Source organism: Mycobacterium pinniadriaticum, assembly GCF_026242045.1.
GTDB lineage: Bacteria > Actinomycetota > Actinomycetes > Mycobacteriales > Mycobacteriaceae > Mycobacterium > Mycobacterium pinniadriaticum.
Genome location: NZ_JAPJDO010000037.1, coordinates 1 through 53847 on the forward strand (window position 1 = coordinate 1; position 53847 = coordinate 53847).

Below are 53847 nucleotides of genomic sequence, written 5' to 3' on the forward strand. Positions count from 1 at the left end.
GGCATGGAGATGGAGGCCGAGCTGGGGATTGATTCGATCAAGCAGGTCGAGATTTTGGCGGCGTTGCAGGCGAAGTTCCCTGGTGCTCCGGAGATCCCGGCCTCTGAGTTGGCGAACCTGCGCACTCTGCAGGACGTTGTCGACACGATCGCCGGTTTCGCCGCCGGCGGTACCACCGCGCAGATCGCCGGGGTTCAGCATTCCGCTCCCGAGTCGTCGGCACCGGTTGGCTTGAGCTGCACCGAGGCCGAGCTCCGAGCCGCGCCGCCCAGCGGGTTGGCGATGGCCGGACTGCGCGACGGCGTCGTGTTCATCACTCGTGAAGACCCCACCTTCGCCGACGCTCTCGAGCACACGCTGAATGCGCGCGGGATTACGGCCCGGGCTGTCGACGAGGTGCCGGCCGAAGCGGGCGCTGTGATCAGCTTGGCCGCGCTGGCCCCCGCCCGCACCCCCGAAGACTGTGTCGACGTGCACGTACGGGCATTCCACGCCGCTCGCAGCGTGGCCAAGAGCAATGCCCGAACGCGCGTGTTCGTCACGGTGCAGTCGACGGGTGCCCGATTCGTCGCCGCCGACGTGCCGGTCGGTGTTGCCAGCCTGGTGAAGACCGCAGGCTGGGAATGGCCCAACGCCTCAGTGCGGGCCATCGACATGGAGAGCCTTGATGCCGAACGGCTGACGGCCGAGCTCCTCGAGGGCGGCAGCGGTATCGAGGTCGCGCTCCGTGCGGACGGGACCCGGCTCGTCACTGTCGATGACATCGAGTCCTCGGTCGGGGAGGGTGAGACGATCAGCGTCACGCAGGGCGGCGTGGTCGTGGTGACTGGTGGCGCCCGGGGTGTGACGGCGGAGTCGGCGCTGGCGCTGGCCAAGCTGCATGGCCTGCGACTCGCCCTTCTCGGACGTACGGCACTGCGTGAGATCGCCGCCGACGAGCCGACCGGCACCACCGCCGCCGAGATCGCCACCGCCTTGGCGGCATCGGCGCGCGCCCGCGGCGAGCAGCTGAGCCTGCCGCAGGCACGCGCGCAGGCGGAAAGCCTGCTGGCCGAGCGGGAAGTCCGTGCCACGTTGTCGGCCGCAGAGCGGCAGGGCACGCCGGCGCGGTACTTCGCCGCCAGCATCACCGATCGCACTGCGCTGGGAAGCGTGCTGGATGAGGTGCGGCGGAATTTCGGGCCAATCGTCGGAGTCGTCCACGGCGCGGGTGTGCTTGCCGACAAGCGTCTGGAAGACCTCGACGACGATCAGTTCGTCAAGGTGTTCAACACGAAACTGATTGGTGCCGAAGCGCTTCTGGATGCGACCGCAACCGATGAGTTGCGCTTCATCTCATTGTTCTCCTCGATCGCGGCACGGGCCGGGAATCCCGGGCAGTCCGCCTACGCGTCGGCCAACGCGGCGCTGGAGGCGATCGCCGCCCGGGAGTCCGCGCGCCGAAACGGCGAATGCGTGGTTCGTGCATTCGGCTGGGGCCCGTGGGACGGTGGCATGGTCGACGCGACGCTGAAGAGCCGGTTCCTCGCCGGCGGTGTCGGTGTCATCCCGATCGCCGAAGGTGCACAGTTCTTCGCCGAACATGCGTTGTGCCGGTCTTCGGCAACAGCGGTGGTGGTCGCGGCACCTGCCGAGCAGCGCCTGCGCGCGGCACACCTCGAATGGCAGGTGTCGACCGACAACCTGCCGGTACTCACTGATCACCAGGTCCGCGGCCGGGTGGTGGTGCCGGTCGTGATCGCGCTCGACGCCATGCTGCGCGCGGCCCGCGGTCTGGTCGCCGACGCGTGTCCGGTGGTCCGCGACTTCCAGGTGCTGTCGGGCGTCACCCTCGCCGAACACGAACAGCAGGTTCTCAGTATCGATTTCGAGCCGGCCGGAACGTCCTACACGGTGTCCATCAGCGACAGCGAGGGCCGGGCGCGGTACCGCGCCACCATCGACACCACCGCCGTTGCGTCACCGGAACTATCGGTTCCGCCGGTGTCCGGGTCGGCGTGGCCGATGAGTGTCGACGAGGCGTATGCCGGGCCGCTGTTCCACGGGCCGCAGTTCGCGGTGATCGAGCGCCTCGACAGCTTCGGCGGCACCGGCGGAAGCGCAGACCTCAAGAGTCTGGGCGAACTCGGCTGGCCGCAGAACGGCTGGGCGATCGACGCGGCCGGTATCGATGGTGGATTACAGCTGGGCATCGTATGGGCGGGTGCGCAGGGACGTCCATTGGTGCTGCCGATCCGTATCGCGCGCGTCGTTCTGCACCGCGCCTTCGGTGACGGCAGCATCGGGCGCTGCCGGTTGGCCGCGCATCCGGTCAATGACAAGCGGGTCGACTTCGACATCGCGTACGAAACTTCCGACGGTGCGCTTATCGCAACGCTGGAGGGTGTGGAGTTCTACGCTGCGGGTGGCGCCGCGGGCACTTCGGCGTGAGCGTTTTCGAACCCGTCGCGATCGTCGGACGCAGTTGTGTACTGCCGGGTGCAGCCACGCCGGAGGCGCTGTTCGAGGCGTCGATGGCCGGACGTTGCCTGTTGACGCCCACACCACGCGACCACTGGCGCGGGGTGGATCCCGCCAAGCTGGTGGCCAGCGACAAACCCGGTCTCCGGGTGTCGTCGGCGACCGGAGGCAACATCGATGCCTCGTTCGACCTGACCGAGATCGCAGCGCGGATACCCGATTTCGATCGGCTCGATCCGATCGTGCCGTGGCTCGCGCAGTGTGCGCAGCAGGCACTGGGCGGTTCAGTTGCGGCGCCGCGGACCGGATTGATCGTCGGCAACCTGTCGTATCCGAGCACCATGGGCACTGCGTTCGTGGAAGCGGTCTGGACGGGTCACGGCAACGACGATCCGCGTAACCGCTTCTCCTCGGGGCTGCCGGTGCACTTGGTCGCCGGGGCGATGCAGATGAATGGGCCGGTCTATGCCCTCGACGCAGCGTGCGCGTCATCGCTTTACGCGATCAAGCTGGCGTGCGACGCCCTGCACGACGGCGACGCCGACGTGATGCTCGCGGGCGGTGTCAACGGCTCTGACGACCTCTTCCTGCATCTCGGCTTCACATCGCTACAAGCGCTCAGCCCGTCGGGTCGGTCCCGTCCCTTCCACGCCGAAGCCGACGGTCTGGTTCCCTCGGCAGGTGCGGCGCTGGTCGCGCTGAAGCGTCTCGACGACGCCGAGCGGACCGGCGACAACATTCTCGGCGTGATCGTGGGGGTCGGGCTGTCGAACGACGGGCGCCAGAGCGGGTTTCTGGCACCGGCGGTGGGTGGCCAAACCCGTGCCATGATGGCGGCGCTCGAGCAGGCCGGGCTGACGCCGGCCGACATCGACTATGTGGACTGTCACGCCACCGGAACGCGGCTCGGTGATGCGACGGAACTGGAGAGCATCGCGGCCGCCTACGGGGATGTGCCGCTGAAGTTGGGTGCGCTGAAAGGCAATCTGGGCCACACCATCACAGTGTCCGGAGCGGCGAGCCTGGTGAATGTGCTGTCGGCCATGCAGGCGTCGACTCTTCCCCCGTCATTGTGCGAGAAGCCGACCGACAAACTGGGCGATACGTCGTTCACCTTGGTGACAGCAGCCACACCATGGGAGGGGCCGGTCAAGCGCGCGGCGGTCAGCAACTTCGGCTTTGGCGGCAACAACGCGCACTTGATCGTCGAGAATTACCGTGGGCCAAGGGATTCGGTTGCGCGACAGCAGCCGCCCACCGACGATGTCGTCATCTGCGGAGTCGGCGTGATCACCGGTGACGCACGCGATGCCGGGGCGTTCCGTCGCCGCGTGCTCGGGCCGCAGGCGCAGCCCAGCCCGCTCGATGCCGTCGAGCTTGACCTTGCGGGACTTGGCTTTCCGCCAAATGAACTTGCCGGCAGCCTCAGTCAGCAGACGGCGATGCTGGCCGCGGCAGGGCAGGCGTTGCGCAACGTGACCGTGGATCCGGACCGTACCGGGGTGTTGGTCGGCATGGGGTGCGATGCCACCATTGCCCGGCAACGGTTGCGGGTGCTGCACAGCGACGACGAACAGTGGCTGGAGGCGAATTTAGCCGCCGCGCCGCAGTTGACCGCCGACGGTGTCGTCGGCACCATGCCGAACATTCCCGCCAACCGCATCCATGCGCAGCGCGACTTCCGTGGGTTCGGCTTCACCGTCTCCACCGAGGAACTGTCCGGGATCACCGCGTTGCAGATCGGTATCCGGGCGTTGCGGCACCGTGAACTCGACACGGTTGTCGCGGGCGCGGTCGATATGTGTTGTGAGCCGGCACATTCACGTGCAGCTGATGCGCTCGACCCAGATACGAGTGTGGCGCACGGCGACGCCGCGGTGGCGTTCGTCCTCAAGCGGCGTGCGGACGCCGAAGTCGCGGGCGACGAGATCATCGCGGTCATCGATACCGACGGTGAACCGATCGCTACGGAGCCGAACTTCGCCGCCGGGCGTATCGGTCGTACCCATGCGGCCAGCGCCGCCGTCGAGATCGCTGCCCGCGTAGAGGCAGTGCGGGCCCGGGTGCGGGTGGATCAGGCTGGGGCGCAGCCGGCGCCGGGCGGCACAACTGCCGCGGTCTGGGTGGAGGCGCTGGGCGGACATGCCGACGGCATTACGGTGTCGGCGCCCGATGGTGCCCCCAAGCCGCTGGCCGTTGGCGTCGTCCCGGTCTCGGAACGGTATGCCGGCGCCAGCCGGGCTGAATTGCTGAGCCGGATGCAACGCGGCGAACCGGGTGGGGCCGGGCCGGTGCGATGCTCGTTGGTGGGCGACAGCGAGTCCACGCTCGACGCCCTGCGGCAGCAGGCCCTGCAGCGGCTGGAACGTGGTGAGTCACCGGCAATTCCGGGTATCGCGTTCGCCGAAGCCCCGATGGCCGGTGAACTGGCCTTCACGTTCACCGGTGCGGCGGCGGCGTACCCGGGTGCCGGACGTGACTTGTTGTTCGCGTGGCCTGAGATCGGTGACGCGCTCACGCGGCGTCTCTCCGGTGTCGGCGACCTGGCGCGGGCTCTTCACGGTGCCGGGATCACCGCCCTGGATCCGCGAACCCAGCTGACCGGCTGCGCGCTCGTCTGTCAGTCGCAGGCCGAATTCTCCCGGACCGTCCTGGGTCTCAATCCGACCGCAGCCATTGGCCTTTCGTCAGGCGAGACGAACTCGCTGCTGGCCTTCGGGGTGTGGCGCGACCTGGAGCCGATGCTGCGCGAGATCGAAGCGTCGGGCATGTACGGCGACGAGCTCACCGGTGCCTGCCGGGTGGCGGCGGCGGACTGGGGCCTCGGGAACCAGCCGGCCCCATGGGAGTGCTGGCGGATCACCGCACCCCGCGTGGCGGTCGAGGCTGCGCTGGCTGCCGAGCCGCGCGCCTATATGACCATCGTTCAAGCGCCCGACGATTGCGTCATCGGCGGTGATCCCGAGGCGTGTCGGCGGGTGATCGAAGCTGTGGATGGCGCGACCGCGATACCGCTGGGTCTGGATATGGTCATCCATTGCGAAGCGATGGCACCGTTCGCCGATACCTGGCGCGACATTCACACCCGTGAGACGCACGACGCGCCCGGAGTCCGGTTCTACACCAACGCGGTCAACCGCGCCTACGTGCCGACCCGGGAGGCGGCTGCCGAGGCGATCACCCGGCAGGCCCTCGAGCCCATCGACTTTCCCGCGACGGTCCTGCAGGCGTGGGAGGACGGCGTTCGGGTCTTCGTCGAACATGGGCCCCGCGCGATTCTGACCGGAGCGGTGTCGAAGATCCTCGGCGATCGCCCGCATCTCGCGGTCGCACTGGATCCCCAGGAACGGCGGGGGTTGCGCGCACTGGCCGAAAGCGTGTGCAAGCTGTGGGTTCACGGGCTGCCGGTCGACATCGACGCATTCGATGCGCGCATCCGGCAACTACATGAACAAGCCATGCCGGTCTCGCCGGAGAACGGCCGCAAGCTGACGCTGGCCGCCCACTGGCCGGATATCGTCTCGACCCCTGAGCCTTCGGAGAAGGTGCCGACCCCGGCGGCGTCCAAGAATGAGAGTGCGCCCATGCCAGAAGTGGACCGTGGAAATGTCCAAGTCATGCCGCCAGCGCCGGTCCATCCCGCGCCACTGGTCGTCGCAGCGGGCGGCCCCGCCCAATCCGTGCCCAGCCCCGGCCCGGTGCCCGCCCGGCCGGTCGTGCCGGTAGCCGCGGCGGTCGGCGATCAGGCGGCCGCGGCGCTGAGTCTGGTCACCTCGGTCAGCGATGCGCATACAGCGTTCCTGGAACGGCAGGCCGATGCCCACACGTCGTTCCTGAAGTCGCGCGGCGACCTTCTCGCGCTCGTGACAGGACGGCGCGCCGCGATGTCGCCGACCGCCAATGCCCCAGCTGCGTACGCGCCCGCGCCCGCGGCGCCGCCGAGCGCACCCGCACCTGCCATGCGTGCTGCACCGCCGGCGCCGCCGGCACCCAGCGCGCCGCCTCCGCCACCACCGTCAGCGCCGCCGCCACCCCCTCCGCCATCGTCACCCCCGCCGGCGACCGCCGAGCCGCAGGCCGTACCCGCGCCGTCCCCGCCGGCGCCCGCGTCGAGCAAGCGGCCCGCACCCGTCGAGGAGCCGCTATGGACCCGCGCGCAGCTGGAAATCCTTGCCGGAGGCAAGGTCTCGGAGGTCATGGGCCCCAAGTTCGCCGAGTACGACCAGTACGAACGCCTGGTGCGGATGCCCGAGCCGCCGCTGCTCCTGGCAGACCGGGTGATGAGCATCGAGGGTGAGCCCGGCACGATGGGCACCGGCTGCATCGTCACCGAGACCGATGTGGACCCCGACGCCTGGTACATCCACAACGGCCGGATGTCGCCGGGTGTGGTGATCGAGAGCGGCCAGGCGGACCTGCTGCTCGCGTCGTGGCTGGGTGCGGACTTCACCAATTGCAGCGAACGCGTCTACCGCCTGCTCGGGTGCGACCTGACGTTCATGGGCGAATTGCCCAAGGGTGGCGACACACTGCACTACGAGATCCACATCGACGGTCACGCGAAAACCGGTGACACCCGACTGTTCTTCTTCCACTACGACTGCTACATCGGCGATCGGTTGATGATCTCGGTGCGCAACGGTCAAGCCGGATTCTTCTCCGATGCCGAACTCGCCCAGTCCGACGGGGTGTTGTGGGACGCCGAAGACGACGCACCGCGTGACGGCGCGCGTCGTGACGACCCGCCGTGCGTCACCCAGAAGACGTCGTTCAGCCGCGACGATCTGGACGCATTCATCCACGGGCACGCCTACCGGTGCTTCGGAGCCGGCTTCGAGCGGGCGGCCGCCCACACTCGAACGCCGAGCCTTCCGAGCGGAAAGCTGCAGCTGATCGACGAGATCGCCGAGTTCGATCCGGAAGGGGGCCCGTGGGGCCGCGGCTACCTGCGTGCCACCGCGGCGGTCCCGAGGGATACCTGGTTCTACGACGGGCATTTCAAGAACGATCCGTGCATGCCCGGGACGCTGATGGCGGACGCGGCCACCCAGGCGTTGTCCTTCGCGATGGCCGCCTACGGGTTCACCATCGAGCGCGACGGCTGGCGGTTCGAGCCGGTGCCCGACGATATGGCGCGTTTCGTGTGCCGCGGGCAGGTGACTCCGGACGCCGACCACATGCTCGACTACGAAGTGTTCATCGAGGAGATCATCGACGGCCCCACCCCGACGATCTTCGCCGCGCTGCTCTGCCGCAGTGACGGCTTCAAGGTGTTCGGATGCCGACGTTTCGGCATGCGGCTCGTTCCGGACTGGCCCATGCCGCCGGGTGCACCCGGACCGGTGCGAATCCTGGAGAACACCAAGGATGTTCGCGGTGATCAGGGTGCGCTCCTGGCGTGCGGGCGCGGTATGCCCTCGGATGCGTTCGGCGCTTTGTACGCTCCGTTCGACGGCACCCGCCGGGCGCCACGCCTGCCGGACGAGCCCTACCACTTCATGTCGCGGGTGCTCAGTGTGTCCAGCCTGCCGGGCGTGCCGACCAAGGGCGGCACCGTCATCGCGGAATACGACGTCCCGGCAGGCGAGTGGTATTTCGCCGACGCCCACGTCGATGCGGTCCCGATGCCGGTGCTGATCGAGATCCTGCTGCAGCCGTGCGGCTGGTTGTCGTCGTACAACGGTTTCGCCGCCAACCGCCCCGATGATGTGGTGTTCCGCAATCTCGACGGCGGCGACGTCGTCCAGCACCGGCCGGCACGGGTCGGCACCCTGCGGGTGACCTCGACGCTGGAGCGATTCGCCGACGGTGCGGGCTCGACCATCGTCTTCTTCGATGTCGTCTGCACCCAAGAGGACGAAGTCGTGATGACGATGAAGACGGCGTTCGGGTTCTTCAGTCCCGAGGCGTTGAAGAATCAGGTCGGCCTGAAGGTGAAGCCGGGAGCATTGGAGGCGCTTTCCGAACCGGCCCCGGTCGCATTGTCCTACCGCGCGGCGGAACTCGACGGTGCGCCGTGGCTGGACCAGGGCCGACTGCAGGTGCTCGACCGGGTGAATTTCTGGCCGGGCGGGGGAGAAGCCGGTCTGGGCCGGTTGGTCGCCGAGTACGACGTCACCCCCGAAGCATGGTTCTTCAAGGCTCACTTCTTCCAGGACCCGGTGCAGCCCGGCTCGCTGGGACTTGAGGCCATGCAGCAGGCGGCGCGCGCGTTGGCCCGGCTGGCGGGATACGTCCCGGCCGGCGACGATTACGAGTTCGAGCCGGTCGCCCTGGACCAGGTGTTCAGCTGGAAGTTCCGCGGTCAGGTGACCCCGACCAACAAGCGCACCCGATCCGAGATCGAGGTCGTCTCCACGGAACGAGACGACCGGGGAGCGCTGATGGTGTTCGACGGGCGGTTCTGGGTCGACGATCTGTGCATCTACGAGACGCGCGGCATGGGCGTCCGAGTCATCAGCAGGTCGCCATGAAGGGCATCATCCTGGCGGGAGGCTCAGGGACCCGGCTGCATCCGATCACGCTCGGTGTCTCCAAGCAGTTGATCCCGGTCTACGACAAGCCGATGGTGTACTATCCGCTGTCCACCCTGATGTTGGCGGGCATCCGCGACATCCTGGTGATCACCACACCGCACGACGCCGAGAGTTTCGAGCGGCTGTTGGGTGATGGATCGCGCTTCGGGGTGTCCATCACGTTCGCCCAACAGCCATCGCCGGACGGGCTGGCGCAGGCGTTCACCATCGGCGCCGATTTCATCGGCACCGACAAGGTCGCACTGGTCCTGGGCGACAACCTGATCTACGGGCCGGGAATGGGCAACCAGCTCAAGGGTTTCGCCGATATCGATGGTGGCGCGATCTTCGCGTACTGGGTGGCCGAGCCCTCGGCATACGGCGTCGTGGAATTCGATTCCAGCGGCATGGTGGTGTCCCTGGAAGAGAAGCCCAAACAGCCCAAGAGCAACTACGCGGTGCCGGGGCTCTACTTCTACGACAACGACGTGGTGTCGATCGCGCGGGAGCTGTCCCCGAGTGATCGTGGCGAGTATGAGATCACCGACGTCAATCGCGCCTACCTGGAACAGGAGCGGCTGCGGGTGCAGGTACTGCCGCGCGGCACCGCCTGGTTGGACACCGGCACCTTCGACCAGATGACCGACGCGGCCGACTACGTGCGCACCATGGAACGACGTACCGGTCTGAAGATCGGGGTGCCCGAGGAGATCGCCTGGCGGCAGGGTTTTCTTACCGACGACGAGCTGCGTGACCGGGCCGATACCCTGGTGAAGTCGGGTTACGGGTCCTATCTGTTGGACCTGCTGGAGAGAGGTTTCTAGTGGCGCAGCTTCTCGTCACCGGAGGTGCCGGGTTCATCGGATCCAACTTCGTGCATTACGCGGTCGAGCACACCGATCACCACATCACCGTGCTGGACAAACTGACCTATGCTGGTAATCGCGAGTCGCTGGCCGGCCTGCCCGAGGATCGGGTCACCTTTGTGCATGGTGATGTCGCTGATGCCGAGATGGTCGACAAGCTGGTCGCCACTGCCGACGGTGTGGTGCACTACGCCGCGGAAACCCACAACGACAATTCCCTGGATGACCCCGAGCCGTTCCTGCACACCAATGTGATCGGCACCTTCACGTTGCTCGAGGCGGTCCGCAAGTACGGTGTGCGCTATCACCACATCTCCACCGACGAGGTGTACGGCGATTTGGCGCTGGACGATCCCGGCCGGTTCACCGAAGCCAGCCCCTACAACCCGTCGTCACCCTATTCGTCGACCAAGGCCGGCAGTGATCTGCTGGTGCGGGCGTGGGTGCGTTCCTACGGGGTGGCGGCGACGATTTCGAACTGCTCCAACAACTATGGCCCGTACCAACACGTGGAGAAATTCATTCCCCGCCAGATCACCAATGTCTTGTGCGGTGCCCGCCCCAAGCTGTACGGCGACGGTCTCAACGTGCGCGACTGGATCCATGCCGATGATCACTCGTCGGCGGTATTGCTGATCTTGGAGAAGGGCCGGATCGGGGAGACGTACCTGATCGGCGCCAACGGCGAAAAGGACAACAAGACCGTCGTCGAACTGATCCTGACGATCATGGGCCGCGATGCCGACGACTACGAGAAGGTCCCCGACCGGACCGGCCATGACCTGCGGTATGCGATCGACGCGACCAAATTACGTGACGAGCTCGGGTGGCGGCCTCGGTACCCTGACTTCGAAAACGGCCTGGCAGCGACGATCGAGTGGTATCGCGACCACGAAAGCTGGTGGGCGCCCGCCAAAGCCGCCACCGAAGCGTTCTACGCCCGCCTCGGGCAATGACAGGGGAGCGCAAGCGATGACGGAGCTGGGCAAGGCGTTGCGCGCGACCGCCACGGCCATTCCAGGGCTGACCATCTGGGAACTGCCACTTCATGGCGACAATCGCGGGTGGTTCAAGGAGAACTGGCAGCGCGAGAAGATGATGGCCGCCGGAATGCCTGATTTCGGGCCGGTGCAGAACAACATCTCGTTCAACGATGCGGCGGGTACGACCCGCGGCATCCACGCCGAACCATGGGACAAGTACATCTCGGTCGCTGCCGGACGGATCTTCGGGGCGTGGGTCGACCTACGCGACGGACCCACGTTCGGGACCGTCGTCACCGCGGAACTCGACCCGTCGCGTGCGGTCTTCGTGCCGCAGGGTGTCGGCAACGGTTTCCAGACGCTGGAGCCCAACACCGCCTACACCTACCTCGTCAACGATCACTACTCACCCGACGGTGTCTACACGTCGCTTCACCCGGGTGACGAGACCGTCGGCATCGACTGGCCGATTCCTCTGGAACAGGCCGAGCTGTCGGCGAAAGACCGCGCCCAGGGACCGCTGTCCGACGTCGTGCCCGTCAAGCCGCGAAAGATCCTGGTCGTCGGTGCCAACGGTCAGCTTGGCCGGGCTTTGCAATCGGCATACGAAGACGTGTCCCATGTCGAGTTCGTCGACCTGCCCGACTTCGATCTGACGGCCAGTGATCTTGGCTCCGTACGTCGTTGGCGCGACTACGGAACCATCGTCAATGCGGCGGCCTACACGGCGGTCGATGCGGCCGAGACCTCTGAAGGGCGGGCCGCGGCATGGGCCGCCAACGTCGGTGGTGTCGCGAATCTGGCGTGTATCGCATCGGCGCATCGGCTGACGGTGGTGCACGTCTCGACGGACTACGTGTTCGACGGCACCGCGACGCGGCCCTACCGCGAGGACGATCCGATGGCCCCGCTGGGCGTCTACGGGCAGACCAAAGCCGCCGGCGATCAGATCATCGCCACGTTGGACAGGCACTACATCCTGCGCACCTCGTGGGTGATCGGTGACGGACGAAACTTCGTGCGCACCATGCTTTCTCTGGCCGAACGGGGTGTGGACCCGTCGGTGGTCGACGACCAGGTCGGCCGGCTGACGTTCACCTCGGAATTGGCCCGGGCGATCCGGCATCTCGTCGAGACCGCGGCACCGTACGGGACGTACAACCTGACGGGTTCCGGGCCGGTCACCTCGTGGGCCGATGTAGCGCGACGCACGTTCGAGCTTGCGGGTTCCGACCCGACCCGGGTGACAGGCGTGTCCACGGCGGAGTACTTCAGCACGGCGACGAATCCGGTTTCGCCGCGGCCGGCCTGGGGTGTTCTCGACTTGGCGAAGATCGAGTCGACGGGGTTTGTGCCCGCCGCTGCCGGCGAGAGCTTGGAGGCTTACGTGCTGGCCGAGACCCGGGCGGGCCAGGCCGCGGCTCGGTAGCGACGGCCCGCTAGCGACTCAGACCGATGTCCTCGGGATTTCGGCGGTGACGGCGTCGTCGAGGTCGTCGCGGGGCAGCATGTAGGCCCGCACCGAGGCACGCGTTCCTTCGGACCGCAGCATCGCACTGGCCGGGCGCGGACGAACGCGCAGGGGCCACCAGAACCACCGGCCGAGTAGAACGGCGATCGACGGTGTCATGAACGACCGCACGACCAAGGTGTCGAAGAGCAGACCCAGGCCGATCGTGGTACCGACCTGACCGATGATCTGCAGATCGCTGGCCACCATCGCGGCCATGGTGAACGCGAACACCAGGCCGGCGTTGGTCACGACCTTGCCGGAGCCGCCCATCGCGCGGATGATTCCGGTGTTGATCCCGGCGGCCAACTCTTCTTTGATTCGGGATACCAGGAGCAGGTTGTAGTCGGAGCCGACCGCCAACAGCACGATCACCGACATCGGCAGCACCATCCAGTGCAGTTTGATACCCAGGATGTATTGCCAGAGCAGCACCGACATCCCGAACGACGCGCCCAGCGACAGCGCCACCGTGCCGACGATCACCAGGGCGGCGATCAAGCTGCGGGTGATGATCAGCATGATGATGAAGATCAGGCACAGCGCGCCGACCGCCGCGATCAACAGATCGTATTTGGAGCCATCGCTGAAGTCCTTGAAGGTCGCCGCCGTGCCGGCGATAGAGATCTTGGAACCTTGCAACGGGGTTGTCTTGAGAGCTTCCTCGGCGGCGGACCTGATCTTGTCGATGCTCGCGATGCCCGCCGGTGACGCCGGTTCCTCCTTGTGGGAGATGATGAACCGAGCCGCTTTCCCGTCAGGAGACAGGTAGGCGCTCATCGCTTTCTGGAAGTCCGGATTCTGGAACACCTCCGGGGGCAGATAGAACGTATCGTCATTCTGAGCTGCGTCGAACGCCTGTCCCATGGCGGTGGTGTTGGTGTTCGAATCGTCCAACATGTTGAACGTACCGGACATCGTGGCGTGCATTTTCAGCATCATGCCTCGCATTGATTCCATGATCGCGATCATCTTGGGCATCTGCGCAAGGATCTGCGGCAATAACTGGTCCAAGGCATCGAGATGCACCAGCATCTCTTTCATCTTGTCATTGAGTGATGTAATACCGTCAATTGCGTCAAATACCGACCGGATAGACCAGCAAATGGGAATGTCATAGCAGTGCGGCTCCCAGTACAGATAATTCCGGATCGGCCGGAAGAAATCGTCGAAGTCCGCGGCGTTGCCCATCAGTATCGTCACGAGTTGCGACATTTCTTTTGTCGTAACGAACGATTTGTGCGTGAGGTCGTTGAGTTGCTTTTGCAGCTCATACATGCGCTTCATGATCACAATTTGCCGGTCGATCAATCTGACCTGTTCGAGCATGTCGTTCATGCGAGCCTTGACGAAGTTCAGACTGCTCTGCATGCCCGCGTTCTGCATGTTCAGCAGGAAGGGAATGGAGGTGTGCTCGATCGGTGTCCCCTCGGGCCGCGTGATGCCCTGGACGCGGGAGATGCCAGGAACCTTGAAGATCGCCTTCGCCAGTTTGTGCAGGATGAGGAAATCCGCGGGATTCCGCATATCATGATCGGATTCGATCATCAGGATTTCCGGCATCATCCGGGCCTGGGAAAAATGGCGATCGGCGGCGGCGTTGCCCACATTCGCCGGTAGATCCTGCGGTATGTAAAGCCGGTCGTTATAGCTGGTCTGGTAGCCGGGCAGTGCGAGCAGCCCGACCAGTGCAATCGCTATCGTCGAGACAAGGATGGGGGCTGGCCAGCGCACCACCGCCGTGCCGATCCGTCGCCACCGCCGGTTCTTGAGCCGAACCTTGGGGTCGAACAGTTTGAGCCGGCCGCCGACCGCCAGAAACGACGGAACCAGGGTGACTGCCACCGCGACGGCGACGAACATGCCGACCGCGGATGGCACACCCATGCTCTGGAAAATCGGTATCCGGGTGAAGCTCAGGCACAGCATCGCCCCGGCGATGGTCAAACCGCTGCCCAGGACGACGGGGGCCACGCTGCGGAAGGTGCTGTAGAAGGCGGTTTCGATGTCTTCGCCAGCCTGGCGCGCCTCGTGGTATCGACCGAAGAAGAAGATCCCGTAGTCGGTGCCGGCCGCCATCGCCAGGGCGACCAGCAAGCTCGTGGCGAATGTCGAGAGGCCGATGATGTTGTGGTCGGCCAGAAACGCGACGATTCCGCGGGCGATCAATACCTCGATGCCGACCGTGAGTAACAGGCCGAGAACGGTGACGATCGACCGGTAGACGAGGAGCAGGACTGCGAAAATGAGGACGGCGCCCAATGCCGTCATCTTGATCATCGAGTGGTCGCCGGCATGCTGCATGTCGGCCACCAGCGCTGCGGGACCGGTGACATAGACCTTGATGCCGGGCGGTGGGGGCATGCGGTCAACGATGTTGCGAACCGCGGCGATTGATTGCTGGCCCAATGTCGTGCCTTGGTTACCGGCCAGATTCAATTGAATGTAGACGGCCTTGCCGTCCTTGCTTTGCGCGCCGGCCGCGGTGAGTCGGTCTCCCCACAGGTCCTGCACATGCTCGACGTGCTTGGTATCGCTCTTCAGAGCCTGAATCAGCCTGTCGTAGTACGTGTGCGCATCGTCCCCGAGCTGGTCCTGTCCCTCCAGCACCAACATGGCGAAACTGTCGGAGGCGGACTCTTTGAAGATACTGCCCATCCGGTGCATGGCAACCACCGCCGGCGCGTCCTGCGGGGCCATCGGCACCGAATGGTCGCGGCCGACGGTCTCCAGCCAGGGAACAAAGAACGTCACCAGGATGGTCAGAGCCACCCAGGCCAGGATGATGAGCGGCGACAGCATACGGATCGCCCGCGCGATCGCTGGCCGACGGAGCTGATTAGTCGGCTCTGGCCGAAGGTCGGTATCCGGCACTTACTTCTCTTGGTTCAGCAACAGGGCGCGCACCAACGGACGCGGTCCGGTAGGTCGGAGCATCGTGCTGGCGGGGCGGGGCCGCACCTGTTGCGGCCACCAGAACCAGCGCCCGAGCAGCGCAGCGATGGACGGGGTCATGAAAGCCCGTACGATCAGCGTGTCGAACAGCAGCCCTAGGGCGATCGTCGTCCCCACCTGACCAATGCTGAGCACGTCGCTCACCATCATCGACGCCATCGTGAAGGCGAACACTAGTCCGGCGGTCGTAACGACCTTTCCGGTGCCGGCCATTGCCCGAATAATTCCGGTGTTGAGGCCGGCGCTTATTTCCTCTTTCATCCGGGCGACTAATAGCAAATTGTAGTCAGATCCGACGGCCAGCAGAATGATTACAGTCATCACGAACACCGACCAGTGCAATTGGATGCCGAGCAAATACTGCCACACCAATACCGCCAGACCGAAGGATGCGCCCAAGGACAGCAAGACCGTGCCGACGATGACCATCGCGGCAATGAGACTTCTCGTTACTATCAACATGACGATAAAGATGAGGCAGAGCGCCGCTACGACGGCAATCATCATGTCGTATTTGGTTCCGGTGACGATGTCTTTCACCAACGCCGCCGTGCCGGACAGGGAAATCTGCGAGCCCTCCAAGGGAGTCCCCTTGAGCGCTTCTTCGGCTGCGCTCTTGATCGCGTCGACGCGGGCGATACCGTCGGGCGATGTGGGGTCGCCTTTCTGGGATATCAGCATTCGCACGGCTTTCCCGTCCGGCGAGATGAAGATCTTCATGACTCGCTTGAAGTCCTCATTCTTGAAGACCTCCGGGGGGACGTAGAATGAATCATCGTTCTGTGCGGCATCGAACGCCTTGCCCATGGCGGTCGAATTGGCGCCGTTGTCGTCCATCTGGCCGAATACCCCCGACATGGTGCTGTGCATGGTGAGCAGCATGGTCCGCATGCTCGTCATGATCGCGATCATCTCCGGGAACTGGCTGATCAGCTGGGGCATGAGGATGTCCATCTGATCGAGATTTCCGACCAACTCATTCAGCTTTTCGGTCAGTCCGTCAACGCCGTCGAGGATGTCGAAGATACTTCTGATCGACCAACAGATAGGGATATTGAAGCAGTGCGGTTCCCAGTAGAAGTAGTTGCGAATAGGTCGGAAGAAATCCTCGAAATCCGCTATGTGATCCCGCAACTCGTTGGTGATGTCGGCCATCTCGTGTGTGCTCTGGACCATGCTGTGCATGGTGGTCTGCATCTGCTGCATCAGGGCATACATGTGCGTCATGATGTCGATGGACTGTTGCATTTGGTCGGCCTGCGCCAGCAGGTCCGCCATGCGCTGTTTCTGGAAGAACATGAACTGCTGTTGGCCGGCCTGTTGCGCGCTCATCAGATAGGGAATCGTCGTGTGCGCGATTGGAGTTCCCTCGGGCCGTGTCACGGCCTGGACTTTTTCAATACCCGGAACTGCGAGCACTGCCTTCGCCAATTTGTTCAGCACCAGGAAATCGGCGGAATTGCGGAGATCGTGATCGGTCTCGACCAAAAGTATTTCGGGTGACATCATTGCCGACGGCGGAAAGTGTCGCGCTGCTGCCTCGATGCCCTGAGTGGCGGGAATGTTCTTGGGTAGGAAGTGCTGGTCGTTGTAATCGGGCTTGAAGCCCGGCAACGTCAGGAGTCCAACAAGTGTAACTGCCAAGGAAGCAACGAGAATGGGGCCCGGCCAGCGGACGATCGCGGTACCTATCCTTCGCCATCCGCGAGCCTGGGCTTTTCGCTTGGGTTCGAAAAGCCCGAAACGGCCTCCGGTCACGATGACCGCGGGGACGAGCGTGACCGCCACCGCGACGGCGACCATGATGCCGACTGCGCAGGGAACGCCGAGGGCTTGGAATGCGGGCAGCCGGGTGAAGCTGAGACACAGGGTGGCTCCGGCGACGGTGGTGCCGGTGGCCAACACAACTCGGGCGACGCCGCGGTAGGTGGTGAAGAAGGCCGTCTCCCGATCTTGACCGGCCAGACGCGCCTCGTGATAGCGCCCGATGAAAAAAATCCCGTAGTCCGTTCCGGCCGCGATCACGAGGGCTACCAGCAGGTTTACCGCGAACGTGGTCAGCCCGATGATTCCGAAATGGCCGAGCAATGCGACGAATCCACGGGCTGCCTGCAGCTGTATGAAGACCACCATCAGCAACAGGATCACGGTGAACGGCGACCGGTAGACGATGAGCAGGGTCAGGAAGATCACCGCGATGCTCACCAACGTGATGGTGGTGACCGTACTGTTTCCGCTGACGCTCATATCCGCAGCGAGGGCAGCAGGGCCGGTGACGAAGGTCTTGATCCCCGGTGGCGCCGGCGTCTCCGCAACGATGTGCTGGACGGCTCGCACCGACTCGTTTGCCAGTGGCTCGCCCGGTTTACCGGAGAGCGCCAGTTGAACGTATGCGGCCTTGCCGTCATCGCTCTCGGCGGCGGCGCTGGTGAGCGGGTCACCCCAGAAGTTCTGGACGTGTTGCACATGCTTGGTATCGCTTTGGAACTGACGGATCAACCCGTCGTAGTACCGGTGCGCCTCGTCGCCCAGGGGTTGCTGGCCTTCCAGGACGATCATCGCCGGGGCCGCGCCGGAATTGGATTCCTGGAAGACCTCCGCCATTCGCTGGGTGGCCTGAAACGACGGCGCATCAGTCGGGTTCTGGGACACCGCGTGCTCTGCCTCGACCTGCTCCAGCGTAGGAACGCCCAGGGTTAAGCCGAAGACAATCGCCAACCACCCCAAGATGACGAGCACCGAGAATCGGCGGATCGTTCGTGCCACGACCGAATGCCCGGTATCGAGCTGGTGGTTACTCATGCGGCCTTCAACAGACAAGAGACAAAAGAACTGACCTCGTGCGTCGTGGTATTTTCCGCTTTCACGACGCCGTCCACCGTGATGCGGCAGCCGATGGTCTCGCTGTTGCCTTGGGCGGCGACACTCCCGATGCCCGCGGCAGCGGAGATCGGGAACTCCAGCGACCAGGGCAGGGTGACATCCTGGTGTACCGGATCGCCGTTCTCATCGAAATAGCTCACCTGGGCCGCTGTCCCCGGTGGTCCGAACACTTCGTATTTCATCTTCTTCGGGTTGTACGGCTTGCCCTTGTCGTTCTTGGTGTCGCCATAGGACAGGGTCTTCTCGTTTCCGAAGATGCTGTGCAGACGCGACACCGTCAGCCCGCCGGCAGCGAGCACAACGACGACAACCAGTGGAATCCAGAGGCGCCCAAGCGCCTTGAGGCCGAACCCTCGCCTGCGGCGCGCCTTTCGAGGTCGGCCTTCGGCCGGAGGTGGGGGCAACGGCTCGTTCATAGGCTGGGGCGGGACGTCATCGCGGGGCCAGTTGGTGACATCGGGCTGAGTTTGCTCAATGTCGGGCAAACTTCCGTCGATCACCGCACGCCGACCTTTCCCGTCTTCCAAGTGCTTCCACTCCTAGCGCCAACCGTCAGATGGAGGTTGTAACTGCACATCGAGGCACGGCGTCTCACATAACCGCCAAGGGGCGGGGCGTCACAGTCTGCGCGACGGCGGTCCCCGCAAACGAGGGGCGCCTCCGAGAGCGCGACCGATCTCGACGAGAGTCAATCATGCTGATGGCCTCCGTGTGGGCTCTTTCCGATGCAACAGCGGAGCATACGCGCTTGCGTGTGCGTAAATCTGCGGTAACGGCTAACTGTTATGTTGCTGCCAGGCTGGTCACATTGACGCGTCCGCAAGCGGTAGAACGTCCACCTCTGAGCTTCCACTTTGGTCCCGGTTCCACTAGTCGATCTCGCCGGTGAGGCCGAATTCAGCCAGTGTGCGCTCAGCCGATTCACGTAACGCGGCTCCGGTGGTCACCGAGCCCGGGTGGTAGCCGCGCACGCAGACGCCGACCTGGTTGAGCTCTGTCGAGGTTCCGACGAAAACATGCAGTTGGCTGCCCGTTCGCTCCAGCCATCCTCGTGTCATGTTCTGGCTGGCTCCCCGGGCGAACATCGAGTCGCACACCGTGCCATCGGGACGGATCGCCGCCGGGCCGGTATCGCCGAGACTTGAACACACGGCCGGTCGGTCAGGGTCGCTGACCGCGTAGTCGACCAGATGCTTCCATGCCCGCTTCGGCGTGAAAGGCGTCAGCGCAACGAGCTCCGCCGACTCGTCGTCGGTGCCCTCGGCAGCCTTCAGTGCTTGTTTGATGGCGGCGCGGGCCTCGCCCAGATCCGTGGTCACTCCCGTCGGGTCGATACCGACCCGGACGAAGGACACCGCGACCGCACGTGCATCGTCGGCCGTGCGGGTATTGACGGTGAGCAGCATTTTGACATCGTCGGCCTCGCCGTGCAGCCGGCCCATGTGCCGGTCGAGTCGCGCGGTGAACGCCGCGGACAGTGCACTGGCGGTCCCCCCCAGCGCCTCCGCACGGGCATTCCACTCGTCCAACGGGATTCGGATCCAGATATTGGGCACGACGATGGGGTCATCCGCGCCGCTGGTCGGCGCGGTGGTCGGCAGCGACGCCTGTGCCTGGGTATGGGCGACATCCTGCTGACGCCGTCGGGCCTCTTTCACCGCCGCCAGGAACGCCCGCCCGACCGCCGGGGCGTCTCGTGCGGTTTCGCCGATGTCTTGCACCAACCCGCGCAGTCCGGAGCGTGACCGGGGAGGCGGGTATCCCAGGTCGCGGGAAATGCCCCAGAGCGCTTCGGTCACCGCGACGGCAGCACCGATTCCGTCGATGACGTAATGGGAGAGCACCAGGCTGATCGCGGTCGACCCGTCGCTGAGCGGAACGACACTGATACGCCAACCCGGGCCGGTTTCGGGATCTATGGGTAGCTGTGTGCGCTCGTCGAACCAGTCGCCGAGTTCGGCGCGAGGACGAGCGGTGGCGGCGATGTCGATCGGCGCGGGGGCGGGATCTGAAACCCACCGCCACCGCCCGAAGGGCAGCGGTGATCGTTCAATGAGCCGGCCCATCATGCCCTTACTCAGCTCCTGGCGAAACCGCTCGAGGCCGTCGAGATCGACGTCGTGCTGATAGACCCACCCGACCTGCATCACTTCCCGCTGTCCGGCGGCGTGATGCCCCGCGTAGAAGGCCTGGTCCATCAAATCGAGCCGATTGTCCAGCCGTGCGCCGCCGCTGGATGGCCGTGCAGGACGGTCCTGGATTGTCATTGATGAGCCTCCGTTGGCACTGGGTTCGCCCGCGATACCCGCTAGGGCGTCGGCGTCGAGGGGGCGGACCAAACTGACACGGCCGTCAGAGTAGCCGACCGGAGGTTGTCCGATGGCGGATGTCGTGCCTCGGTCAACTGGTCCTCCGGGACGGTCCAATACCTTGTCGAAGCACTCGGGGGAACCTATTCTGCGGCTGTGATCACAAGCCGGCCCAGCGCCGAGAATCCCGCCGGAAGAGCTCAACGGGCTGAGCAGTCGGGGACTCGGACCCGACCGGTCGCGCTTTTCGTGTTGGGCAACGGCAGGTCCGGGACGTCGGCGTTGGCGCGGGTCCTGTCCTTGTGCGGTGGCACGCTTCCCCCCGGTCTGCTGGGAGCCACCTCGGAGAATCCGCGGGGGTTCTTCGAGGCGCGCGCCGTCATCCATCTCAACCAGGCGATCCTGCACGACCACGACAGCTCCGGGTATGACATGGCGCTGGACCGGTACCAGGACGGTGAATTCGACGCCCGACGCAATGCCATCTGGGTCGCCAAACTTAGGGACTATCTCCGCAGCCTGCCACCTGCTCCGGTGCTGGTGATCAAGGAGCCGAAGACAACGACGGTGTCCGATATCTGGTTCGAGGCGGCCCGCCAGGCCGGGTTCGACGTCACGGCCGTCGTCGCGGTTCGCCATCCGGAAGAAGTCATCGCATCGCTCGCGAAGCGCACCAACCAGCAGAATTACGTCGAGGCCTCACCGGAACTCATCTGTGCGTGGTGGCTGAAATACAGCCTGCTGGCCGAACGGAACACCCGCGGTGTACCGCGGGTGTTCGTCGAATACACCAATCTCCTGGAGGATTGGCGCCGCGAACTCGAGCGCGTCTCCACCGCGCTCGCCATTGATCTCGACGCCCCGAACGAGGAGGACGTCGATGAATTTCTCACTCCGGATCTGCGGCATCATCAAACCTGTGGCCCGGTGACGGAGCCCTTCGGTTCCGATTGGATTGGCACCGTCTATGAGACGTTGGCTGCGGCCGCTGGGGACGAGCCCTGGGACGAGGCCGCGCTCGATCGCGTCTTCGAGGAGTACGCGGTCAGTGAACGCGGGTTTCGGCAGGCGTTCAAGGATTCCCGGCGCTACCGCAATCTGGACCGGCTATTGCCGCCGTTCGTGGTGAAGCTGGGGCTCGAGACGCTGGCGCTGGCTCACCGGCGCCGGGGGACGTGGGCGTAATTCCGGTCGGCGGGGCGCCGGGCCGGGCAGCCTTTTGTGGCCCAAGGCTCAGGTGGATCGTTCGACGCCGGGTTACGCTGCCGGGCGGCTGAGCCAGGGACGGAAGGGCCGGGAGCGTTCGATGAAAATTGTGCTGGCTTTTTACGGAACTCGCGGGGACGTCGAGCCGGGGATGGCTGTTGGCCGTGAGCTGATGCGCCGCGGTCACGATGTGCAGATGGCCGTGCCGCCCGACCTGGTCGGCTCGGCCGAGTCGGTGGGCCTTACGGCGGTCACCTATGGACCCGACACCCGGTCGTGGCTGGAAAACACCCGCGACTTCTGGGGCTATTTCTTCCGCAACTTCTGGCGAGTGCGCGACGTACAGAAGTTTCTCCGGGAATCCCGGGAGCCTGGGCTGCGGGCCTGGGGGGAGATGAGCAGGACGCTGGTTCCGGTCGCGGCCGGAGCAGACCTGCTGGTGACCGGTGTCAGCTACGAGGAGTTGGTCTTCGACGTCGCCGAATACTGCGGCGTTCCGCTGGCCACCGTGCTGTGGTTTCCGATGCGGGTCAACGGCAAGCTTCTGCCCAGACTGCCTGATCCGGTGGTGCGCGCGGCGATGAAGGCGGCCGAGTGGCGAATCTGGTTCGGGGTCAAGAAGGTCGTCGACATGCAGCGCCGTGAATTGGGTCTGCCGCCGGCGACGGGCCCTGTGCCGGGTCGGATCGCCGAACGTGAACTGCTGGAGATCCAGGCCTATGACGAGGCGCTGTTCCCGGGGCTGGCGGCCGAATGGGCACGATGGGACGGCCAACGCCCCTTTGTTGGCACCCTGACGCTGGAGTTGGTCACCGAAGCCGACGCGGACGTCATGTCCTGGATTACCGCGGGGACCCCGCCGATCTGCTTCGGATTCGGCAGCATTCCCGTGGAATCGCCCGCCGACATGGTCGCCATGATCGCGGGAGCCTGCGCGCAGGTGGGCGAGCGTGCCCTTGTCTGCGCCGGTTGGACCGACTTCAGCGATGTTCCGCAGTTTGACCACGTCAAAGTGGTGGGCGCGGTGAATTACGCGACGATCTTCCCGTCCTGCCGAGCTCTTGTGCACCACGGCGGCGCGGGCACCACCGCGGCCGGTCTACGTGCCGGGGTCCCGACGCTGGTGCTCTGGATGGCCGATGTTCAGGGGATGTGGGGAGCGGCGGTCAAAGGGTTGAAGGTAGGCACCTCGCGACGGTTTGCGGCCACGTCCGAGAAGACACTGGTCGCCGATCTGCGCACGATTCTGGCGCCGGAATACCTGACCCGTGCCCGTGAACTGGCAGCCAGGATGACCACACCCGCTGACAGCGTGACGAACGCTGCCGACCTTCTGGAAGATTTCGCCCGCACCAAGCAGGCTGCGCCGACCTGACGATCCGATCCGGGAAAACGCCGCAAACTGACGTCGCTGCAAGTTTAGACTCAGCGCCGACATGCTGGCATGCGAGATAGGGCCGTTTTGACCATCACCGACTACGACGTGCGATCTCTGTACCTCGACCTGCTCCGACGCAACCTGACCAGGTTCGGAATGCATGAGCGGATGCCATCGGACTGGCCGTTGCGGCGTCGTCTCCTTCTCAAGGCGGCCAATACCTTCGGCCCCAAACTTCGCGGTGCCGGCGTGCGTGGGCAGAACTATCGCGAAGCGGGCCTGGATTGGCCGGCCGAAGCCGAGACCATGATCGGCATGAAGAGGCTCACCAGCCTGCAGGAGTGCGTGGAGACGGTGCTGGCCGATGACGTGCCCGGCGACCTCGTCGAAACCGGCGTGTGGCGCGGCGGCGCGTGCATTCTGATGCGCGCGGTCCTCGCCGCCTACGGAGATACCACACGCAATGTGTGGTTGTGTGACTCCTTTCAGGGGGTCCCACGTTCGGACACCGAGAATTACAAGGCGGACAAAGGGATCAGGGCAGAGTTGGCCGCGGGCATCCTTGGGGTCTCCGAGGCCGACGTCAGGGCGAATTTCGAGCGCTACGGGCTGCTGGACGACCAAGTCCGTTTCCTCCCGGGCTGGTTCAAGGACACGCTGCACGACGCCCCGATCGAACGCATCTCTGTGTTGCGACTCGACGGCGATCTCTATGAATCCACGATTCAGGCCTTGGACGGCTTGTACCCGAGGTTGTCGCCCGGAGGATTCTGCATCGTCGATGACTACCTTGCTGTGAAGGCGTGTGAGAAGGCCGTCACCGACTACCGCGAGAAGCACGCCATCACAGAGGAAATCGTCGATATCGACGGGACGGGTGTGCTGTGGCGCAAGAAATGATGCCGTCAGGTCCAACTACGTAATCTGTTGCGACTGTTCAGTGCCCGGAAGGGAGACCGACATCGGGGCGTTGGTAGTCCAATCTCAGGAGGCAATGCCGTGCGAGAGAGCCACGCGTCGACGGTGCGGGAGAACAGGTCCGGATTCTGTAGGGGCCAGTCGTGGCTCATGCCGATCGCGACTCTGTCGAGTCCCTTAGGCATTGATCGCGCGAGAGTTGCGGCCCAGCGGCGCATCAAGTCCAGCTCGTTGTCTCCAAATACGAATAATGTTGCTACGTCGGTCTTGTCGAGCCCTTCGGGAATGGTGAATCCCGCCGACGCCACGGCGATGTGGGCGAACTGCTGGCCTGAATTAAGGCGTGCGTCGTCCCGGTAGCTGGCATTCGCGGCTGCGTGGAGCGGATTCCAGTGGCGGGTGATCAACAGCCACCGAAACAAGGCGGTGCGGGCGAGCAGCCAGGCTACGCGTCGCGTCAGTTCCACAGCGGGCATCGTGTTGACGACGCTGCTACAGAGCACAGCCCGGTCGATGAGTTGTGGCTCGGTGGCCAACAGCTGAATGCCAACCTGGGCCCCGAGCGAGTAGCCGACCAGGTGCGCTCGTCCGGTCCCGACTCGGGTGCGGATAAGGTCCGCCACGGCGTCAGCGGCTCGCTTCATGTCGAAGGGTCCCTGCTGAAAGCTTCTCCCATACTGAGGCAAATCGGGTACAAGGCAGCGGTACTGCCGCATCCGTTCGACCACAGGTTGCCAAGTCCAGCCGCTCATGAGCCCGCCGTGCAGGAAGACGATGGTGGGCGCGTCAGTCGGGCCGGACTCGCGTATGAACAGATCCACATAGGCGATGTTATGCGTGCCTGCGGGCGCACCCCCCGGCGATCGAGGCTGTCGTCAACTGGTAACTAATCAGATCGCTCGTCCACAACAAACTCCTGACTGCTAGCATCGCGCGCGTGAGTAACGACGGGGGGTCGGTGCGGATCGGGATCCTGGGGGCAGCGAACATCGCGCCGGCCGCGCTGATCGATCCGCAGAAGGACAACCCCGAGGTCGAGGTGGTTGCGGTGGCCGCGCGGGATGTAACACGCGCGCGGGCTTTTGCGGCCAAGCATGGCGTTGCTCGGGTGCATGACAACTACGAAGCGCTGATTGCCGATCCTGATATTGATGCGGTGTACAACCCGTTGCCAAATGGGTTGCACGGCCGGTGGACTCGGGCCGCGCTCGAGGCAGGCAAGCATGTGTTGTGTGAGAAACCGTTTGCGGCGAATGCCACCGAGGCCAGAGAGATCGCACAGGTGGCGGCGAAGTCAGGAGCGGTGGTGATGGAGGCGTTTCACTACCGCTATCACCCCCTCGCATTGCGTGCTGAGGAGATTATCGCTTCGGGCGAACTGGGCACTTTACAGCGGGTGGACGCTGCCTTTTGTTTTCCACTACCGAAGTTCTCCGACATCCGCTATAACTACTCCCTCGCGGGCGGCGCCACCATGGATGCCGGATGCTATGCCGTCCATATGCTACGTACGTTCGGCGGTGCAACGCCGGAAGTTATTTCGGCGGAAGCGAAATTGCGCGATCCCCGGGTGGACCGCGCGATGAGGGCCGAGTTGCGTTTCCCTGCGGGGCACATGGGTCGGCTCCGCTGCTCGATGTGGTCCGCCGACGTGCTCAGGATAAGCCTCAACGTGGTCGGTGACCGCGGCGAACTGAGGGTGCTCAACCCGGTGTTGCCTCAGATTTATCATCGCCTTTGGGTGCGATCGGGCGACACTAAGCGTGTCGAGCGTTTTCCGCGCCGCTCGACGTACGCGTATCAGTTGGATGCGTTCGCCGGAGCGGTACTCCGAGGAGAGCCGGCCAAGACGATGGTCGAGGATGCGATCGAGAACATGACGGTCATCGATGCGATCTACCGCGCCGCTGGTCTTCCCCTCCGAGAGCCGAGTTGAGGTCGGCTACTAACGGTAATGCCAATTCCGGCCACACCAGCTGGAACGTTCTTTAGTATCGCGTCGGCGGTGGCGAGCCCCGGTTTTGGCGCGGGCACTGCCTTCGGTTACGCAATGAGAAGAGAGACACAATGCCAGACAGCGCGGGCCCGGTTCGGATCGGCATCTTGGGCGCCTCAAGTTTTGCGCCGACGACGATGATCAATCCGGCGAAGGGGAATCGTGATGTCACGGTAGCCGCGGTGGGAGCCCGTGATCAGCCCAGTGCCGATCAGTTCGCCGCCAAGTACGGTATTCCCAAGGCCTATGGCAGCTACGAGGCGCTGATCGAAGATCCCGACTTGGACGCCGTCTACGTTTTGGTGCCCACCAGCATGCATGGGAAGTGGGCAAAGGTTGCGATCAATTCGGGCAAGCATGTGTTGGTTGAGAAGCCCTTCACTGCCAATGCCGCGGAGGCTCGCGAGATCGCCGAGCTGGCTGCCAAGTCGGACCGTGTGGTGATGGAGGCGATTCAGTTTCGTCATCACCCGTTGACTAGGCGTGTCGAGCAGATCCTCGCCTCGGGCGAGCTGGGCACGTTGCAGCGAGTCGATGTCACCTTGTGCGTTTTGCTGCCGACGTTCAAGGCCAACTGCTACAACTACGACCTTGCCGGCGGCGCGATGATGGACGCGGGAAGCTACGTGGTCAACATGGCCCGCACGTTCGGTGGTTCGACGCCGGAAGTTGTTTCGGCACAGGCGAAACTGCAGAAGCCCCGCGTAGACCGCGCTATGACGGCCGAGTTGCGGTATGCAAGCGGCCACACCGGTCGACTGCGCTGCGCGCTCTGGTCCGCGACAACATTTCGGGCAGTCGCCAAAGTGGTGGGCGAAGATGGTGAACTGCGGGTCATCAGCCCGGCAGCACCGCACATCTTCCCGCTGCTTTCAGTCCGGTCAGCCAACGGGAGGCGGACCGAGCGCTTCTCGCGTAGGCCCACCTACTCCTATCAGCTCGATGCGTTCGCCGGCGCGGTGCTGCGAGGAGAGCCGGTTCGGACGTCGCCTCAGGAAGCGGTTGAGAACATGAGTGTAATCGATGCGGTTTATCGCGCTGCGGGTCTTCCCATCCGCGAACCGAGCTGACGAACAGCGTGTTGCCCAGAGCAGGGCAACGCGACAGCCAGACGCCGAAACACTTACTTGACCGTCAAAAAACTGCGATACTGCCCGGTGTTCTTGATTGTGATCGTGTGTGCGCGCATGAGCCTAAGGGGTTAGAAGCCGCGATGAAGATTGTGCTGGCGGCCTACGGGAGTCGTGGAGATGTCGAGCCATCGGTCGTCGTAGGTCGCGAGTTGCTGCGGCGGGGTCATGACGTCCAGCTTGCCGTCCCTCCCGAGCTCGTTGGCTTCGCCGAAGACGCGGGCCTTCCCGCGGTCGCGTACGGTCTGGATACCAAGACCGTTGTGGAAGCGCAGCGCAATTTTTGGACATGCATCTTTCACAGCCCTTGGCGGGTGCGGGAGCTGCGCAGAATGTCGCGCGAAATTCAAGAGATCAACTCCCGTTGGTCAAAGGCAATGTCGGATACGTTGTTACCGATCGCCGACGGAGCCGATATCTTGTCAACTGGTATCACCTTCGATCAGCCGGCAGCCGACGTCGCCGAGTTCTACAACATTCCGATGGCCACGTTCGATTACTACCCGATCCGGGCAAACGGCCAGCTTGTACCTTTCCTGCCGGGACCCTTGATCCGTTTCGGATGGCTACTGGGCGAATGGCTCACTTGGCGAACAATGAAGAAGGCCGAGGACGCTCAGCGCGCTGGAATAGGCCTCCCAAAGGCAAGGAAGCCCCCGTCTCTACGGATCACCGAACGACGCTCTCTGGAAATCCAGGCCTACGACGAAGTGTGGTTTCCGGGGTTGGCAGAAGAATGGGCAAAGTTCGATGGCCGGCGGCCCTTTATTGGCACACTTACGATGCAGTCGGAGACGCCTGCTGATGAGGACGTCGCGGCTTGGATCGCGGCGGGAACGCCTCCGATTTTCTTCGGGTTCGGCACGATACCGATCGCGTCTCCGGAGAAGACGCTCGCAATGATCAGTACGGCTTGTGCAAAGCTCGGCGAGCGGGCGTTGGTGGTCGCCGGTGCGACCGACTTCGGCACCCCTCCGCCGTCCGAGCACATCAAGGTGGTGAGCACGGTGAATTACGCGACCATCTTTCCCTCATGTCGTGCGGTCGTGCACCACGGCGGCGCCGGCACCTCGGCGGCGGGTCTTCGCGCCGGGGTCCCCACTTTGATTCTGTGGACTATGCCTGATCAGCCGATGTGGGGAGCTCAGCTCAAGCGATTGAAAGTAGGTGCCGCGAGGCGTCTTTCAACTACCACCGAGAAGTCGCTAGTGGCAGACCTTCGCACCATTCTTGCTCCGGACTATGTGACTCGCGCTCGCGAGATCGCCGCTGGGATGAGCAAACCTGCCGAGAGTATCGCGGCTGCCGCGGATCTGCTGGAAAACTTCGCCCGGCTGCGGCGCCCCGAGTTGATCGGCGACCGTCAGTGCTCGGATTGATGGTGTGGATATGCGCCGCTGGTCCGGAGTTACTTGCTAGCGCAGAGACCAAATGATGTCTAGGCTCAGCGCCGCTTGAGGCGGCCCAGGAAAGTAGGATCTGTTTTGACCATCACCGATCAGAATGTCCAATCCCTGTATCTCGACCTGCTCCGGCGAAACCTCACCAGGTATGGCATGCATGAGCGGATACCGTCGGATTGGTCACTGCGGCGGCGCATCGTTCTCAAGACCGTAAACGCCGTCAATCCCAGACTCAGGGGTTTGGGCGCTTCAGCGCAGTCAGCGCGCGAACTCGGCCTGGACTGGCCCGCCGAAGCGGAGACCATGATCGGCATGCAGAGACTTGCGAACCTGCAGCACTGTGTGGAGACGGTTCTGGAAGAGGATGTCCCTGGCGATCTGATCGAGTGTGGGGTGTGGCGCGGCGGAGCGTCCATCCTGATGCGGGCGGTCCTGGCTGCTTATGGGGATTCGAACCGGAGCGTTTGGCTGGCCGACTCATTCCAAGGTGTTCCGCCCCCGGATCCCGCAAATTACAAGGCGGACAAGGGGATTAGGCTTGACCGCTATGCGAGCGTGCTGGGGGTATCGGAAGCGGAGGTTAGGGCCAACTTCGAGCGGTACGGGCTACTCGATGACCGCGTCCGTTTTCTTCCCGGGTGGTTCAAGGACACCTTGCAGCATGCGCCGATCGATCGCATTTCGGTGTTGAGACTCGATGGCGACCTATATGAATCGACAATTCAAGCGCTGGACGCGTTGTATCCGAAATTGTCACCCGGGGGCTTCTGCATTGTTGACGACTACCTGGCGATTCCGGCGTGCGCGCAAGCTGTCACCGATTACCGCACGAAGCACGGCATTTCCGCTGAGATCGTCGATATCGACGGCAGTGCGGTGCTGTGGCGTAAGTAGCGGAGTCTGCGAGACGACTGCTGAGGGGACCGCGATTAGATCGGTATTTCGCCAATGACTTCATCGGAACGCTCGGGCTTGTCGCCAGCGAGTTTGAAGAGCCACCGGTCCAGGATGAGAAAGCGTCCGACCCAGACGATGCCCAAACCCAGGAGTTGCGCGACTAACACGCCTGCGCCACGGACAATAGTTGCCCGATCAGCCATCGCAGCTTCGACGAGGTGGGTGAAGAGAGTGGCCAGTGCGACGCCCAACATCACGGCTACCCAGAATACGAGCATCTGACCGCGCAGGCTGTCGCGTGATGTCACCCGCCAGACGAAGTGCCTATTAGCAAAGAAGTTGGGCACCGTGATGATAGCGGCCTGCAGCAGTGAAGCGGCGGTGTAATTGTGTAGCCACAAGCCTAGAATCTGGATAAGGGCTTGACCGATAGGGACGAAGACCGCAGACACGGCCGCATAGCGCAGTTTTTTGCGAGTCTCGTCCGTGCGGACGGATAACAATCGACTCAAGAGCGGGAAGGTCATTGTCGGTAGAAGATACCGGGATTTGGGTCGCTCCATTGCCAAGCTGACGGAACCAACGCTGATCCACCGATGAATATTTGGAGACTCGGACCGAGGAGCTTCCGCCGGCCTAGCCAGCGCTCACGAAGCTACATAATCCTTTGTGATGGTTGATAGTTTGCAGCAGTGAATGAATTGGTTGCGCTACCAGCGAGAACAGTGGGACGCGCGATGAGGCGGTGTTCGACGGCTACGTGGGGCTCCGCCCGGTGGCAGCAAGGCTTCGCCGCAGCGATCGCTGCACTAGTTTTCTGGCCGGAATCGTCGGCCGATGCAGTGGTCGGGATCGATCCGTCTTGGCAGGCGGGGCTGGCTATGGCTCAGGCACACGATCTCGCGTGGGGCCCCGAAATCGTTTTCACCTATGGGCCGCTCGGATTCCTACAAACCGCCGCCTACTACTCATACGGCCAGTCGCTGCTCGCCACGATTTACCAACCGATCGTGGTCGCGACCCTGTTCCTCGGCATCGCGACAATTTTGCGTCAACGCCACGCGCCAATGACATCGCTCATCGTTGCGTTTCTCACCACAGGCATCACAACTTTCCTCCACATCGGTCACGGTTGGGGCGTTCCGGGTTTGGAATATCCGGAGTTGGCAGTTCTCGCAGCGTTCGCGTGGGGTGCCGCGCCTCTGTTGCAGCGTGATCCCGGGCGTTCGATGGTTTTCGTCTCATGCCTCGGCCTGGGCGTGGCCGCGGGTTTTCAGTTGCTGGTGAAGTTCGACACCGGCGTCACGATCGCGCTCATCGCGTTGTCGGTGTCCGTATTGCTCGACTGGAGAGCGGTTGGGCGCCATTGCGCGACGGTTGGGGCGTTCGCCGCGTCCACTCTTATCTTGTGGGCGCTTGCTGGCCAACGACTAGGGGATCTACCCGGCTGGTTCAGATCCAGCGTTTCGCTGCTACTGGGCTACAGCGAGGCCGTCGCCGTCCCTCTTAATCTATTTTCCGCCTTCGTGTCGGTGCTGATCTTGGCCTGGATGGGGGTGCTCTGCGTGATGTTCTTTCGTGGATCCCCGGAGATCCCTCGCAGTTTCGTGGTGTTTGTCGGCCTGGTGACAGTGATCCTCGCCAAGAAAGCGTTCGTGCGATTTGACGAATGGCGCTTGTACCCAGTGCTTGCCCTCATCGTTGTTGCGGTTGTCATCACCCCGCTCGTCTGGCGCCGGAGACGTGCGTTTCGCATGGTGTCAATCACGATTGTCCTTGTCCTGGTTGGCATACCAGATGCCGGTAAACTGGCCCTCGGATACCCCAGCCGCGTTGTCGCAGCAGCGCAGGCGCCCTTTCGAGCGGTCAACCGGTTGGTCTCTCTAGCCTTTCCGGGGCACGTAGAGCAACGCATCGAAGAAGCCAAGGCACGCCAGCGTGCGCTCTACGCTATTCCGGACCGCTTCATCGAGACGATAGGGTCGGCGACGGTGCACCTTGACCCCGACCAGACCTCGGCGGTCTGGGCCTATGATCTGACATGGCGCCCAGTACCCGACTTCCAGACTTACGCGGCCTATACGCCCGCGCTCGACGCTCTCAACAGCGAATCGCTGGTAACGGGTCCCCAATTCGTTTTGTCACGGTTGTCACCGGCCTCACCCGCCATCGGCCCGATCGATGGGCGGCTCAGCGTGCAGCAGTCCCCGCGGTATTCGCGTTCGCTGCTGTGCAACTACACCGTGAAGGACGTTGCGGACCGCTGGGCGCTGTTTGAACACACCGGTCCCCGCTGCGGACCGCTGACCCCGGTATCGGAAGTCACCATCCGTGCGGGCGAAATGGTCGGCGTGCCGGCCCCCAGCAGGCCGGATGTGGCGGTCCTGGTCGGCATCGATCTCCAGCCAACCATCATCGACCAGCTCTTTCAGGGGGCTATCGTTCCGCTCACCATCCCGACCTTGGCACTCGACGGGGTCGACTACCGTCTCATCTCCGCCAACGCCGCCGAGCCGTTTCTTGTCAATTCACCGGCTTCAGTTGACGGCACGGACCTACAAATCCGAGCGCGCACCATCGGCGTCGGCCGTGCCCCAACTCTGGGTCAGGCTGGCATTATCGCGCGACTGCGGTTCTACGAAATGCCGGTGGCTTCGTAAGTCTTGGGAACAACACGCTGCGGGTGATGAATTCGCCGATCTACAATTCACGCCCATGAAGCGCCTCGCACCGAGCGTCGCCGCTCTATTGTTGGTGGCGTGCGGAAGCGCCACGCACACCGCAGAGACGTCATCACCGCCAACAGCTGCTACCAAGACCGTTATCGACGCTCAAGGCGTGTACCGGCCATTCATCGACAATGACGGCACGTACGTTGTCGGGGTCGACGTACCGATGGGGAAGTATCGCAACGACGGTGGCACAGATTGCTATTGGGCGCGGTTGCGCAGCCTTGACGCGAGCGACGTAATCGACAGCAAAAAGACCAGTAGCCCGCAGGAAGTCGAGATCCGGGTCAGTGACACCGCTTTCTTAACCCAAGGGTGTGGGACCTGGCAGATGATTCCCGCCTTGTGAGACAGACCGTGACCCTGTCGGCGCTGCCAGTTCACCACCCGCCGGGCATAAGGCAGTGCATGGTCGTGTTTCGACGGCTCGAAGGTGGTAGCGGACGCCACATTTTCCGATCACATACCGGTACCTGCTTTCGGTTACGTTAATTTGCCTCTTCCTGGTTGGATCATCGGTATCTTGGGTCCGGCCGCGAGCAACCAAGGGGCCAGTTGGGTGAGTGTGTGGTGCGAAGCCGGGCCCTGATGGGTGGACTGCGGGTCAGCTTGAACAAGGAAGGACCCCATGGGGCCGTCAACTGAATCAGCAGGATTCGAGTTCGATGTTTGTGTCGTCGGCGGTTGTGGGCACGTCGGGCTGCCGCTGGCGATCGTGATGGCGCACTCTGGCCTGCGCGTCGCGATCGACGACATCGACACGAGAGCCGTCGAAACTGTCCGGGCCGGCCGAATGCCCTTCATGGAGGAGAAGGCCGAACCAATGCTCGCCGAGGTCATCAATAGGAATCTGACCGTCGCCGATGATCCGACGCTCATTACCAGGTCGCGCATCGTCGTCGTTGTCATCGGCACGCCGGTTGACGAGCACCTGAATCCAACCTTCCATAAGATCCATCGCTTTTTCGTCGACCTGATGCCTCACCTTGTCGACGGCCAAACTCTCGTCCTGCGCAGCACGCTCTATCCGGGGACGACCGAGAAGGTGGACACCCTGCTGAGGGTTGCCGGGCGGAGTGTGCACGTCGCATTTTGCCCAGAGAGAATTGCGCAAGGAAATGCGATACGCGAACTCGTCGAGTTGCCACAAATCGTGGCAGGTTGCGATGAGGAGGCGACGACGACGGCAACCGACCTCTTCAGTCGGATCGCTCCGTCAATCCTTCAGATGCAGCCGATTGAGGCTGAATTGACGAAGATTTTTGCCAACGTGTGGCGCTACATCCAGTTCGCGACGGCTAACCAGTTCTTTATGATCGCGACTGATTTCGGTCTGGACTTCTATCGGATCTATGACGCGCTCACCCGCGACTATCCGAGAATGGCCGGACTGCCGAAGAGCGGGTTTGCGGCTGGGCCGTGCCTGTTCAAGGACACCATGCAACTCGCGGCGGCGACCGAGTCAAGATTCTCGTTGGGGCACGCGGCCATGCTCATCAACGAGGGACTTCCAGATTTCGTCGTCCAACAGATGAAATCGCGTTTCACGCTTGGCGGCCTGACCGTGGGCATTCTCGGCATGGCGTTCAAAGGTGACATCGACGACAGCCGAGAATCGTTGTCGTACAAGTTGCGCAAGATTCTTGAGTATGAAGCGGCCACGGTCATATGCACCGACCCATACGTCGAGGACCCGCGTTTCGTGGCACTCGACGAGGCTGTCGAGCGGTCAGATGTATTGATTCTTGGGGCACCGCACAGCGACTATCGCTCGCTGGTGATCCCCGAAGACAAACCGGTCATCGATGTTTGGAACTTTTTCGGAAAGGGAGCACAGCTTACGTGAAGATTCTGGTCACCGGGTCGGCCGGCTTCATAGCCGGCTACCTCGTGGAGGAACTGCTCGCCAACGGCTATGAAGTGGTGGGTCTCGACAACTATTCCAAATATGGGCCGGTTGAGCGCGCGTTCGACACACACCCGTACTACACCGTTGTTGAAGGCGACGCCAAGGATGTCGGACTGCTCAAGGAGCTGCTCACGGATTGCGATCATCTAGTTGCCGGAGCGGCGATAATTGGCGGCATCTCGCTATTTCACGAACTTGCTTACGACCTTCTGTCAGAAAACGAGCGAATCACTGCGGCGTCTTTCGACGCGGCAATCTGGGCGCATCGGGAAGCGAGCCTTCGCAAGATCACGGTGGTGTCCTCGTCGATGGTCTACGAAAGTACGTCAACCTATCCGACTCCTGAAGGTGAGCAACGTCGCTGCCCACCGCCGGAGTCGACCTATGGTTTCCAGAAACTCGCCACTGAGTATTTTGCGCAAGGAGCCTGGGAGCAATATCAGTTGCCCTACACCATCGTGCGACCTTTCAACTGCATCGGTATCGGAGAGAAGCGCGCCCTATGTGATCGCGAGATCATGTCAGGCAATGTCCAACTCGCAATGAGCCACGTCGTTCCTGACCTCGTTCAGAAGGTTCTCAAGGGCCAGGATCCACTGCATATACTCGGCGATGGTAATCAGGTCCGTCACTACACCTACGGTGGCGATCTGGCCCGTGGTATCCGCTTGGCGATCGAGTCTGACGCGGCACGGAATGAGGACTTCAACCTTTCGACCGCGACGTCGACGACGGTGTACGAGCTGGCAGAATTAATTTGGCGGAAGGTAAAGGGCAACGAACCACTACGGATCGTGAGCGACGACCCGTTCCCCTATGACGTGCAGCGACGTGTGCCGGATGTCCAAAAGGCCATGGCGACCCTCGGTTTCAAGGCCACGACGTCACTCGACGAGGCGCTAGATGAGATCATCCCGTGGATCAAGGCCCAGATCCAGGTGGGCGGCATCTGATGTCAGAAGGCAACGGTGATCTCAACTCCGAGTTGGATCGGTTGTACGCGGTCAGATTCCACGACACTGAGCGTGAGTCCAAAGCGCAGCTATGGCGCGTCATCTGTGAGAAATTCTTCGCCAACTACGTGCCCGAAGATGGCTGCGTCGTCGATCTCGGCGCCGGTTACTGCGACTTCATCAACAACATTTCCGCGCGCCGACGAATCGCTGTTGACCTCAATCCTGACACAGCGAGATTTGCCGCTGCGGGGGTCGAGGTACACCAACTTCCACTTGAGCGATTAGTGGATGCTGTCGAGCCGGGCACGGTTGATCTCGCGTTCGCCAGCAACGTGTTTGAACATCTTCGAGATCCCGATGCGTTGCTGAGGGTGCTCGCGAACGTCCGCGCAGTGCTGCGGCCGGGTGGACGAATCATGATAATGCAGCCGAACGTCCGTCTCGTAGGGGGAGCATTCTGGGATTTTTTCGACCACACGCTGCCGCTGAGTGAACGTGGGATGGCCGAAGCGCTGGAGGTCGCTGGATTCAGGGTCGTTGAGTGCCGCGCCCGATTCCTTCCCTATACGACGAAGAGTCGGCTTCCGCAGTGGGACTTCCTCGTTCGGTTGTACTTGCGCTTCCGGCCGGCCCAGTATCTCCTAGGTAAACAGATGCTTGTGGTGGCAGAGCCGCAATGATCGACGAGATCGACATCATCGTTCCGGTCTACAACGAAGGCTCCAATATTGCGGCCGCCTTGGCGGAAGTTTATTCGATGGTGGCTCGCCCGAAGCGGGTGCTGATCGTATATGACTTCGACGAGGACGACACGGTGCCTGTAGTCCGCGAACTGATGCCTCAATACCCTGGTCTTGAGCTAGTACGCAATAACATTGGGCGAGGCATCATCAACGCAATCCGAGCGGGCGTCGAGGCGGCGCGTTCTGATGTGGTTATCGTCTCGATGGCGGATTTGTCCGACGACCTTCGGGTTGTTGACGATATGGTCCAGCTGATTCGCGACGGAGGCTACGATATCGTTTGCGCGTCGCGGTATATGCGCGGCGGCCGCCACATCGGCGGACCTCTTCTCAAACGAACCATCTCGCGGTTTGCCGGCTTGTCGCTCTATTGGTTGGGTGGCTTGCCAACGCACGACGCAACCAACGCATTTCGCGCTTATCGACTATCCGTTCTTCGTGACATACCCATCGAAAGCTCGGGCGGATTCGAGTATTCGCTCGAGATCACAGCCAAAGCTCACGTCGCCGGTCGCCGGGTTACCGAGGTGCCGTCTACATGGCGTGATCGCACAGCCGGTGAGTCGCGGTTTCAACTCATGGAATGGCTCCCGCATTACTTCAAGTGGTACGTCTATGCCGTCAGTCGGGGTCGAGTTGTACGAACCCCAGACAGGTCAACTGTCGGTCCATCGTCCGTTGGCGAGCTCGACGCCGACTGACGGCAACGCGCGCATCGCCGCCCGATTCGCGCACCGTGTGGGAGCTCCGGGCCGCGCCGTGATTACCCCTCGCGTTTTTTGATGAACCGCGCAAGCTTGTTGTCGCATACGAGGTCGAGTCGCGTGGTGTTGGTGCGGATTTCTTCTACCTCGTGCGGAGCGATGTATGGTGCGCGCGGCCACACACCGAAGACTGGAAATAGGAGCGCCCCATCGCGCGCGGCTGTAGTGAATGCCTTTATCCGCCTTGCTAAGTCGCTGCCGGACGTTCGATCACCCGGCAGATTACGCTGCATGCCACGAAGCAATCGCACGGTATTCGGTGCTACGTGCATATCCTCGATTATGTATTGCCCGCCGGGCTTCAGGTGCGGAAAGAGGTATGCCAGGCTGACTTGCTGATGCATTGCTCTGTGACTGCCGTCATCTATGATGACGTCGAACTCGCCACCTGAGAACTCCACGAAACGTTCGAGGTCCCGTCGGTCGGACTGGTCACCAACGAATGTAACGACTCTGTCGTTGTCAAACCGGTGGCCGTCCACGATGTCGTAGCCAAAAATCTTGGCGTGCGGGAAGTACTCGTACCAACCCTTCAAGGATGCTCCCGGCATCCGCGGGTCGCAAACCCCGATCTCGAGCACGCGCAGCGGTTCGTTCCGCAAGGCCTCGAGCCAGCGCTCGTAATATGCGGTGTAGCCATGAGCCTCTCCGGTCGCAGTGCCTTTATCCGAGCGGTTTGTGTCCATGATCTCACTCAACGTGGGCACTGAAACCTCCTCTGCGTTGCACGCGTTAACAGTCAACCGTTTGGTGTTGATCATTGACCTCTGCGTTAGTTTCGATGATTTCGTCGCCCACTGTGGGCCTTTCGGGCAATTCGTGCAAGATGGCCTGGCAAAGGTCCCGTTCAGCAGGATCGACCTGAGGATTCCGAAGGAGTCCGTGGACGTGACGGCAGTCTCGGGGAAGGACGTCTCGACTCCTAGCCTCGAGCCCCGGGTGAGTTCACAGGAAATCCGCGGTGAGAAATCGGGGTGTCAGTTAGCAAAGTGAGCCTGATTGACGTGCGCGGCCACACGCAAGGCGTTCGCCGCAACCGTCAGGCTGGGATTCAATCCAGCGCTGGATGGAAAGAACGAGGTATCGACTACGTACAGGTTGTCGACTTCATGTGCGCGGTTGTGCGCATCCAGCACGCTGGTGGCTGGATCAATGCCGAATCGGCATGTCCCACAGACGTGGCCAGTGTTCGAATTGTCCTTACCGCTACCCAGGGGGAGCGTACGAAACGGCTTCAAGACCTCCTTGAAGTGGCCCAGGAATGCAGTGCGGCGTTCGATCTCACTGGCATGCAAGCGGTATTGAAGTCGCATCCGTTGGCGGCCATCCGCGCTTGGGCGGTTGGAAAGTAGCACGCGGTTGTCCAGGTAGGGCAGGTCTTCTGTCATCGCAGCTAGGATCAGGCCGCCGGTGAAGAACCTCTCATAGATCCGTCGAACCACCGGGCTTATTAGACGAAGTGCCTTCGCTCGCGGACCGGGGCGGTTGAGCAGCCACTCCATAGGCGGTATCGCACCGAATGACTGCACGGTTCCGTACTTTTGGCCCTCGTAGAAGTAGAAATCGTTGAGTCCTATCTGTTTGTTGGCGGCGGTGATCCTGGAGTCGGACTGTGGCCAGATTTCGATCGGATCGAGTAGATGCCTCATCAGGTTGCGCCCCACCATGTCTGAGCCGTTCGCGAGTCCGCGAGGCCAATCTCCCGATCGGGAATTGAGCAGCAGCACAGGGGTCGCCAGCGCGCCGGCGGCCAGCACGACCACCTTGGCTTTCAGCGTCAGTCGGCCGGACTCGTGCTCACAGATCACTCGTCGAACACCGGCGCGGTCGGCTTCCAGGCCGACAACTCGGCACTGCGCCAGCAGATGCGCGCCGTGGTCGGTGAGGGCGGGCAGCACGCAGTTGCGCGCGGCGTCGTTTTTGCAGGGCTGCGGGCACAGATAGGTCTGGCACGTGGCACATCCGGCGGTGTAGTCACACGCCATCGGCAAGTGATAAGGATGCAATCCGCGACCGATCAGATAATCGACGAGCGGCTGGTTATCGGCCGAGAATGGCGGCGCCGCAGGCAGATTGACGTCCGCCGCCTCAGGCCTCAGGGGGTCGGGCTGGCCGCGGACCCCCAACAGCGTCTCGGCCTCGGCATACCATGGCGCCATCTGCTCGTAGGTGACCGGCCAGGCCTCCGGCACGGTGGAATCCCCGGGATCGGCGAAATTTTGTCGGGGCGTGAAATCCCGAGGAAAGAAGCGTTCGCAGACCATGCCGTAGAGGGCGGAGGATCCGCCCGTTCCGCTGCCGATGAACGGCACGAAGTGCTTGGCGAAGCGTCCACTGATGTCTTCGACCTCGTCGGTTGAGCGGCCACCGCGAGCCAGCGCGTCGTAGTAGGCCGCCGTTGAACGAGTCAGCGTCGGTTCGGCCAACTCTGGCATCGCGGACCGGATCGTTCCGGGTGTCCCAGGCAGTGTCGAGCGTCCCTTTTCGACGAACAGCACTCGGCGGCCCGCCCGGGCAAGCCGATAGCCCAGCATTCCGCCGCCCATGCCAGTGCCCACGACGATCACGTCCCACTCGATGCGTTCCGTCTCGCGCGCGCTCGATGCGCCGTCCGCCAAAATCTGGCTCCTCAGCATGATGGTCCAAAAAGGGCCTGGTCTGGGCGATTCGGGATCGTACCAACGATAAGCCGGCGTCATGGTCGAATGCTGAGTCGGTCGGCGGAAAACTGGTAATAATTACCGTTGCTCCTGCCTTTCCGCAGGATGACTGAAAGGCCAGAACCGGCGATGAAACTTGTGCTGTCCAGCTACGGCGGTCGCGGCGATATCGAGCCCGCCGTGGTAGTTGGCCGTGAGTTGTCCCGCAGAGGTCATGACGTACTCATGGCCGTTCCGCCCAACCTGGTCGGCTTCACCGAAGCGGCGGGGCTCCCGGCGATTGCCCACGGGTTGGACTCGAAGGACATCCTGGAGTTGCAGTGGAAGTACTTCACCTGTTATGCCCGCACGCCCTGGAAGCTCAAAGTGCTCAACAAGATGGCCGGCGAAACCGCGCAATTCGCGGAAGCGTGCTGGACCGACATGACCAGGACACTGGCATCGGTGGCCGAGGGGACCGACCTGCTGCTCACCGGGTTGATTTTCGAACAGCCGGCTGCCAATGTCGCCGAGGCATACGACATTCCGTTGGTAACCCTGCATTACTTTCCCTGCCGGGTGCACGGCCAGCTCCTGCCGTTGCTTCCGGCGCCGCTAAGCCGTGTGGCGATGACCATCAACGAATGGACGGCGTGGCGAGGAACCCGCAAGGGCGAGGACGTACAGCGCCGCGAACTGGGCCTGCCCAAGGCCACCAGTCCCGCACCACACCGCATCGCCGAACGAGGATCGTTGGAGATCCAAGCCTACGACGAGCTGGTCTTTCCGGGACTGGCGGCGGAGTGGTCGAAATGGGACGGCAGCCGACCGTTTGTCGGGGCGCTGGCGATGGCGTCGCCGACGGATTCTGATGAGGATATCTTGTCGTGGATTGCGGATGGAACGCCGCCGATCTTCTTCGGGTTCGGCAGCGTGCCGATCGGATCGCCGCCGGACACGATCGCCATGATCGCCGCGGCGTGTGCGCAGCTGGGGCAGCGCGCGATCGTCGGCGCCGGCGGGACCGATTACGGCAACGCGCCGCAGTTCGACCATGTGAAGGTGGTCGGCCAGGTGAACTACGCGACGATCTTCCCATCGTGCCGCGCGGTCGTGCATCACGGCGGCTCGGGCACCCTGGCCGCGTGCCTGCGGGCGGGTGTGCCCCAACTGGTTCTCTGGACCCTGCCTGACCAGCCGTTTTTCGCGGCTCAACTGAAACGCCTCAAGGTCGGGGCTGGACGGCGCTTCTCGACCACTACCGAGAAGTCACTGGTCAAGAGCCTGCGCCAGATTCTTGCCCGGGAGTACGCGACGCGGGCCCGTGATATCGCCCCGCAGATGACGAAACGGACTGACAGCATCGCTGCAGCGGCCGATCGTGTGGAAGCATTTGCTCGGCTGAAGTGCCGTACCTGATCACTTTTATCGGCCAGCCGAATTTCGGGTCGACGGCGTCAATATTCGATTAGGCTGCCCAGCGACCAGCCCGATCGTGGGGCCCGGTTCAGTCGAGGACGCGCATGGGGAGTTGAGGGAGCTAGGAACGGCAATGGCGAGAGGCGCGTTCGGACAAAGCGACGCTGAGATCGACCTCCTGGTCCGTGGCATGCGGTCGGGGATCGCGGTTGTGGGCTTCGGCTACATCGGCACGGTGATCGGTGCCGTTCTGGCTGACCGCGGCTGGCCCGTGACGGGTATCGACGTACGACCGAACGTCGTCGACGAGATCAACCAGGGCAGGACGACGGTGCCCGAGCCGGGACTTGGCGAGATCGTCGCCAACAGCGTGCAGATCGGACGGCTGCGCGCCACGTCGGATTTCAGCGTCATCGCCGACCACGACTTCATCATCGTCACGGTAGGCACTCCGCTCGGTCCGGACTACGAGCCCATCGTCGACGACATCAAGGCCGCTGCGCGGGCGGTCGGCGAGCACCTGCGTGCCGGGCACCTCGTCATCCTGAAGAGCACGGTGCCGCCCGATACCACCGAAACTCTGGTCCGGCCGATCCTGGAGGAGGTCTCCGGCCTGCGAGCGGGAGTCGACTTCGGGTTGGCGTTCTGCCCCGAGCGTCTTGCCGAAGGTCAAGCCATCCGGGAGCTCACCTCCATCCCCGTCGTGGTCGGCGCGGTGGATGAGCGCAGCGCGCGTAGCTGCGCCACGCTCTGGCGCCACGCCCTCGGGCTGGAATCCATCATCGTCGAGGACCCCCGGACAGCCGAGATGGTCAAGCTCGCCGACAACCTCTGGATCGACCTCAACATCGCCATGGCCAACGAACTGGCCAAGGTCTGCGACCGCCTCGACATGGACGTCCTCCAGGTCATCGCCGCGGCGAACTCGATGCCGAAGGGCACCCACAACGTCAACATCCTGATGCCCAGCATGGGCGTCGGTGGCTACTGCCTGACGAAGGATCCGTGGTTCGTCAACCACCTGGGTGAGAACCTGGGGCTGGATCTCCACGTGCCCAAGACCTCCAGGACCGTCAACGACACAATGCCCGGCTACACCTATGGGCTGCTCACCCAGCTCCTAGCCGATCAGGGCAAGACGATCGAGAACAGCAAGATCGCCGTGCTGGGTATCGCGTTCAAGAACAACACCGGTGACTGCCGGCTGACACCCACTAAGTACGTCGTCGCCCTGCTCGAAGAGTCGGGTTGCCAGCTTTCCGTCCATGACCCGTGGGTGCCGGACGAGGAGGCTCACACGGTGACGAAAGTTCCTTTGAGCCCGGATATCGAATCCGCGGTCAAGGATGCCGATGCCCTGGTCGTCCTTGCGGGACACCGGGAATTCCACCAGATTCCCCTGGTCCGGCTCGCGGATCTCGCGGCAGAGCGCTGCGTGTTCCTCGATGGACGCAACAGCTTCGACCCGGCGGCTGCACGGGCGGCCGGCTTTGTCTACAAGGGGATCGGCCGATAGTCGGCCGACAGGTACTCGTAAACCCACCTGCACAACGAAAGAGCAACTATGTCCAACGTCGTCGTGACGGGCGGCTACGGCTTCATCGGATCGCACTTGGTGACCGCGCTGCTGGAACGCGGCGACAGCGTCACCATTTTCGACTTCGCGAAGAACACCCGTGACAGCAGCATCGACTTTGACCGGCACCCCAATTTCCGGTTCGTGCAAGGCGATGTCACCGACCTGGCGGCGCTAGAGAAGGCGTTGACCCCCGACGTCGACACGGTGTTTCATCTGGCCGCGGTCGTCGGTGTCAAGAACTACATGAATGACCCGCTTCAGGTTCTCGACGTCAACGTCATCGGCACCCGCAACGTGCTGGAACTGAGTCACCGCAACGGCATACGTGTGGTGTTTGCCAGCACATCGGAGGTGTTCGGCAAGAATCCCAACCCGCCGTTCGCCGAGGATGACGATCGCGTGCTCGGTTCGACGAAGACCGCACGCTGGAGCTACAGCACCAGCAAGGGCATGGCTGAGCACCTGGTCTTCGCCATGCATGCCGCCTATGGTTTGCCGGTGACGGTCGTTCGGTACTTCAATGTGTATGGGCCGCGGCAGAATCCGATCTTCGTGGTATCGCAGACCGTGCACCGGATCCTCAACGGCCGGCAGCCCTTGCTCTACGATTCGGGTGATCAGACCCGCTGTTTCACCTACGTCGATGACGCGGTCGCCGGCACCTTGCTCGCCGCAGACAGTGATGCGGCGATCGGTGAAGCGTTCAACGTCGGAAGCATGACCGAGACGACCATGCGTGATGCCGTGGAACTGGCGATCAAGATCGCCAGTGTCGACGGGGTGTCCAGCCCCGAAGGTGTCGATACCGCAGCGCGTTTCGGTGGTCGCTACGAGGACATTCCCCGTCGTATCCCGGATTCGACCAAGGCGCAGCGGGAGCTGGGCTGGCGCTTGGAGGTCGACGTCGAGGAAGGAATTCGCCGCACGATCGAGTGGGCGCGGGCCAATCCGTGGTACCTCAAAGAATTTGCTGTGAGTTAACCTTGTGGCTTATCCGCGAAGGGGGCGATGGGTAGGATTTATTGACGTTCTTGTCAATGTTTGAGGTCCTAGGCGCAGCATTTGTGGGGGAGGTGCGAGGGTAGGGATTCTTGAGGCGGGGACCTGAAGCCCACATCGAAATCAGAAGGCCGGGGACCACGAATGAAATTCGTGTTAGCAAACTGGGGAACCAGGGGCGAGGTCGAGCCATTCGCGGCGATCGGTCGAGAGTTGGTGCACCGCGGACATGATGTATGCATGGTTGTCGCACCGGAAATGGTGAATTTCGCCGCGTCCGCGGGCCCCGAGGCGGTCGGCTACGGACCGACGTTGGAAGCCCTCGATAACCCGCATCACGAATTCTGGGCAACGTTTTTCAGTAAACCTTGGAAGATCCAGGAGTTGCACAGGTTGTTACGCGAGGTTGCCGAGCCCCTAACTCGGTGTCGGGGAGAGGCTGGGCAAATACTCTTGTCGCGAGCTGAGCGGGCCGACCTGCTCCTGACCGGGATGAATTACGAGGACGTTGCCGCCAACGTGGCTGAGTCTTGCGGAACCGCGTTAGCCACGCTCCAGATTATCCCGCTGCGGGCCAACGGCTATCTGATGCCGTTCTTGCCGGCGCTGGTGGGCCGCTCTGCGTTGACCGCGTTGGAGTGGCTGACTTGGCGCGCGAAGAAGGCCGAGGAAGATGGCGAGCGCGGTGCTTTAGGTTTGCCGAAGTGCGAGGGCCATTGGTCGCGACGAATCGCGACCTCTGGGGCGATGGAGATCCAAGCCTACGACGCCGTGTGCTACCCCGGGTTGGCTGATGAATGGGCGAAGTGGAATGACCAGTCGATCCCGCGACGACCATTTGTCGGTGCGCTGACGATGCAGTTGCCGGCGGCCGACGACGCGGAGATTGCGTCGTGGATTGCCGCGGGAACTCCGCCGATCTTCTTCAGTTTCGGCAGCATGCCGGTTGATTCCGCGGCCGACACCATCGCCATGATCGCTGGAGCTTGCGCCCTACTGGGTGAGCGCGCATTAGTTGGCGCAGGTTGGAGCGACTACAGCGACGCCCAGTATTACGACCATGTCAAGATCGTCGGCGCGGTGAACTATGCGGAGATCCTTCCCTCCTGTAGGGCTGTCGTGCACCATGGGGGTGCGGGCACAACCAACGCTGGATTGCGGGCGGGACGCCCAACGCTGATCCTATGGATGTTGCCCGACCAGGGTTGCTGGGGATACCAGCTCAAGAAACTGAAGGTAGGGACCGGCCGGCGCTTTGTGGGCACCACCGAGAAGACGTTGGTTGCGGATCTGCGCACAATCCTCGCCCCGGACTACCTCGACCGCGCCCAGCAACTCGCGGCCAGGATGATCAAACCTGCAGACAGCGTTGCTACCGCTGCGAACCTCCTAGAGAAGTTCGCTCTATCCCGCCAGAGCTGATGACGACCTGTCGTTCTCCGGAATCCGCCAATGATTGCTGAGCAGGGCTGTGCCACTCCGCGGGTGCAACGGTCGTCGATGGTCGGGCCGGACAGAACTACCCCATCGGCACGGCTGACAGCAACGACGACTTACGGGCAGATTCCCACCCATTTCGGGTCGTTCGCCAATTGATCGCACCGGGCCAGAAGGGGCTTCACAGACTTGCCCGCGTTGACGCCAACAGCGATTGGGACCAAGGCCAAAAAGACCATCGCTGCCGCGAAGAAGAATCGGGTGCGTCTGGTAGCTGGGCAGCTCGACTCCGATCGGCGGCTCGCGTAGAGGACATAGACCACGGCTACGTCGAATGAGATCGCCACCCACCATCGAGGCCAATCTGAGGTGGTTGCGAAGACTGGAAGCAATAAGATCACCGCCAAGGTTATCCAGACGAACCATCCGTTTAAAACTTGGCGGAAATCCGCAAGGGACACGCTCGAAATACCCCTGATAAAGAGGACCGTCACCGCGAATATGGCAAATCCCACCAGCATCGCCCCGACCCAAGGTGTCCATCCGGTTTGAGATAATCCACCAAGGGGACTGTTCCTGGTTGTGACACTGATAAAACGACAAGTCCACTCATGATAGTCGGTATATGCATGCTCGCCTCTCAATACTTGGTCGGGCGACAAGGCAATGGGGAAGTCGATAGCTCTATGTGGTAACCGAGCGCATTGCGGGGACGCGTCTCGCCGTCCTAGGAGCGCTATTGCCAATGCGGCGACTAGGCTGGGAGTCACGGCGACAAGCAAGCTGGTCCGCCGCATTTTTGTCGAACCCGGCGCGAGAATCGCAATTGCCAGGACTGCGCCGAGCGCCTGCAGGAACGGAATTGCTTCGTGGATAAGTGTCAGCACGGCCGTTGTAATGCCATAAATGACACTCGCAATTACTACGGATCCATCCCTTTTTGTCGAGACCAGCACAATCGCGAATACTGCCAGCGCCGCTTCGCCAAGGAGGTCAGGCGTTGGCACCAAAACAGCGCGTGCGATGCCGAAGGGCAGCATGGGGAAGATCAGGGCCAGCATGAGACGCCGTTCGGATCGGCCGAATCTTGCTGCCGCCGTCCACGCCGCAGCCGCGATGCTAGCGACGAAGAGCGCTGGGACCAGCCAGCGTAGCAACGCAAGACCAGTGAAGTAGAGGTCGCGGGGAAAGAGATCTAGTACCTCACCCGCGAGTCCGCGTCTGATAAACCCCTGATCGTAGTTGATCGCATAGTACGAAAAGAATTGTAAGTTGGGTTCAAAGACGGATGCGAACGCAACCCAAATTATAGTATACAATAACAAGGACATTCCGACGATCGCGTAAACGAAACGTCGCCGGGTTGTCATCGGCTCACGCGGTTGCAGAGGCGCTAGTGGTTCTTCGCCGCATGGGTGTTCGGTGCTGCATTTCGCTGGCCCGGAGTGCTCACTATCCCGAATCCGAACGCCGCTCGCCGCTGCATTACCGGGCCTTGGAGCCACCGTGGAAGTGTCCGGCAGGCTAAGCTGCTCATTACGAATTACTCGAGCTCGACGCCGATTCGGCCAACTATTGCCGCTGTTCGTTGCCAACGTCGCCCCTGGTTTGCAGATGTTTGACAGGTGGAAACTTACCACCACACCCACCATCTTGGGTCACGGTCGAATGGCCTCTTGTGATATGCGCTCCCCACTTTGGGTATCTGGTACGTCGGCGCGACAGTGCCACACCAGCCAGCGTGGGGAGAATCAGCGGCTGATATAAGGTATAAGGAACTTGACGCAGCCGAGCGCACATTGCCCGTAAGATACCGCTATTCAGTCGTGTCGAGTCGGTATGCGTGCACTGACGTCGTCATTTCCCGCGTCACATGTAAGGTCGAAAGGGCTAGCGCAGGCGATGAAATTCGTATTGGCGAACTGGGGAACACGCGGCGAAGTTGAACCCTTCGCAGCGATCGGGCGCGAGTTGGTACGCCGTGGGCACGAAGTGCACCTGGTGGTCGCGCCGGAAATGGTCGGCTTCGCGTCGTCCGCCGGGCCTGAAGCAGTCGCTTACGGGCCGACGCTGCAAGCCGTTGACGATGCGCACCACGAATTCTTCACCTTGCTATTCCGCAAGCCTTGGAAGCTGAGGGAGTTGAACAGATTGCTGGGCGAATTTGCAGCGCCTATTGACCAGTGCCGGGAAGCGGCGGGAAAGACGCTGATGTCATTGGCAGATGGGGCCGACCTGCTGCTCACCGGGATGAACTACGAGGGTGTCGCTGCTAACGTTGCTGAGTTTTGCGGCACCGCGTTGGCCACGCTGCAAATTTTCCCCCTGCGAGCTAATGGTCGTCTGGTTCCTCACCTGCCAGTGCGGTTGGGTCGCGCAGCTATGACTGGGTTCGAGTGGCTAACCTGGCGCGGGCACAAACCCGCAGATGACGCACAACGTCGCTACCTCGGCTTGCCAAAGGCGACCGGTCATTGGACGGAGCGGATCGCTGCACGCGGAGCGATGGAAATTCAGGCTTACGATTCGGCGTGTTGGCCTGGACTGGCAGAGGAGTGGGCGACAGGGAATGCCCAGTGGCCGCCCCAGCGGCCCTTTGTCGGCTCGTTGACGATGGAGTTGTCGGCTAACCAAGATGACGAGATCGCGTCGTGGATAGCCGCTGGAACTCCACCAATATTCTTCAGCTTTGGCAGCATGCCCGTCGACTCAGCCGCCGACACAATCGCCATGATCGCAGGTGCATGTGCGAAGCTGGGCCAGCGGGCCCTCGTCGGTGCAGGTTGGACGGACTATAGCGGTGTTCCGCACTACAGCCACGTCAAGATTGTGGGGCCGATGAACTATGCAAAAGTGTTTCCGGCCTGTCGCGCGGTCGTGCACCACGGAGGCTCCGGCACCACCAACGCTGGTCTGCGCGCCGGACGCCCGACGCTGATCCTCTGGATGCTGCCCGATCAAGCTTGTTGGGGGGCTCAACTCAAGAAGCTGAAGGTGGGCACCGGTCGGCGATATGTGGCCACCACCGAAAAGACGCTGGCTAAGGACCTACACACCATTCTCGCACCCGAGTATCTGGTCCGTGCGGGCGAGCTCGCTGCGCAGATGATCAAGCCGGCCGACAGCGTGGCCGCGGCCGCTGATCTCGTAGAGAATTTTGCAAGCTCACACGCCCAGTCTGACGTCAGCTGAGAACGCCCCCCGATTCGGCAGCGGCACGGTAACCGCGGACGGTAAGAGGGCCGACGATGGCGGCCATGCCAAGAATCCAGATCAAGCTACTGACAAGGGGCCAGAGCGGGAATCCACCTAGGGCAAGCGTCCGCATGGACTCCACAATTGGCTCCATCGGCTGGAATCGAAGCAACGGCCACATCCAAGAAGGCAGTGATTCAACGGGCGGGGAACCGGAGCTGGCGAACACGGCGGTGATTGCGGGCAACCCTAGCCAAATGAGCGCGGTCAGGTGTTTGGCGCGCACCGCTACCGCTATCACGGCCATCGCGAAGACGAGGACAACCATCACCGGTACGAGGAGGAATAGCATCAATGCCAGCAAATTTCCATGGAAGCGAAGGCCCAATCCCACGCCTACTAGGGTTATCAGGGCGGTACCCACCACCGTTCGCCCCGCCTCAGCAAGGAGTCTGCCGGTCAGTGCGCTGGCACGGTTCACTGGCAAGACCCACAAGCTGCTGAGCAGGCCGGAGTCGCGTTCGTAGGGAAGCGATAGGCCCATCGCAAGCGCGCCCGAGAAGGCGCCAGCTATGGCGCACGTCGGCACCAAACCATAAAGGCTGTCTGTGCCAGTGATTCTGAAGATCGACTTGCCGACCAGCAAATAGTAGGTAATTAGCAGAAAGGTTGGGAACAGCAGAGCTTGAGTCGGCACGACAGGATTCCGGCGCCAATGGGAGATATGCTGACCCGCGAATACCAGACTCTCGGAGAGCAGCGAGCCGCCCTTTGGGGCGTCGGCGGTCACTGGGTCCGCCTCTGCGTCCTCATTGCGATCGCCCCGAAAACGACAACCAGACCACAGCACCAAGCCAGGCTGGACGCCAGGCTGACGAGTGAGGCGTCGCCGGCGGCGAGCCCCCTGAGTGTTTCGGTGACCTGCGACACCGGCTGGTAGCGCACGAATCCGTGCAGCCAGTCGGGAAACGAATTGACGGGTGCCATACCGGAAGACAGCATGACGAGCAGCATTTGCGGTATCACCAGAACCTGGCTGGCGCCCCCGGTCCTGCCGATCGCGGCTCGGGAAATCCTCACCCCAATTGCATCCGCCCCCAGCGACAGTCCCAGCGTCAATGTCAAGACCAGAATGGTGAAGGCCGCCAAGTAGCCGACGCCGCCAAACATGCGAAAGCCGAATGCATACCCGACAGCGATTGTCGCGACCAGCGCGATCGCGCCGCGGATGAGACAGTACGTCATGCGCGCGGTCAGCGGCGCCATTGTAGGAATAGGCATTGTTCGGAGCCTGAGCCCTAACTCCCACTGACAATCTCGGGCCGCCCGGTCGACTGTCGTCAGCGCGCCGAGCAGTGTGACTTGGACGATGATGACCGGCAGGAGGTACTGGGAGTATCCGATCCCGCCGGTGTCGATCACATTGCGCAGTGCGAGGTTGAAGACGATGAAATTACCGACTGGCGCCAAGACTGCGAACGGCAGATCGTCGCGCAGCGTGTCGCGCACAACTCGTTCGGTTAGTACAGCGACTGCGGTCACGCGGCGGCGCTGCCCGTCAGATGCAGGAACACCTCGTCCAGGGTCGGCTTGCGCAGCGAGATGTCGGCCAGTTCTACGTCCAGCTGGTCTACCCGGCGAAATACTTCGCTGAGCGTCGCAATACCGTTGGCCGCCAACACTGAAACTGTATTGGTTTCTTCATCGGCTTGGGCATCATCGAGATCTGCTAGTACCGCGAAGATCTTGGATAGGTCGGCCGGGTTCACCGGACTCACCGTGCAATAACTGAACCCGATGCGGCTCTTGAGGCTTTCGGCGGTTCCGGTGGCAATAACGCGACCATGATCGATGACGACGATGGAATCGCTTAAGACGTCGGCTTCCTCAAGGTACTGAGTCGTGAGTAGAACTGTCACGCCTTGGGCCGCCAAGGATGACACGAGGTCCCAAACGGTGCGCCGGCTGCGCGGGTCCAACCCGGTGGTTGGCTCATCGAGAAACAGTACTTTCGGCGGCACCACGAGTGCGGCTGCGATATCGATGCGCCTTCGCATGCCACCGGAATATGTGATCACGCCACGGTCCGCGGCGTGCGATAGGTCAAATTGGTCGATCAAAGCGTCGGCTCGCGCATGCGCAGCTTTGCGATGCAGTCCGCGAAGCCGGGCGAACATCACCAAGTTCTCCCGGCCAGTGAGCTGCCAGTCGAGTGCGGCAACCTGTCCCGTCAACGCGATCGAAGCACGTACCTTTGCTGGGTCTTTGACGACGTCGTACCCCGCAACGACTGCTTTGCCGTAGGAGGGTCGCATCAACGTGGACAGGATGTTGATGGTGGTTGTCTTTCCCGCGCCGTTGTGGCCAAGCAGAGCGCATACGGACCCGGTCGCAACGGAAAAGCTCACATCCTGCAGGGCGAGTATGTCTCCGTCGAATGTTTTCGCTACGCCATCAAGCTCGATCACGAATATTGACCATAGCGTGAGCGGAGGCGCTTGGGGTGGAGTAACGACGTCTTCGTCGCGACCGGGAAACTCACCGTGCTTGACCTATCTCTTGATGACTATGGTCGGTGAATCGACTGGCGATCGGGTAGTTGTCGATCCATCCAAGCAATGCCCTTGCGCCTTCCTCGAGCGGCCACTTGGGCTGCCAACCGAGTTCGTTCGTCGTAGGCACGATGTCACACCGCGCGGCCCGTACGTCACCGTCACGGAACTTCCCGACGACGATCGGTTCCGGGGCTCCGCAGATGGTTGCAAGTTGCTGTGCGAGTTCATGGATGGTCGTCGGGACACCCGAGCCGATGTCGACGTATCGAGACGTTTTTGCGGGCGCTTGTATGGCCGAGAAGAGTCCTTCGACAACGTCGTCGATGAACACGAAATCGCGCACAATCTGTCCGTCTTCGTAGACCTCCAAGGTGTGTTTCTCACGCGCCAGCCGAGCGAAGAGCGCGACGATTCCGGTGTACGAATTCGTCAGCGACTGTCCGGGTCCGTACACATTCTGGAGACGCAGTACGCTGAGTTTGGTGTCGTGGGCGGCCGCCCAGGCGGCCAAGATGTGTTCTTGGGCGAGTTTGGTCGCCGCGTAGATGTTGGTCGGTCGGGGATCAGTCCGGCCAGCGCTGCTCGCGAGGGGGATGGCGGGATCGCCGGTCGGCCCTTGGGGATCCCAGATGCCCGCGACGAGTTGAGCATGGCTACGCGGCGGCGGATAGAAGATGTTGGTGCCGGCTTGCCAGGCGCCCTCGCCATAGACAGCTCGCGACGACGCCAGAACCAATTGGTCGGGTACGTGGCCGCACCGACTCATCGCGTCGAGCAGCTGAGTGGTGCCGACTACGTTGACCGAGCCATGGCGCGTGGCCTCCGCGAGCGACTGCGCCGTGCCGGTCTCGGCTGCCAAATGGATGACCTGGGACGGACGAAACAACCGTAACACCGCATCTAGGTCGGGTCCGTGAGTGACATCGCCGGTGAAAAACCGCGCGGATGGTGGCAGGTCGACGGTTGCGCGTTGGGCATGCACCTGGGGATGCAGGATGTCCATAACAGCTACGTCATAGCCAGCCTCGACGAGGCGGTGCGCGAGTGAGGAACCGATGAATCCGGCGCCGCCGGTGATGAGCACGGATGTCGACAAATTGAGCCTCCCGTTCACTGACCGTGGGCGAGCGCGCGGTCGGCCAGTGCCGCGATAGCCGGTGCCAAAGCCCGTGAGTATTGAAGACTCAAGTGGCTCACGTCGAGGTAGACCAACATGTTGCCGACGATGACTGGGCAACGGTCCGCGGTGCAGAACAAATCGCTGAGGTCGGCGTATTGCCCGCCGCCGAGCTTGGTAGCCGAAGCCTCGGCGTTGATACCAGACTGGTTCACCGCGGCCGACCGACGTGGGGCGCACGCCGTAGCGTCGTCCAAATGACCGGAGACGCACATCGGCACGTTTGCATGCGGACTCGGAATCGGTCCGAGCACCAGCACCTCGGTGCCCATGTCGCGTATTTGCTGGACGAGCTGGGTAATACCGGCGAGCCAGGATGGGTCGTATCCCCTGAAACCGGTCATTGTTTCGTCGGTGCCGTATCCTCGCCACACACTCACGACGACAAGCCGGGGACGTTCGGCCTTTATCCGCGCCAGGATCTCGGCGCGCCATTGTTGGCAGTGCTGAAGATCTTCGACCAAGTTGCTGAAGGTGCCGCCGGCACGTGCGTCCACGATAGGACAAGCTTCCTTTGCCATCATTTCCAGCCGCCAATGCCGTTGGTTGGCAATCCTCAGAAGGGCCGGAGTCCACATCGCGGCGTGGGAGTCGCCAATGAGGGTCATTGTAGTTTTAGAGGTAGCCTCGCCCATCACACAGGCGGGCTGCCCGCTCTGGTAGGGGGTGCGCAGGCAGCCATCGTACTCGTAGTTTTGCTGCTCGGCTGCCAGGTCGGCAAGTGGCGGGGTCAGGTTCGACGGGACGGCCTTGATGTCTAGGGCGGCCGCCAGAGCGGCCTGCATCTGGGCAACCGTCTGCTGAACAACGGCGTCGTATGCAGCGATGTCGGCTCCGGCGGGCACTGAGGCACCATTCAGGCTCACCGTCGGTGCCGGGGGGCCGTGCCCGACGGGAGTTGGCACGACTTTCAGCAACCCGAGGCCGACAAAGACTGCTATGGCGGTGGCCACGGCGCCGACGGTGAGGCTGCGCCAGGGGGAGTTGCGGATCTTCGGCGCGAAGCGCAGCGGATTCTCGAGATAACGCAGGGTCAGCCACGCCAGCCCGGCCGCCAGCAGGGCCGCGATGATCCGTTCGGCCAGCCCGAGCGGGTGGCCCAGCAGGGCCGGTGCGAGCACCAACACCGGCCAGTGCCACAGATACCACGAGTAGGAGATACGACCGACCGCGCGCATCGGCGACGTGCTCAGGAACTGCCCGCAGCCCTGCGAGGGTGTGGCGCAACCGGCTCCGATCACCAGTACCGCCCCGAGCGTCGGCAGCAGGGCGGCGGTGCCGGGGAAGGGGGTGGCCGAGGTGAACCACAGGCAGGCGAGCACGATCATGCCCAGGCCGGCCCAACCGGCGACTGCCGCGAGGCGCGCTGGCAGGCGTTGCCAACCAATGGCCGCCAGCGCGACGAGTCCGCCGACGGCCAGCTGCCACGCCCGGGTGGGTAGGGAGAAGAACGCCGCGGCGGGCACGACATAGGTGACCACCAGTGATAGCGCGAACGACAGGACGGCGACGAGCCCGAGAACCACCAGGTAGGGGCGCCGCGACGACGAGATGGCCCGCGTCTTGTCCCGTCGAAACCGCCGGGTGAACCACGCGGTGCCGAGGAGCAGGGGTGCCCAGACCAGATAGAACTGTTCCTCGACCCCCAACGACCAGTAGTGCAGGAAAGGCGACGGCGTCAGCAGGTCGGAGAAGTAATTGATGTTGTCGATGATGAACCAGTAGTTGCCCACGTAGAGCGCGCTGGCGATGCCGTCGTACAGGACGGTCGGCACCCGCAACGGCGCCAACAGCAGCACCGAGGCGGCCATCGTGATGATGCCGACCGCGGCCGAAGCCGGCAGTAGCCGGCGGGCGCGGGCCCCGTAGAAGCTGCGCAGCCGCACGGTGCCAGTTCCGCTCACCTCCCGCCAGAGCAGGCCGGTGATCAGGAAGCCGGAGATGACGAAGAACACGTCGACACCCACGTAGCCGCCGCGGATGCCGGGTACGGCGGCGTGGAAGAGGACGACGGCCGTCACGGCAACAGCGCGCAAGCCCTCGATGTCCGGGCGGAAGTACCCCTGTTCGGGGCGCCGACTTCGCTGTTCCTTGCTTGCCCTGAGACTGTCGGCGTGGGCCAAGATCACCTACCTGCTAAATCAGCGAACACGTCAAAATTTGAGTCGAGGCATTCTTACACTCGCACCCTGGCATGAGGGGTGGTTTCGAGAACGGCGTTCTGCGACTAGACGGCGCCTCTCTGTGTCAAGAGTCCGGTATCGGGGTCGGTTGTAGGGTGGCTGCTGGTAGGCCCGGGAAGTGACTTGTCCGAAGCGTCAGTGTGCGGGGTTTGAG

General features: G+C 62.8%; 37 protein-coding genes. 23 read left to right on the top strand and 14 right to left on the bottom strand.

Annotated features, from left to right (window positions below; genetic code table 11):
* The 5 genes from ORI27_RS26800 to ORI27_RS26820 form a co-directional block, all read left to right on the top strand.
* On the top strand, nt 1-2430 hold a 2430-nt coding region (locus tag ORI27_RS26800; RefSeq protein WP_266000148.1), incomplete at its 5' end, for an SDR family NAD(P)-dependent oxidoreductase.
* Nucleotides 2427-8933: a beta-ketoacyl synthase N-terminal-like domain-containing protein gene (locus ORI27_RS26805; RefSeq protein WP_266000149.1), complete on the top strand. Its 6507-nt coding sequence runs from the start codon at nt 2427-2429 to the stop codon at nt 8931-8933. The genes ORI27_RS26800 and ORI27_RS26805, both read left to right, overlap by 4 nt.
* A complete protein-coding gene (gene rfbA / locus ORI27_RS26810) occupies nt 8930-9799 on the top strand; it encodes a glucose-1-phosphate thymidylyltransferase RfbA (RefSeq protein ID WP_266000150.1) in 870 nt (289 codons plus the stop codon). The genes ORI27_RS26805 and rfbA overlap by 4 nt, the downstream gene beginning before the upstream one ends.
* A complete protein-coding gene (gene rfbB / locus ORI27_RS26815) occupies nt 9799-10797 on the top strand; it encodes a dTDP-glucose 4,6-dehydratase (RefSeq protein WP_266000151.1) in 999 nt (332 codons plus the stop codon). Before rfbA ends, rfbB begins: the two co-directional genes overlap by 1 nt.
* Before the next feature lie 16 nt (nt 10798-10813).
* On the top strand, nt 10814-12253 hold the full coding sequence (locus ORI27_RS26820) for a bifunctional dTDP-4-dehydrorhamnose 3,5-epimerase family protein/NAD(P)-dependent oxidoreductase (RefSeq protein ID WP_266000152.1): 1440 nt from the start codon (nt 10814-10816) through the stop codon (nt 12251-12253).
* 18 nt (nt 12254-12271) lie between these two features.
* Here the strand turns inward: ORI27_RS26820 and ORI27_RS26825 are convergent, their stop codons facing one another.
* The 4 genes from ORI27_RS26825 to ORI27_RS26840 all read right to left on the bottom strand — a co-directional run bounded on the left by ORI27_RS26825 (nt 12272) and on the right by ORI27_RS26840 (nt 20439).
* A complete protein-coding gene (locus tag ORI27_RS26825; protein WP_266000153.1) occupies nt 12272-15136 on the bottom strand; it encodes an MMPL/RND family transporter in 2865 nt (954 codons plus the stop codon).
* A 72-nt stretch (nt 15137-15208) separates the two neighbouring features.
* Nucleotides 15209-18091 (bottom strand): MMPL/RND family transporter, encoded by a 2883-nt coding sequence (locus tag ORI27_RS26830; protein WP_266000154.1) that lies wholly within the window; start codon nt 18089-18091, stop codon nt 15209-15211.
* A complete protein-coding gene (locus ORI27_RS26835) occupies nt 18088-18588 on the bottom strand; it encodes an MmpS family transport accessory protein (protein WP_266000184.1) in 501 nt (166 codons plus the stop codon). Before ORI27_RS26835 ends, ORI27_RS26830 begins: the two co-directional genes overlap by 4 nt.
* Nucleotides 18589-19041: 453 nt before the next feature.
* The gene (locus tag ORI27_RS26840; RefSeq protein ID WP_266000155.1) at nt 19042-20439 is read right to left on the bottom strand and encodes a condensation domain-containing protein; all 1398 of its coding nucleotides are present in this window, start codon (nt 20437-20439) and stop codon (nt 19042-19044) included.
* A 201-nt stretch (nt 20440-20640) separates the two neighbouring features.
* Here ORI27_RS26840 and ORI27_RS26845 point away from each other — a divergent pair, with 201 nt between their 5' ends.
* The 3 genes from ORI27_RS26845 (at nt 20641) to ORI27_RS26855 (ending at nt 23965) form a co-directional block, all read left to right on the top strand.
* A complete protein-coding gene (locus tag ORI27_RS26845; RefSeq protein ID WP_266000186.1) occupies nt 20641-21666 on the top strand; it encodes a sulfotransferase family protein in 1026 nt (341 codons plus the stop codon).
* Nucleotides 21667-21787: 121 nt separating this feature from the next.
* Nucleotides 21788-23062, top strand: a complete 1275-nt coding sequence (locus ORI27_RS26850; RefSeq protein ID WP_266000156.1) for a glycosyltransferase — start codon at nt 21788-21790, stop codon at nt 23060-23062.
* Nucleotides 23063-23149: 87 nt separating this feature from the next.
* Nucleotides 23150-23965 (top strand): TylF/MycF/NovP-related O-methyltransferase, encoded by an 816-nt coding sequence (locus tag ORI27_RS26855; RefSeq protein WP_407666437.1) that lies wholly within the window; start codon nt 23150-23152, stop codon nt 23963-23965.
* A 5-nt stretch (nt 23966-23970) separates the two neighbouring features.
* On the opposite strand, the gene ORI27_RS26860 is transcribed toward ORI27_RS26855, so the two are convergent.
* The gene (locus tag ORI27_RS26860; protein ID WP_266000157.1) at nt 23971-24804 is read right to left on the bottom strand and encodes an alpha/beta fold hydrolase; all 834 of its coding nucleotides are present in this window, start codon (nt 24802-24804) and stop codon (nt 23971-23973) included.
* 116 nt (nt 24805-24920) lie between these two features.
* On the opposite strand from ORI27_RS26860, the gene ORI27_RS26865 reads away from it, so the two are divergent.
* The 4 genes from ORI27_RS26865 (at nt 24921) to ORI27_RS26880 (ending at nt 29406) form a co-directional block, all read left to right on the top strand.
* Complete coding sequence (locus ORI27_RS26865) at nt 24921-25919, top strand: Gfo/Idh/MocA family protein (RefSeq protein ID WP_266000158.1); 999 nt, start codon at nt 24921-24923, stop codon at nt 25917-25919.
* Between the two features lie 131 nt (nt 25920-26050).
* Entirely contained in the window at nt 26051-27049 is a 999-nt protein-coding gene (locus ORI27_RS26870) for a Gfo/Idh/MocA family protein (protein ID WP_266000159.1), read from the top strand.
* Nucleotides 27050-27192: 143 nt separating this feature from the next.
* Complete coding sequence (locus ORI27_RS26875; protein WP_266000160.1) at nt 27193-28488, top strand: glycosyltransferase; 1296 nt, start codon at nt 27193-27195, stop codon at nt 28486-28488.
* 105 nt (nt 28489-28593) lie between these two features.
* On the top strand, nt 28594-29406 hold the full coding sequence (locus ORI27_RS26880) for a TylF/MycF family methyltransferase (RefSeq protein ID WP_266000161.1): 813 nt from the start codon (nt 28594-28596) through the stop codon (nt 29404-29406).
* Nucleotides 29407-29441: 35 nt separating this feature from the next.
* On the opposite strand, the gene ORI27_RS26885 is transcribed toward ORI27_RS26880, so the two are convergent.
* On the bottom strand, nt 29442-29936 hold the full coding sequence (locus tag ORI27_RS26885; protein ID WP_266000162.1) for a GtrA family protein: 495 nt from the start codon (nt 29934-29936) through the stop codon (nt 29442-29444).
* A 165-nt stretch (nt 29937-30101) separates the two neighbouring features.
* Here ORI27_RS26885 and ORI27_RS26890 point away from each other — a divergent pair, with 165 nt between their 5' ends.
* The 6 genes from ORI27_RS26890 (at nt 30102) to ORI27_RS26915 (ending at nt 36447) form a co-directional block, all read left to right on the top strand.
* Nucleotides 30102-32069: a hypothetical protein gene (locus tag ORI27_RS26890; protein WP_266000163.1), complete on the top strand. Its 1968-nt coding sequence runs from the start codon at nt 30102-30104 to the stop codon at nt 32067-32069.
* 55 nt (nt 32070-32124) lie between these two features.
* Nucleotides 32125-32487 (top strand): hypothetical protein, encoded by a 363-nt coding sequence (locus ORI27_RS26895; RefSeq protein WP_266000164.1) that lies wholly within the window; start codon nt 32125-32127, stop codon nt 32485-32487.
* A gap of 279 nt (nt 32488-32766) precedes the next feature.
* Nucleotides 32767-33984 carry a nucleotide sugar dehydrogenase gene (locus ORI27_RS26900; protein WP_266000165.1) on the top strand — a complete coding sequence of 406 codons (1218 nt, stop codon included), beginning with the start codon at nt 32767-32769 and terminating at the stop codon, nt 33982-33984.
* Nucleotides 33981-35000, top strand: a complete 1020-nt coding sequence (locus ORI27_RS26905; RefSeq protein WP_266000166.1) for an NAD-dependent epimerase/dehydratase family protein — start codon at nt 33981-33983, stop codon at nt 34998-35000. The genes ORI27_RS26900 and ORI27_RS26905 overlap by 4 nt, the downstream gene beginning before the upstream one ends.
* On the top strand, nt 35000-35683 hold the full coding sequence (locus tag ORI27_RS26910; protein WP_266000167.1) for a class I SAM-dependent methyltransferase: 684 nt from the start codon (nt 35000-35002) through the stop codon (nt 35681-35683). Before ORI27_RS26905 ends, ORI27_RS26910 begins: the two co-directional genes overlap by 1 nt.
* Nucleotides 35680-36447 carry a glycosyltransferase gene (locus tag ORI27_RS26915; RefSeq protein WP_266000168.1) on the top strand — a complete coding sequence of 256 codons (768 nt, stop codon included), beginning with the start codon at nt 35680-35682 and terminating at the stop codon, nt 36445-36447. Before ORI27_RS26910 ends, ORI27_RS26915 begins: the two co-directional genes overlap by 4 nt.
* A 62-nt stretch (nt 36448-36509) precedes the next feature.
* Here the strand turns inward: ORI27_RS26915 and ORI27_RS26920 are convergent, their stop codons facing one another.
* Entirely contained in the window at nt 36510-37271 is a 762-nt protein-coding gene (locus ORI27_RS26920; protein ID WP_266000169.1) for a methyltransferase domain-containing protein, read from the bottom strand.
* Between the two features lie 216 nt (nt 37272-37487).
* Nucleotides 37488-39146 (bottom strand): GMC oxidoreductase, encoded by a 1659-nt coding sequence (locus tag ORI27_RS26925; protein ID WP_407666439.1) that lies wholly within the window; start codon nt 39144-39146, stop codon nt 37488-37490.
* Between the two features lie 153 nt (nt 39147-39299).
* On the opposite strand from ORI27_RS26925, the gene ORI27_RS26930 reads away from it, so the two are divergent.
* The 4 genes from ORI27_RS26930 (at nt 39300) to ORI27_RS26945 (ending at nt 44568) form a co-directional block, all read left to right on the top strand.
* A complete protein-coding gene (locus ORI27_RS26930; protein WP_266000173.1) occupies nt 39300-40568 on the top strand; it encodes a glycosyltransferase in 1269 nt (422 codons plus the stop codon).
* Between the two features lie 133 nt (nt 40569-40701).
* Nucleotides 40702-42084 (top strand): nucleotide sugar dehydrogenase, encoded by a 1383-nt coding sequence (locus ORI27_RS26935; protein WP_266000174.1) that lies wholly within the window; start codon nt 40702-40704, stop codon nt 42082-42084.
* Between the two features lie 48 nt (nt 42085-42132).
* Complete coding sequence (locus ORI27_RS26940) at nt 42133-43128, top strand: NAD-dependent epimerase/dehydratase family protein (RefSeq protein WP_266000175.1); 996 nt, start codon at nt 42133-42135, stop codon at nt 43126-43128.
* A gap of 162 nt (nt 43129-43290) precedes the next feature.
* On the top strand, nt 43291-44568 hold the full coding sequence (locus ORI27_RS26945) for a glycosyltransferase (protein WP_266000176.1): 1278 nt from the start codon (nt 43291-43293) through the stop codon (nt 44566-44568).
* Between the two features lie 131 nt (nt 44569-44699).
* On the opposite strand, the gene ORI27_RS26950 is transcribed toward ORI27_RS26945, so the two are convergent.
* Nucleotides 44700-45953 (bottom strand): hypothetical protein, encoded by a 1254-nt coding sequence (locus tag ORI27_RS26950; RefSeq protein ID WP_266000178.1) that lies wholly within the window; start codon nt 45951-45953, stop codon nt 44700-44702.
* Nucleotides 45954-46485: 532 nt separating this feature from the next.
* On the opposite strand from ORI27_RS26950, the gene ORI27_RS26955 reads away from it, so the two are divergent.
* Nucleotides 46486-47775 carry a glycosyltransferase gene (locus ORI27_RS26955; RefSeq protein WP_266000179.1) on the top strand — a complete coding sequence of 430 codons (1290 nt, stop codon included), beginning with the start codon at nt 46486-46488 and terminating at the stop codon, nt 47773-47775.
* Here the strand turns inward: ORI27_RS26955 and ORI27_RS26960 are convergent.
* The 5 genes from ORI27_RS26960 to ORI27_RS26980 form a co-directional block, all read right to left on the bottom strand.
* Nucleotides 47768-48568 carry an ABC transporter permease gene (locus ORI27_RS26960; protein ID WP_266000180.1) on the bottom strand — a complete coding sequence of 267 codons (801 nt, stop codon included), beginning with the start codon at nt 48566-48568 and terminating at the stop codon, nt 47768-47770. The genes ORI27_RS26955 and ORI27_RS26960 overlap by 8 nt on opposite strands.
* Nucleotides 48565-49287 (bottom strand): ABC transporter permease, encoded by a 723-nt coding sequence (locus ORI27_RS26965; protein ID WP_266000181.1) that lies wholly within the window; start codon nt 49285-49287, stop codon nt 48565-48567. The genes ORI27_RS26960 and ORI27_RS26965 overlap by 4 nt, the downstream gene beginning before the upstream one ends.
* A 29-nt stretch (nt 49288-49316) precedes the next feature.
* Complete coding sequence (locus tag ORI27_RS26970) at nt 49317-50246, bottom strand: ATP-binding cassette domain-containing protein (protein ID WP_266000182.1); 930 nt, start codon at nt 50244-50246, stop codon at nt 49317-49319.
* A 70-nt stretch (nt 50247-50316) separates the two neighbouring features.
* Entirely contained in the window at nt 50317-51417 is a 1101-nt protein-coding gene (locus ORI27_RS26975; protein ID WP_266000190.1) for an NAD-dependent epimerase/dehydratase family protein, read from the bottom strand.
* Nucleotides 51418-51443: 26 nt separating this feature from the next.
* Nucleotides 51444-53636, bottom strand: a complete 2193-nt coding sequence (locus ORI27_RS26980) for an acyltransferase family protein (RefSeq protein WP_407666440.1) — start codon at nt 53634-53636, stop codon at nt 51444-51446.
* Nucleotides 53637-53847: the final 211 nt, after the last annotated feature.

Coding starts and splice junctions, on each gene's coding strand:
- rfbA (WP_266000150.1), top strand. CDS start 8,930: ATGAAGGGCATCATCCTGGCGGGAGGCTCAGGGACCCGGCTGCATCCG.
- ORI27_RS26820 (WP_266000152.1), top strand. CDS start 10,814: ATGACGGAGCTGGGCAAGGCGTTGCGCGCGACCGCCACGGCCATTCCA.
- ORI27_RS26825 (WP_266000153.1), bottom strand. CDS start 15,136: ATGCTGTCGCCGCTCATCATCCTGGCCTGGGTGGCTCTGACCATCCTG.
- ORI27_RS26830 (WP_266000154.1), bottom strand. CDS start 18,091: ATGAGTAACCACCAGCTCGATACCGGGCATTCGGTCGTGGCACGAACG.
- ORI27_RS26835 (WP_266000184.1), bottom strand. CDS start 18,588: ATGAACGAGCCGTTGCCCCCACCTCCGGCCGAAGGCCGACCTCGAAAG.
- ORI27_RS26840 (WP_266000155.1), bottom strand. CDS start 20,439: ATGACAATCCAGGACCGTCCTGCACGGCCATCCAGCGGCGGCGCACGG.
- ORI27_RS26850 (WP_266000156.1), top strand. CDS start 21,788: ATGAAAATTGTGCTGGCTTTTTACGGAACTCGCGGGGACGTCGAGCCG.
- ORI27_RS26870 (WP_266000159.1), top strand. CDS start 26,051: ATGCCAGACAGCGCGGGCCCGGTTCGGATCGGCATCTTGGGCGCCTCA.
- ORI27_RS26875 (WP_266000160.1), top strand. CDS start 27,193: ATGAAGATTGTGCTGGCGGCCTACGGGAGTCGTGGAGATGTCGAGCCA.
- ORI27_RS26885 (WP_266000162.1), bottom strand. CDS start 29,936: ATGACCTTCCCGCTCTTGAGTCGATTGTTATCCGTCCGCACGGACGAG.
- ORI27_RS26895 (WP_266000164.1), top strand. CDS start 32,125: ATGAAGCGCCTCGCACCGAGCGTCGCCGCTCTATTGTTGGTGGCGTGC.
- ORI27_RS26900 (WP_266000165.1), top strand. CDS start 32,767: ATGGGGCCGTCAACTGAATCAGCAGGATTCGAGTTCGATGTTTGTGTC.
- ORI27_RS26910 (WP_266000167.1), top strand. CDS start 35,000: ATGTCAGAAGGCAACGGTGATCTCAACTCCGAGTTGGATCGGTTGTAC.
- ORI27_RS26915 (WP_266000168.1), top strand. CDS start 35,680: ATGATCGACGAGATCGACATCATCGTTCCGGTCTACAACGAAGGCTCC.
- ORI27_RS26920 (WP_266000169.1), bottom strand. CDS start 37,271: ATGATCAACACCAAACGGTTGACTGTTAACGCGTGCAACGCAGAGGAG.
- ORI27_RS26925 (WP_407666439.1), bottom strand. CDS start 39,146: ATGCTGAGGAGCCAGATTTTGGCGGACGGCGCATCGAGCGCGCGCGAG.
- ORI27_RS26930 (WP_266000173.1), top strand. CDS start 39,300: ATGAAACTTGTGCTGTCCAGCTACGGCGGTCGCGGCGATATCGAGCCC.
- ORI27_RS26935 (WP_266000174.1), top strand. CDS start 40,702: ATGGCGAGAGGCGCGTTCGGACAAAGCGACGCTGAGATCGACCTCCTG.
- ORI27_RS26940 (WP_266000175.1), top strand. CDS start 42,133: ATGTCCAACGTCGTCGTGACGGGCGGCTACGGCTTCATCGGATCGCAC.
- ORI27_RS26945 (WP_266000176.1), top strand. CDS start 43,291: ATGAAATTCGTGTTAGCAAACTGGGGAACCAGGGGCGAGGTCGAGCCA.
- ORI27_RS26950 (WP_266000178.1), bottom strand. CDS start 45,953: ATGACAACCCGGCGACGTTTCGTTTACGCGATCGTCGGAATGTCCTTG.
- ORI27_RS26955 (WP_266000179.1), top strand. CDS start 46,486: ATGAAATTCGTATTGGCGAACTGGGGAACACGCGGCGAAGTTGAACCC.